Origin of the sequence: Dictyobacter vulcani, assembly GCF_008974265.1 — a bacterium.
GTDB lineage: Bacteria > Chloroflexota > Ktedonobacteria > Ktedonobacterales > Ktedonobacteraceae > Dictyobacter > Dictyobacter vulcani.
Map to the genome: position 1 here is coordinate 173015 of NZ_BKZW01000002.1, position 57671 is coordinate 230685.

The 57671-nt window shown below is 45.7% G+C and carries 45 protein-coding genes and 1 pseudogene (2 of these 46 running past the window's edge); 20 read left to right on the forward strand and 26 right to left on the reverse strand.

Translation table 11 applies throughout. From position 1 onward, the window contains the following. The 5 genes from KDW_RS18810 to KDW_RS18830 form a co-directional block, all read left to right on the forward strand. On the forward strand, window positions 1–427 hold the 3' portion of the coding sequence (locus KDW_RS18810) for a TetR/AcrR family transcriptional regulator (protein ID WP_151757522.1). It extends 146 nt beyond the left edge of the window; 427 of the gene's 573 nt are visible here — the last part of the coding sequence; the start codon falls outside the window, past its left edge; the stop codon is at window positions 425–427. Between the two features lie 173 nt (window positions 428–600). Then, a complete protein-coding gene (locus KDW_RS18815; protein ID WP_151757523.1) occupies window positions 601–1584 on the forward strand; it encodes an SDR family NAD(P)-dependent oxidoreductase in 984 nt (327 codons plus the stop codon). Window positions 1585–1696: 112 nt separating this feature from the next. Further along, on the forward strand, window positions 1697–1885 hold the full coding sequence (locus tag KDW_RS18820; RefSeq protein ID WP_151757524.1) for a hypothetical protein: 189 nt from the start codon (window positions 1697–1699) through the stop codon (window positions 1883–1885). A gap of 184 nt (window positions 1886–2069) precedes the next feature. Continuing rightward, window positions 2070–2396, forward strand: coding sequence for a helix-turn-helix domain-containing protein (locus tag KDW_RS36005; protein ID WP_371876260.1), 327 nt, complete (start codon window positions 2070–2072; stop codon window positions 2394–2396). 282 nt (window positions 2397–2678) lie between these two features. Then, window positions 2679–3323 carry a hypothetical protein gene (locus tag KDW_RS18830; RefSeq protein WP_162005383.1) on the forward strand — a complete coding sequence of 215 codons (645 nt, stop codon included), beginning with the start codon at window positions 2679–2681 and terminating at the stop codon, window positions 3321–3323. Between the two features lie 87 nt (window positions 3324–3410). Here KDW_RS18830 and KDW_RS18835 read toward each other — a convergent pair. From KDW_RS18835 to KDW_RS18870, 8 genes and pseudogenes are all read right to left on the reverse strand, one after another. After that, a pseudogene (locus KDW_RS18835) lies at window positions 3411–4216 on the reverse strand (IS5 family transposase). A gap of 1001 nt (window positions 4217–5217) precedes the next feature. Further along, on the reverse strand, window positions 5218–6450 hold the full coding sequence (locus KDW_RS18840; RefSeq protein ID WP_151757527.1) for an oxygenase MpaB family protein: 1233 nt from the start codon (window positions 6448–6450) through the stop codon (window positions 5218–5220). A gap of 453 nt (window positions 6451–6903) precedes the next feature. Then, window positions 6904–7470, reverse strand: coding sequence for a recombinase family protein (locus KDW_RS18845; protein ID WP_151758479.1), 567 nt, complete (start codon window positions 7468–7470; stop codon window positions 6904–6906). A 366-nt stretch (window positions 7471–7836) separates the two neighbouring features. Further along, window positions 7837–9684, reverse strand: coding sequence for a type 1 periplasmic-binding domain-containing protein (locus tag KDW_RS18850; protein WP_162005384.1), 1848 nt, complete (start codon window positions 9682–9684; stop codon window positions 7837–7839). Window positions 9685–10034: 350 nt separating this feature from the next. Continuing rightward, entirely contained in the window at window positions 10035–10229 is a 195-nt protein-coding gene (locus KDW_RS36010) for a helix-turn-helix domain-containing protein (RefSeq protein WP_151757529.1), read from the reverse strand. 139 nt (window positions 10230–10368) lie between these two features. Continuing rightward, window positions 10369–11163, reverse strand: coding sequence for an IS21-like element helper ATPase IstB (istB, locus tag KDW_RS18860; RefSeq protein ID WP_151754435.1), 795 nt, complete (start codon window positions 11161–11163; stop codon window positions 10369–10371). Next, the gene (gene istA, locus KDW_RS18865; RefSeq protein ID WP_151757530.1) at window positions 11160–12410 is read right to left on the reverse strand and encodes an IS21 family transposase; all 1251 of its coding nucleotides are present in this window, start codon (window positions 12408–12410) and stop codon (window positions 11160–11162) included. The genes istB and istA overlap by 4 nt, the downstream gene beginning before the upstream one ends. A gap of 524 nt (window positions 12411–12934) precedes the next feature. Next, complete coding sequence (locus KDW_RS18870; protein ID WP_151757531.1) at window positions 12935–13150, reverse strand: helix-turn-helix domain-containing protein; 216 nt, start codon at window positions 13148–13150, stop codon at window positions 12935–12937. A gap of 172 nt (window positions 13151–13322) precedes the next feature. Between KDW_RS18870 and KDW_RS18875 the strand changes: the two genes are divergently transcribed. Both KDW_RS18875 and KDW_RS18880 read left to right on the forward strand, forming a co-directional pair. Next, a complete protein-coding gene (locus KDW_RS18875) occupies window positions 13323–13535 on the forward strand; it encodes a hypothetical protein (protein ID WP_151757532.1) in 213 nt (70 codons plus the stop codon). 106 nt (window positions 13536–13641) lie between these two features. Then, complete coding sequence (locus tag KDW_RS18880) at window positions 13642–14007, forward strand: hypothetical protein (RefSeq protein ID WP_151757533.1); 366 nt, start codon at window positions 13642–13644, stop codon at window positions 14005–14007. 110 nt (window positions 14008–14117) lie between these two features. Here the strand turns inward: KDW_RS18880 and KDW_RS18885 are convergent, their stop codons facing one another. From KDW_RS18885 to KDW_RS18900, 4 genes are all read right to left on the reverse strand, one after another. Continuing rightward, the gene (locus KDW_RS18885) at window positions 14118–15458 is read right to left on the reverse strand and encodes an NAD(P)/FAD-dependent oxidoreductase (protein ID WP_151757534.1); all 1341 of its coding nucleotides are present in this window, start codon (window positions 15456–15458) and stop codon (window positions 14118–14120) included. 1 nt (window position 15459) lies between these two features. Continuing rightward, window positions 15460–18273 (reverse strand): helix-turn-helix domain-containing protein, encoded by a 2814-nt coding sequence (locus KDW_RS18890; protein WP_151757535.1) that lies wholly within the window; start codon window positions 18271–18273, stop codon window positions 15460–15462. Between the two features lie 316 nt (window positions 18274–18589). Beyond that, complete coding sequence (locus KDW_RS18895) at window positions 18590–19012, reverse strand: hypothetical protein (protein ID WP_151757536.1); 423 nt, start codon at window positions 19010–19012, stop codon at window positions 18590–18592. Between the two features lie 77 nt (window positions 19013–19089). Then, the gene (locus KDW_RS18900; RefSeq protein WP_151757537.1) at window positions 19090–19491 is read right to left on the reverse strand and encodes a recombinase family protein; all 402 of its coding nucleotides are present in this window, start codon (window positions 19489–19491) and stop codon (window positions 19090–19092) included. A gap of 447 nt (window positions 19492–19938) precedes the next feature. On the opposite strand from KDW_RS18900, the gene KDW_RS18905 reads away from it, so the two are divergent. Both KDW_RS18905 and KDW_RS18910 read left to right on the forward strand, forming a co-directional pair. After that, on the forward strand, window positions 19939–20487 hold the full coding sequence (locus tag KDW_RS18905) for a hypothetical protein (RefSeq protein ID WP_151757538.1): 549 nt from the start codon (window positions 19939–19941) through the stop codon (window positions 20485–20487). A 430-nt stretch (window positions 20488–20917) separates the two neighbouring features. Beyond that, complete coding sequence (locus KDW_RS18910) at window positions 20918–21406, forward strand: Coagulation factor 5/8 type-like protein (protein ID WP_151757539.1); 489 nt, start codon at window positions 20918–20920, stop codon at window positions 21404–21406. A gap of 255 nt (window positions 21407–21661) precedes the next feature. Here KDW_RS18910 and KDW_RS18915 read toward each other — a convergent pair whose 3' ends face one another. Next, the gene (locus KDW_RS18915; RefSeq protein WP_151757540.1) at window positions 21662–21880 is read right to left on the reverse strand and encodes a helix-turn-helix domain-containing protein; all 219 of its coding nucleotides are present in this window, start codon (window positions 21878–21880) and stop codon (window positions 21662–21664) included. 233 nt (window positions 21881–22113) lie between these two features. On the opposite strand from KDW_RS18915, the gene KDW_RS18920 reads away from it, so the two are divergent. Together KDW_RS18920 and KDW_RS18925 are read left to right on the forward strand one after the other, a co-directional pair. Further along, window positions 22114–22326: a hypothetical protein gene (locus KDW_RS18920; protein ID WP_151757541.1), complete on the forward strand. Its 213-nt coding sequence runs from the start codon at window positions 22114–22116 to the stop codon at window positions 22324–22326. 3 nt (window positions 22327–22329) lie between these two features. Further along, the gene (locus KDW_RS18925) at window positions 22330–22839 is read left to right on the forward strand and encodes a hypothetical protein (RefSeq protein WP_151757542.1); all 510 of its coding nucleotides are present in this window, start codon (window positions 22330–22332) and stop codon (window positions 22837–22839) included. A 190-nt stretch (window positions 22840–23029) separates the two neighbouring features. Here the strand turns inward: KDW_RS18925 and KDW_RS18930 are convergent, their stop codons facing one another. Continuing rightward, on the reverse strand, window positions 23030–24409 hold the full coding sequence (locus tag KDW_RS18930) for a serine/threonine protein kinase (RefSeq protein ID WP_151757543.1): 1380 nt from the start codon (window positions 24407–24409) through the stop codon (window positions 23030–23032). Continuing rightward, window positions 24402–24632 (reverse strand): helix-turn-helix domain-containing protein, encoded by a 231-nt coding sequence (locus tag KDW_RS18935; protein ID WP_198925367.1) that lies wholly within the window; start codon window positions 24630–24632, stop codon window positions 24402–24404. Before KDW_RS18935 ends, KDW_RS18930 begins: the two co-directional genes overlap by 8 nt. A gap of 445 nt (window positions 24633–25077) precedes the next feature. On the opposite strand from KDW_RS18935, the gene KDW_RS36460 reads away from it, so the two are divergent. Beyond that, a complete protein-coding gene (locus KDW_RS36460) occupies window positions 25078–25359 on the forward strand; it encodes a CDI toxin immunity protein (protein ID WP_443092587.1) in 282 nt (93 codons plus the stop codon). Window positions 25360–25417: 58 nt separating this feature from the next. Here the strand turns inward: KDW_RS36460 and KDW_RS18940 are convergent, their stop codons facing one another. Beyond that, on the reverse strand, window positions 25418–26257 hold the full coding sequence (locus KDW_RS18940) for an alpha/beta fold hydrolase (RefSeq protein ID WP_162005387.1): 840 nt from the start codon (window positions 26255–26257) through the stop codon (window positions 25418–25420). Window positions 26258–26975: 718 nt separating this feature from the next. Here KDW_RS18940 and KDW_RS18945 point away from each other — a divergent pair. Continuing rightward, window positions 26976–27854 (forward strand): site-specific integrase, encoded by an 879-nt coding sequence (locus tag KDW_RS18945; RefSeq protein WP_151757545.1) that lies wholly within the window; start codon window positions 26976–26978, stop codon window positions 27852–27854. 118 nt (window positions 27855–27972) lie between these two features. On the opposite strand, the gene KDW_RS18950 is transcribed toward KDW_RS18945, so the two are convergent. From KDW_RS18950 to KDW_RS18965, 4 genes are all read right to left on the reverse strand, one after another. Then, complete coding sequence (locus KDW_RS18950) at window positions 27973–29010, reverse strand: ABC transporter permease (RefSeq protein ID WP_162005388.1); 1038 nt, start codon at window positions 29008–29010, stop codon at window positions 27973–27975. Between the two features lie 4857 nt (window positions 29011–33867). After that, entirely contained in the window at window positions 33868–34371 is a 504-nt protein-coding gene (locus KDW_RS18955; protein ID WP_151757547.1) for a hypothetical protein, read from the reverse strand. 46 nt (window positions 34372–34417) lie between these two features. Further along, window positions 34418–37681, reverse strand: a complete 3264-nt coding sequence (locus KDW_RS18960; RefSeq protein WP_151757548.1) for a lantibiotic dehydratase — start codon at window positions 37679–37681, stop codon at window positions 34418–34420. 35 nt (window positions 37682–37716) lie between these two features. Continuing rightward, window positions 37717–39072, reverse strand: coding sequence for a lanthionine synthetase C family protein (locus KDW_RS18965; RefSeq protein WP_151757549.1), 1356 nt, complete (start codon window positions 39070–39072; stop codon window positions 37717–37719). Between the two features lie 3166 nt (window positions 39073–42238). On the opposite strand from KDW_RS18965, the gene KDW_RS18975 reads away from it, so the two are divergent. The 4 genes from KDW_RS18975 (at window position 42239) to KDW_RS18990 (ending at window position 50291) form a co-directional block, all read left to right on the forward strand. Next, the gene (locus KDW_RS18975; RefSeq protein ID WP_151757551.1) at window positions 42239–42868 is read left to right on the forward strand and encodes a hypothetical protein; all 630 of its coding nucleotides are present in this window, start codon (window positions 42239–42241) and stop codon (window positions 42866–42868) included. 395 nt (window positions 42869–43263) lie between these two features. Then, window positions 43264–44271, forward strand: a complete 1008-nt coding sequence (locus KDW_RS18980; RefSeq protein WP_151757552.1) for a hypothetical protein — start codon at window positions 43264–43266, stop codon at window positions 44269–44271. 20 nt (window positions 44272–44291) lie between these two features. Next, entirely contained in the window at window positions 44292–45041 is a 750-nt protein-coding gene (locus tag KDW_RS18985; RefSeq protein WP_151757553.1) for a hypothetical protein, read from the forward strand. 105 nt (window positions 45042–45146) lie between these two features. Further along, entirely contained in the window at window positions 45147–50291 is a 5145-nt protein-coding gene (locus tag KDW_RS18990) for a DUF6094 domain-containing protein (protein ID WP_151757554.1), read from the forward strand. Window positions 50292–50649: 358 nt separating this feature from the next. On the opposite strand, the gene KDW_RS18995 is transcribed toward KDW_RS18990, so the two are convergent. Both KDW_RS18995 and KDW_RS36015 read right to left on the reverse strand, forming a co-directional pair. Continuing rightward, the gene (locus tag KDW_RS18995) at window positions 50650–51144 is read right to left on the reverse strand and encodes a hypothetical protein (RefSeq protein WP_162005389.1); all 495 of its coding nucleotides are present in this window, start codon (window positions 51142–51144) and stop codon (window positions 50650–50652) included. Between the two features lie 28 nt (window positions 51145–51172). Then, window positions 51173–51730: a helix-turn-helix domain-containing protein gene (locus KDW_RS36015; protein WP_151757556.1), complete on the reverse strand. Its 558-nt coding sequence runs from the start codon at window positions 51728–51730 to the stop codon at window positions 51173–51175. A 212-nt stretch (window positions 51731–51942) separates the two neighbouring features. Here KDW_RS36015 and KDW_RS19005 point away from each other — a divergent pair, with 212 nt between their 5' ends. Then, complete coding sequence (locus KDW_RS19005; RefSeq protein ID WP_151757557.1) at window positions 51943–53079, forward strand: hypothetical protein; 1137 nt, start codon at window positions 51943–51945, stop codon at window positions 53077–53079. A gap of 261 nt (window positions 53080–53340) precedes the next feature. Here KDW_RS19005 and KDW_RS19010 read toward each other — a convergent pair whose 3' ends face one another. The 4 genes from KDW_RS19010 to KDW_RS19020 all read right to left on the reverse strand — a co-directional run bounded on the left by KDW_RS19010 (window position 53341) and on the right by KDW_RS19020 (window position 56262). Beyond that, entirely contained in the window at window positions 53341–54513 is a 1173-nt protein-coding gene (locus tag KDW_RS19010) for a methyltransferase domain-containing protein (RefSeq protein WP_151757558.1), read from the reverse strand. Continuing rightward, window positions 54510–55517 (reverse strand): MvdC/MvdD family ATP grasp protein, encoded by a 1008-nt coding sequence (locus KDW_RS19015; protein WP_151757559.1) that lies wholly within the window; start codon window positions 55515–55517, stop codon window positions 54510–54512. Before KDW_RS19015 ends, KDW_RS19010 begins: the two co-directional genes overlap by 4 nt. 77 nt (window positions 55518–55594) lie before the next feature. Continuing rightward, complete coding sequence (locus tag KDW_RS31860; protein ID WP_162005392.1) at window positions 55595–55741, reverse strand: hypothetical protein; 147 nt, start codon at window positions 55739–55741, stop codon at window positions 55595–55597. 314 nt (window positions 55742–56055) lie between these two features. Continuing rightward, complete coding sequence (locus tag KDW_RS19020; protein ID WP_151757560.1) at window positions 56056–56262, reverse strand: hypothetical protein; 207 nt, start codon at window positions 56260–56262, stop codon at window positions 56056–56058. Window positions 56263–56474: 212 nt separating this feature from the next. Between KDW_RS19020 and KDW_RS19025 the strand changes: the two genes are divergently transcribed. Continuing rightward, window positions 56475–57068 carry a helix-turn-helix transcriptional regulator gene (locus KDW_RS19025; protein WP_151757561.1) on the forward strand — a complete coding sequence of 198 codons (594 nt, stop codon included), beginning with the start codon at window positions 56475–56477 and terminating at the stop codon, window positions 57066–57068. 43 nt (window positions 57069–57111) lie between these two features. Then, window positions 57112–57671 carry the 5' portion of a hypothetical protein gene (locus KDW_RS19030; RefSeq protein WP_151757562.1) on the forward strand. The gene runs 82 nt beyond the window's last position, so 560 of the gene's 642 nt are visible here — the first part of the coding sequence; the start codon lies at window positions 57112–57114; its stop codon lies off the right edge, out of view.

The window sequence follows — 57671 nt, forward strand, 5'->3', positions numbered from 1 at the left end:
GACCAAGGAGACACTGTTCAATGAATTGTATTTGGAATTGAAGGCCGAAGTGCGAGCAAATATGCTTGACGCGTATCCTGCCCATGCAAGCTTAGGGGTCCGTGCTCGTTGGGTTTGGGACATGTATGTTCGGTTCGGTATTGCTCATCCTGATAAATACAAAGTCATCACCCAATTGAGCGTTTCGGATTCCATCTGGGAACAGACCAAACGCCTGAGTCTGGAAGGATACGAAGCTCTTCATGCGATGATTCAAGAGACGTTTGCCGGTGGTGCTCTCAAAGATCAGCCCTATGAATTTGGTACGGCCTTACTCCTCTCTCTCATGAATATGACCATTGAGTTCATTGAACTCCATCCTTCAGAGGCAGACCGTTTTTGGGATGCTGGCTTTACCGCTTTCTGGAATGCGGTGACAGGACCCTAAAATTTTACTTTTATAAATGAGTGCCTAAATACTCATTTATAAAACAAATGATTGCCAAACATTGTCTGCCTATGAGATTGTGCCAGGGCAAATGGGACGTGTGTGTGATCAATCACGGCTCTCCGCACTTCTGGTACAACCGCAAACACTCATGTTTCCTTCAGGAGATTTTTATGACCACATCCAATTCACTCATCACAACCAGATTTAACGCTACAAGCACCGCTGCGGACGTCGTGGCTGGTCTCGACCTCACCAGTGTTCGTGCCATCGTCACCGGAGCCTCGTCCGGCATCGGCCTTGAGACTGCTCGGGCACTCGCTAGTGCTGGCGCGGAAGTAACACTCGCGGTCCGTAATACCGCCGCTGGTGCGAAGGCTGCCAAGGACATTGCGAAGTCAACCAGGAATGAGCGTGTGCGCGTCATCGCTCTGGATCTTGCCAATCAAGCCTCAATAGCCAACTTTGTCCAGAGCTGGAAGGGACCGCTGCATCTGCTGATCAATAATGCAGGGGCCATTCCGAGCACGCTGTCCCGGACTGTGGAAGGCTGGGAACTGCAGTTCGCCACCAATTACCTTGGTCACTTCACTCTGAGCCTTGGATTACATGACGCCCTCGCCGTTGGTGCCCGCGAATGGGGCGAGGCACGCATCATCTCGGTCAGTTCTACCGCACATATGAGATCACCAGTCGTGTTCGACGACATCCACTTTGAACGACGCGAGTACGACCCGCAGGCGGCCTACGCACAGTCCAAGACCGCCAACTCGTTATTTGCGGTCGAAGCCACGCGCCGCTGGGCCGCCGATGGCATCGTCACCAACACTGCCAACCCCGGCGGTATCGCCACCGGATTGCAAAGAGACTTCACACAGAAACAAAAAGATTACCTGGCCGCCGCCGAGGCCGCAGGAGTCTTCGTCTACAAGACTGTTGAGCAAGGTGCCGCTACTACCCTCGTCGCAGCAGTTGCCCCCGAATTCGCCCACACCGGTGGACACTATCTTACCGACGGCCAGGAGGCCCACACAGTGCCCAACGACGCCGACTTGTTCAAAAACAGTGATGGTGTCAAGCAGTGGGCGATTGACCCGGACATCGCACAGACACTGTGGACGGTCTCGCTCGAACTCATCGGCCAACCCGCCGCGTAAGGCGAATCGAAGTTCTTCTGCGAGCTCATGTTTCTCCTTTTGTACAAAGTCGAGCTAAGGGAGCAACGTTGATTTACGGAACTGGCTTGAAGCTCATCAGTATTGCTACATAATGGTCGTTGCTTGTACCAAGCCAGTGGACTTCCAGACCCCTGAGGGGCGAGATTGGGTCGAAGCTGCCCTGATCGAGACGCGTATCCCGAACCAGTGGTATCGACCCTCGATGTACGAAGGCACAAAAGGCCCACGGCTCTTCGATTGGGTCGTCGTTACCCTCTTCTTTCTCTCACTCCAACTGTAGTGCTGTGATTATTTTTGAGCTCACCTATACAGCCGTATACGGAAATGTCATGCTTTTGTATGGGGGTTGTATAGGCGCTGTATCTGTTCAAGAGAACCTCAAACGGGCATAGTTCATACATGTGAAGAACGTCTTAGCTGGAGAAAACAGCGTAGTACGAAAAGTGGGAGAAGAAAAAATGTCCATGGTTCATAACAGCGTCTGTACGTTTCATAATTTGACAGTACATCTTCTACATGAAGTCCGAGTGATCATATTTAATGGGAGGCAAATCCGTTTTACCCCCATCGAATATCACCTGATGAGGTATCTATTAACCGAGCGTCCAGTCTCTGATAAAGAATTAGTTGAAGATATTTTCCATAGTGAACTTGATATGTGGAACAGAGAAGCGCTGAATAAACATATAGGGAACGTACGCAGAAAATTAAAAAAATCAGGTTCCCATCTATCAATTCTCCGTGTTGCCACGTTTGGCTATATTTTAGTTCCCAATGATGAGCGCCATTGAATACCTATTAACGTAATTGAAATTTATCAGATAATTTTTCCTATGCATTGGAACTTTGAGTGGAGAAAACGACATATTCTCGCACACATCTTTTCCATTAGGTATACCTGCTGTATTCCCAAAAGGTTTGAGACTGTTTTTTCTCTTTTTTATCTCACAAATAAATTTTATTTGATTGAAACGAAAAATTATGCGAGAAAAGCTTGCTTTTTAATTTGTGCTTGGATATACTCGAGATATCTGTAAAAACATGCGTAATTCATCCTAGAGGAGGAAGAAGCTATGGCTAAGCAGAGCAAGTACTTCGTGCGGTACGATCGGTTATTGGTGACCGCTACGGACAAAATGCAAGAGTATCTAGACAAAATGACTCTCTACCCAGACAATACCGTCTATCTGATGGAGGCTTCAGCTATTGCCTGTGGCACATTAGGAAGGTTGCAGGATAACCCACGTTTCCGCGAAGATGTCGAGAAGGTCCATAGTTTCTCATCGCAACTTGCTGATGTGGAGGAGTTCTCAGATAGCTTTGAGGAATTCATGCAAGTAGAGCGGGAGATTCTCACCAAAGGAGGACTCTCTGCCACTTCAGTTAGCCTATTGACTGCTCAATGCCGAACCTGTATTCGTAATTTTCATGATCGCCGTGGTAGTACTCCCGAGGATGTTATCGGATCCGTTTATACTCTTCGTACGGCTGCGTGTGAGATAGCGGATCAATTGAGTAGCAAATACCGTGACAACGAGCGGCTTATGCGGTGGAGAAAAAGAGCGAGGATTGTCGGTTTAGGGCTTGGGGGAGCTACCGTTATTGGACTCAACTTTAGCCCAATTACAACAACTGTAGGCCTCTCCACAGTCGGCTCTCAACTCTCAGGAGAAATTGGAGTGGGGATGATTTATACTGCCGCAGCCATGCTTACCTAATGATTATTCCGGAAACGCTAATATCCTCAACCATGACAAATTGTTTTATGCGTAATTTTTATAGTTATCCTAGGGTGTGTTTGCAAATCATAACCAAAGCAGAATAGAGGCAAGCGTGACCATAGCCAGGAAGTTGACCGCCCGCTTCTCATAGCGGGTGGCTACTCGCCGAAACTGCTTGAGACGATTGATCGTGCGTTCAACGCGGTTCCGCTTTTTATATACGGCTCGGTTAAATGGCCCGGTGCGCGTCTCGTCGCTGCGGCGGGGAATCGTGTAATCAATTCCTCGCTTTTTGAGGTACCGCCGGATCTTACGACTACTGTAGGCTTTGTCTCCCAGGACCCGCTTTGGCCGTAGCTTGGGACGGCCTCGTCCTGCTCTCTTGACAGCCCCTTGCTCCATCAGGCATTCGAATTTGGTCGTTTCATGGCGATGTCCTGCCGTAAGCACAACCGTCATCGGTTTCCCTTGACCTTCCACTCGCAAATGCACTTTCGTGCTGAAACCGCCTTGACTCTTGCCTAATGCTTCTTGATTTTGATCCCCCCTTTTGCTCCTGCTGCATGTTGGTGGGCACGAATCACGGTACTATCAACGCTATGCGTTTCCCAATCAATGTGGCCTGCGGCATCGCTTTGTTGCTGCAGGGCTTGCAGGACGTGCTGCCAGATTCCCGCCTTGACCCAGCGATAAAATCGGCTTGCCACGGTTCTCCACGGACCATATCGCTCGGGAAGATCTCTCCAAGGGGCTCCCGTCCGTAAAATCCAAAGAATGCCATTCAGAATCAGACGATGATCATGTGCTGGACGACCCACATGGGGCTTTTGCGGCGGCAGCAAGGGGGCCAGCTTTTCCCATTGCTCATCGCTCAATTCGCCTCTTCTCATACTCCTTTCTATCGGCTATTTGCAAACACGCCCTAGTCCTGCTCAAGGGGAGTGCATGGATCCTCTTCTGTTGGCATTAGATGGCCAAACGATTTCCATTGAAGCACTGAGAGAGCCTATTTTCTTTGTTGCTCCTAGTTCGAGTCATTGAAGAAGTGAAGTCTCTATGTTGTTGCCCCGTTTTGAACGACTCTACGAAGTGAAAAGTTGACTCTTCACAACTTCAAATTGAACCGGGCTGAGATAGACCAGAGTAGAGTGCTTACGCACCTGATTGTTAACCTGTGCAAATGAGTTACTTCCTCTCCTCGGCTCCAAAACCGAACATGAACGTTTCCCTTCATCCGGTTCCTCAATGATAATCCTGCTCACAAGAGCGTGTGGATGGTTTTCTCCTTATCGCATCGACCAGCGATGAGAGCCACTTGTGAGTTCCTCCGTTCCCATGATTTGTTTTATGCTCCTGTAGGCAAGTGCTATCCACCGGAGATGTTTGATGAGCGAAAGGAGAGAATATTACAGTTCTCGTCCCACACAGATCTCATTACCGTTTCAGTCAAGCCTATCAGCCTCTTTGGTTTGTTAGAAGTTATGATGGTTTAGAGGCACCTTCAGTTTCCTTCGCCTTGGGCGCTTGACTTGGAAAGTAGTCATGTTAAGGCTCATGAGGCTTTCCATCTCTGCCAGCTTGACGGATTGAGGACCAGTCGCTACCGTCGGGCAAGGACATCCCACGTTCACCTGGTGGTAGAGAAATTGCGTCTCCCATCAAATCATGAGTTATCAAGTATGAATATCCTTGCTAGCCATTCCTTCATGGTCCGATGAGGTGCAGGATTTGTTGAAGGACTACGACAATACTTGATCCATATAACTTTAAATTGCTAATGCTCTTTGCCTACACAGAAAAATTGATTTATTTTTCCTGCGTAAGGGACTGTAGATTATCCAATACCATTGGTAAGAATATTTAAAGTGTAGTATTGCTCTTTCTTGATTTCTCATTTTATCTGTGTGGTGAGTGTTTGGGGCAGTTCTGACCGGGTGGGATCGTTCGCGTTACGTTGGTAGGTGGTTGGACCTTCCAATGGAGGGATTTGTTGGAATATTTTTACTGTACGGTTGATGGAGTGTTGCTTTGCGGCAGGATTTCGACGATTCCAGGCACGTTGGGCACGATTGATCAGGGTAATCGCTGGCATGAGCATACTGATCCAGGTTTTCTTGATTCCTAATTGGTCAGCGAGCGTGTTTCCGTGCAGATGGCGTGTGATTGCACTTACCAGATTGAAAATGGTTGCTGGAGGAAGCTTAAGGGTGGGTTGAAGGATACCAGTAATGGCTTCAAGCATAGCTTGTACCAGGACCTTTGAATCCTGGCTTGCCCCTTCTGTTGTGCTATCAATAAGCTCCAGTATTTCCTGCGCGCTCTTTTGGTCTGTCACGTCGCGATAGAGACGCTCATCAATGCCGAGCAGGTAGGCGATATATTGCCAGAAGTGATAGAGATCTGAGAGCTCATGATCGGTGAATGTGATCCCAAATTTGTGCAGTGCGCTGAATGGAACATAGGTGAAGTCGAGCCAGGTGCGGGTCATTTCAACCTGATTGATTGGCATTCCCATAGCGTTTTGATCCCAGTGGCGTTGGAGGAGTGTCTTGCGCACGCGGGCATGGAGTAAGCGGACCTGGACATTGTGAATGTAGCCATCTGCCCCTCTTAGCAGGCCACCTGGGAGTATGGATGCGATATTCCAGGTACCAGTTTCAAGGAGGCGACGCTGCGCCATTTTTGTCAGGTTTCCAGTCTTTACTAGCACACTGGCAATAGAAGGAGAACTATAGGTGTGGGTCAGTGATCCCGGACCAAGTGATAGGGTGAGCCAGGTACTCCCAATAGATAAGAATGCTTCTGAGCCACGTCGCAAACGTTCCATATCGACCCAGTTGGGATAACGCTCTATGTCTTCAAGAAATGCCTGGATAGCAGGTGAGGGATGATCTACCGTCTCAAGGCCATAACTGATCCCACGATTGAGTTTCTCTCGTGCTTCAGTACCGAGTTCATCAATCTCCTTGATCACAGCATCAGCACGAGCGTCACCAGTATACATTAACTCAACGAGGAGTTGTATTTTTTGCTCCCCAAATCGCTGTCGGGCCTGCTGTAAGTTAATGAGGCTGGATGGAGGAATAAAATACTGAGTTGAAAATAATGGTTGCTGCGTATCCATGTAACTATCCTTGAGATATGGCCATATTGACTGCTCATATTTGGCCCATATCAAGCGTATGTTTTCTGTTTTTATGATATGAATAATTGAGATAAATATATCGTATGCAATTAGAATGATGGATTTCTTTGACTCATCTCAATAAATTATAGCATGGAGTTGCTCGGCTTGATTATTCATTGTGATTGGAGCTTTGGCTGATACATGAAGGAGGTGGGACAAGCCGGATGGGCTTGCGAAGAAATAGCTGTGAGCGTGAGCACTCCCTCAGTCATGTCAATAGTTGTTAACCCTCATTCCTTTGGGAGAGCCGTTACATACTTTACTTCCAACTTCACAAGATCCTTCTACAAAAATGGGTTTATTCGTGTAGAACGATCTACCACTGGACAAAAAACAAGCGAGCTTCACCAAACCTATGCCAGACCCATTAAACTGTTGATTTTTTGGTAATTACTCTGTTGATTTCGCCTCTTTGATGTAGCGATACAGTGTTGCGCGGGAGATCCCAAGTGCTGCGCAGATTTCTGGGATGGAATGGCTCTGATCGGCAAACATCTGACGGGCCAAGGCCACCTTCCCACTGGTCTTGAGTTTTCGTGGTCGCCCGCCGATGCGCCCCCTGGCTCTGGCCGCAGCTAATCCGGCATTTGTGCGTTCGCGAATAAGATCGCGCTCAAATTTGGCGAGCGCTCCCATCATATGGAAGATGAGCTTGCCAGCTGGAGTTGCAGTGTCGATTTGTTCAGTAAGGCTGAGGAATTCGATCTCCCGCCTCTGGAGATCCTTGAGCAGTTCGATCAGGTGTGGGAGCGAGCACTCCGCCCGATCCAGTTTCCATACGACGAAGGTATCTCCTGGCCGCACATACGCCAGCGCTTCGTTCAGCCACTTCCGTTCTACTTTTGACCCGGAAATCTTGTCCACAAACCATTTTGCACAGCCCGCTTCTTTGAGCGCGTCTATCTGAAGCGCCTCGTTTTGCTCGTTTTTGGAGACGCGAACGTAGCCAATCTTCATCATCTCATCCTTTTGTCTCAGGTTTCCCGTCGATTGTCCAACCTTATGAGATTCTGATTATGAGACGACTTTTGAGATTCGTCAAAGGGAAATCCCGTGCTTGTGGAGGTGTGCGCTCCAACCTGAGAAAAGCAGAGCCATATGTCGCAAAAAACGGTCGTTAATGAGATGGTGTGGTACTACATACCATTGTCAAAGTTGCTTCAGAATCCTGAGTCCTTCACTCGATGGTAAAAAGCGCAGTTATCTGATGCTTCTATCCTTCTACACCTTTTTTTTGTTATACTACACTTTTAATTTATGTACAAAAGGGATGCCGTTGACCAGCTCTTTGATGACATACCCACATTTAATTAGTTTCCTACGTTAACACCCGAATTGTGGGTCTGCCAACAAATTCCCTTGATTGATGCTTTTCAGAGTAACTATGCCGTTTGAGGGAACAGTTAGCATTAAAATAACCTTTTGGTATGGATTACCATCAGGAGCAAAGGCCAGAGAGCCGCTCACTGCCTGGAAAGGATGACATTGATCAATCTTTGCAAGTGCACTTCGAATATTCTGAAAGGCCAATATACTGCTGTTGCGAGCTGCAAAGAACAACACACTAGCTGCGTCGTATGTGAGTATGGTATTTTCAGTTGGTAAATCAACAGCTGTTGTAGGGTAGAGACTGTGATACGTTGTTTCAAATGCAGTTACTTCATCAGGTTTTGTATTCACTCCATCCCATTCGGCAGGGTGAGTAAAAGCGCTGAAAGAGAAGTTTTTATATACATCATAAGAATTTGCAGCGATAAAATCCTTTTTATCGTATTGTGCATCTCCACTTATAACAGGAGAATTTTTTAGCTGCGGAACTAAATTACTCAGGAACCGACTGAAATCTTCAGAATATCCTGCGAAAAAAATGAGACTATATCTCTGCATTTTTCCAACCGCATCAGTCATCTTGCTTGTTATATCGTTAATATGATCATCATTCGTTTTCATGCATGAAGGGCATTGGTTGTATGGCTCAAAAATGATGGAATTATTTGGATGCCTGGTGAATTCTTCAGCGAATGCACTTGATAGAGTCAAGCTATAAGGAAATTGTTGATCATAGAAAATAATGGCTGTATGAGAATCAGGATATTGTTGTTCAGCATAACGGGCTGCTATTGGGCCTTGCTGACTATCAGGAGGGACGATACGGAAAAAATACGGCGAGAGACCAGAAAGTGCATCACTTGAAGCTGTAGATGAAATAACAGGTATACCCTTGCCAGTTAAAATCCGTAAACCAGTTATTCCATCAGGAGCGCTCAACGGCCAACCTACGACTCCTATAAAATGAGCTTGATCAGCATTTTTTAAACGGAGAATTTGCGTTGCTACCTGTTCTGCAAATTCCATACTATCTCCGGCATTAGCTACGTATACAAACAATCGCCGACAATCTTTTGGGGAAATCAACATTCTAAATCCACATTTATCAATTCTCGAAAAATCGTCTGCACGTTTCATCAATGTTACAATACCTTCCAAATCATCAGCACCACTTCCAGCATGTCTCATTCTATCTCCTGCGGAAAGGGTACTGACCACAACTATACTGTAATAAGCATCATGATTGTTTAACACTTGTTTATCATATCCATAAATTTTTCCTTCAGAATCTATAGCATCTTTATTGCCAAAATAATCATTACCGCCACTAATACCTATGGATTGCGGACCATTCAGGCTTTGTTTCTGATTTACACATATGCCGTTACTACATGGCTGTGGTGCTATATTCGCTGATACTCTAAAAACAAAATTATGTGCATCTTGAATAACATATGGATTCAAAAGAAGCGAAATTGCAATTAATACGATAGAAAAGCCTTGCAAAAATCTTCTCCAGCCAACGTGTCGTGATAATAATAGATAGAATCTGGATACAAAACTTACTCTGTTTCTCTTTGGGAAGTAAGATCTTGGATATAACCATGAAAGCCAACTCCCTACCCAGTTAAATCCCAAAAACTGTGCTACCGCACCAGCAATCGCAGACCATCGATCAAGGGGCAAACCCCTCCAAAGCATATAGGAAGGCGAATAAGTCCATAATAACAGCGCAAGAACAAATAAAAATGTAAACCATACTTTATACCATGAAAATCTCGGTGAAGCTGATGAGGAATTTGTCGGTGTTTGACTTGCTGACCCCGATTTATTGCTATTCATAGATATTTCTACCTCCTGTATAATACCGAAATACATGAAATCGCATACTAAGCAGTCTTACTCGTAGACGATTCGAGATCATTCTAATAAAAAATCCTGTGTCTACTCAGACCACATAACTTGTTCAGCCTTGACCCAATGAGCTTTGGGTTCGCTTCGATTTTGAGGGGTTGGAGAAGAGAACCTGCCAGCTTTTCCATAAGTTTCCCTTCTTAGCCCCTGAGAGGAAAACAGCTACGAATAGTGAATGTTGCAAGAAACGAACGGTTTTGCGACACCTCATCAAGAGAGCACAGTTCAATTGGATCCAATGATCAGATTCTGCTGTGCCGTCTCGACTACATCTTTCGTCAAGAATTGGATCTGGTTGGCAGACGACGAGACTTTCCTTTATCCGAGCGCGCAATATTGCTTGCCAGTCCTGCCAAACCCTTCTCTCGATAGCGTTTGATCCAAAGCTGTACTTTACTGAGGGATATCTGATGAGCACGCGCAACCTGAACCTGGGTGATACTGTCTTCCAAAGCTGTCAAGGCCGGTGTCATGACGAGCCGATTTGGAATTGGTCGCCCCAATCAAACGAACGTTAAAAAACAAACTTTGAGAACGTCGGCGATGAAAACGCCGACCAAACCGCGCCGGAATCCAGGCGACCCCAACGCCGACATCGTGAACGTCGGTTGACTACACGCCGGTGGGTAAATCGCCGGCGGCATGCCGTGCTGTGTCTGACAAGGTTGAGGGGCTTCGGCTCTCTGTTCGGCGCTCCTTCATGCGGTAACTGCCCCCATTGATAGCGATGACCTCTGCATGATGCAGGAGCCGGTCAAGCAAAGCCGTCGCCAGCACCTCGTCCCCCAGTAACGCTCCCCAGCCAGTAAAGCTGGTATTGGACGTCAGGATAATGGAGCCGTGCTCATAGCGAGCCGCCACCAGCTCAAAGAAGTGATGAGCCTGCTCGGCGGTGAGCCTGGTGTAGCCCACCTCATCAATGATGAGCAAACTGGGCGCGATGTAGCGCCGCAGGCGCTGACGCATGAGACCAGGATGCGAGGCGCTCTCCAGGGACTGAGCCAGTTCCGCCAGCGTCGTAAACAGGACTGTGTGTCCCTCTGCCAGTGCTCGATTGGCCAGAGCCAGGCTCAAATGCGTCTTGCCCGTTCCAGGAGGGCCCAGAAAGACCACATTGGTGCAGGTCCGCACAAAGGACAGATCAGCCAACTCCCGGATGCGCCGCTCAGAGAGCGAGGGTTGGAACGAAAAGTCGAAACCCTCCACCGTCTTTTTGCTGGGAATGCGTGCGGCCTTGAGACGGCGGGCCGTGGCTTTTTGCTCGCGGCCATCCAGCTCTGCGCCCAGGGCCCGCTCCACCATGGTTTCATACGTCCACTGCTCTCGCCGGGCAGTTTCCAGCAACCGGGGTAACGCCGTTTGCAGGTGGGTCAAGTTCAGTTGCTTGTACGCGGTGATCGACTTCATGCACCCACCTCCGCTACGGATGGCACGCCACAATACTGATCATACTCGGCCAGAGCCCGGCTTTGCACCTGAGGTGCCTGCTGCTGGTGGCCTAACGGTGCTGCTGTTCGTCGGATCGCCGAGGTTGAGGGAACACCCGTCCATTGCTCTGGATGCGGCACACTCTCTTGTGAGCGAGGACGCTTCTCGATGGCAAACACCTCTTGCCCCTGCGACCAAACAGTGAGCACACCCTTGCGTTCGCGAACCTGCACCATGTTGCCAGCCAGATGCAGATTGCCTGGCAATCCGTAGAGCACGCCATCGTAAGAGACATAGCCATCCCAGGTCACTTTGCGTTCTTCGGTGGCAAAGCGCTCCCAGGCAAAGGCCTGAGGCAAGGGTTGGAGCTTCTCCACCTCCAAACGATCGACCGGGCGGGCATGGGTTGTGCGGTGCACGCGGGAATTGATGCGCTCACACCAGCGATGGGCCTGGCGATTGAGATCATCGAGATCGGTGAAGGTCACCCCGGCCCAAAAGCTCTGCTTCACATAACTCACGGTGCGCTCGACCTTGCCTTTCGTCTGTGGCGTGTAGGGCTTGCAGACGCGGGCAGTGACCCCAATGGAGACCATGAAGTCAGCAAAGCGAGGATTCCAACGGGGCTTGTTCTCCTGCATTTCGAGCAACACGCTTTTCATGCGGTCAGTCAGCGCACACCTGGTCAGGCCTCCGAAGTATTCAAACGCCTCCATCAAGGAGCGAATGAGCGTCGGAGTATCGCAACGCTTCACAAACGTCACAAAGCGCATGCGCGAATAGCCTAGCACGGCAGTAAAGCCATAGAATTTATGGATGATGCCCTCCTGTTCATAGGTGAACTCCCCCCAATCGAATTGCACCTGTTGGCCAGGCTCAGTTTCATAGCGTTGCACGGGCGCATGTCCTGCCACCGCCGGTCGCAGGGGATGGACAAACTCCTTCAAGATACTAATCCCGCCGGTGTACCCCATCGGCTGTAACCTTGCGTAGATCACTTCACAATTCGTGCAATGATCTTCCATCACCCAACGCGTAATCTGTTCTTTGAACGGATCAAGCTTGGAAGGCCGAGGCGGGCGCGGTTTGGGGATCACCGCTTCTGGGTGCGCGAGATATTTGCGCACAGTGGTCCGCGAAATGTCCAATTTCTGGGCAATTTCCTGGACAGTCTTCCCTTGTTGATGCAAATCGTGTATCGTATTCACGGTCTGACTCCTGAGCATGGTCGGTCTCCTGAGGTTGTGTTTTTGATTTTCCTCAGAATACCGCCTTCTTGGGGGTCGGTCAATTCTTCACCGGCTCAAGTGTACACCGTCTTTAATAAAGCAGGGCGGATGATGGCAAAACGTTCCACAGTTTGCGTTCTTTGGGCCTCCGAAAGGGCTATGAGCGGCAAGGACGCTTCTCCATGATAAATAACTTCTCACATAAAAAATCTAAAAACACCATTCCTCCTTAGTATACTTGATCGCTAGAATAATTACCAAGAAATCACCAGCTTCATTTCACAATTTACAAACAATGTGCTTTGTGATTTTGGCCATTATAGTGTTTATGAATAGGGAGTTGACCATTGAGCGTTTATACGCTACTGGCTTCATTGGAGAAATGCTCGTATTGACCATCGACTTGAGTAAACTCTCTAGCTGTAAAAGCTACGTTGAAGAGTGATCTCACTTGTTTACTGAGGCATTATAAATAAGTCTGCTTGAGCAATTATGAACAGGAAGAGGTTTAGCGTTGGTGCTTAATCGGAGGAATGGCCAGGAGCATCTTCTACTAAGTCTTTTACAGATACTTCTAAAGCTTCAGCTAATCGACCAAGGGTAACGGTTGTAATCTCAGCAAACGGATCGTGTACGATGCGATACACTGTCCGGTTATCTAAATCAGCCTTGCGTGCTAACTTAGCTATGTTTATCCCTTTTTCCTCCGCCACCTCTTTTACTCTGAGACGCAACATTATAACGCTCCTATGTATTCATTTAAAGCCAGTGTATCAGAGCGAAGGGATTAGCAGAATATGGTAATAACGATAAGCTTTGAGAGATAGGATTGTAATGTTATGCATTGTAATGCTATCATTGTAATGTTGAAAACGCTTATTCATTGTATCGACCAGAAAGGAGCTTCTCTTGAGTGAAGTCGCATTGTTGAGGCAGCAGATAGAAATGGAATGTGAGGCGATGAAGCACGCAATGAATAGTTTTAGAGTCACTGCCTCACACGATATTATTAATAATCGATACACCTCGATTGGAGACATACAGGAGCAATTAGCGGTTATTGTAGGCGAGCAAGAGGCAGCAAAAATCGCTGTTGAAGCATATATTCAAGCGATAGGATAGTGATCATGGATGTGAGACAAAAGAAGCCCACTTTAGAGTATATTAGAGCACATCATTTTTTGATATCTCTACTTTCGCGATACTTGCAGGGCTAGAGACCAAAACCGTGTATCATGCTCTCTTGCGCCAGCCTATTTATCGTAGTGAAGCAGTAACGATTGTCGCTACTTTGGCACAGTATATCGGTTTAGAACTATCGTTAGAATATATAGATATCGTGGTGTGGGAAGAATATCTGATCCTCTGGATTATACGTGCCAGTTCAAATACACATGAACATATAAGCGACTCATACCACTTTGTCTATGCACGTAACCAGCAACACGCCAGAGATCTATCCAGGAAATGGCTTGAACATCTACCACATCTACCACATCACTCCTATACTGCCTGCCCAGATGGTTTTATGATAGGCAATATCTTTATTCCTGGATATATCCAAAAAGAAGAATGTCAGGTACCTCTAGAATAGATGATATATAACTGAAAATGTGGGTGCTGAAGAGACCACAATTTATACCATCTATAATCTTTCTTTAGCACCCTACTTCCTCATATATGAGTGTCTATTGCATCTCAAATTTAGCTTTTTTGCAAGAGTACTTTGGCGATTATTCTTGGGTGTGCCAATGCAATCGGTGTTTTTACCATATGCAGTACCTTTAAGAAGGCGCGTAAAGCATAGGGATCACGTGGTAAAAGCATAATTAAGCGGTCCAAATACCATTGTGATAATTTTGCGATAACTCCCTGTTTTTCGGAAGCGGGCACATCGGCAATGGTTGCAAGGAGCCAGGGTGAGACTAATAGACGGGCTATTTTTCGTTGAAATTGATGGGCAAATCCTTTGCGTTTGCGTTGCCATGAGGGCAGACTGGTATCAAGCGCTTGTGCTTCCAGGGCTGCTACGGTCATGCCTTGCCCATAGATGGGGTTAAAGCTACACACTCCATCTCCGATGACGATGAAGTTTTCTGGTTGGCGCTTCAGTCGTTCGAAGTGTCGCATACGATTGGCTGTACGGCGATATCCATAGATAGGAGAGATAGGGCGAGCATTTTTGATGCTTTCGTAGAGTATCTGGTCGGGTAAACTGTGTGCAAACTCCAGGTATTCTGTATCTTGTGTCGGTGGATAATCTTTTTGGGAACCAGCCAGGATGACTAACCATTTTCCGCCTTCAACATCCATTAAAACACCACCACGTTTACTTTGGGTGCTTTGAATGGCGATGAATTTCCACCAGTCTTCCTGGTGGGTCTCAGGTGGCTCATATAAGCGCGTTGCATAGCCAAGATGTGTATTGATTTCGGTCTCTTGAGGGATTTCATATCCTAAGTCTTTTAGCCACTCTGGAGCATGTGATGTAGAACCACTGGCATCGACAACTAAATCTGCTTTGAGTTCCTGAAGTATATTGTCTTCGGGCTTGTTGTGGTTCCGCTCTCGGAATTGCACACCGCAGACTGTTTCTTGGCTTTGATCGAAGAGCAGATGAACTACTTCAAACCCTTCCATGATATGCAAGTGATCGTCTATCATCAATTCCTGATGAATCTGCCATTCCAGGAGTAGGCGAGTGCTATTCCAGCCCTGTCCCCAGGATGTAGGGGCAAGGCGTGGGCATCGTTCACCATAGCAATAGACGGTGTCGCTGCCATAATTATGTTCGATTGCTCCATGGGTGATCAATTTCTCATGGATGCCAGGAAATAATGCTTCAATAATGTGTTGCCCTTGCAGGAGCAATGTATGTCCCTGTCGCCCCTGCGGTACACCAGGCCGAAATACGGGTTCTTGAGGGTACTGGTCTCTCTCAATAAGTGTTACCTGATCAAAGTGCTTAAGTAGAACGCGGCTTGCTAGTAATCCAGCGATCCCGCCTCCGATAACGATGGCATGTGTTTCTTGTCTGTTATGCATATTATTTTTCACCTGTAGTACTTTGATGAGTGTGATCAGCTAGCCGTGCAAAATATTCTAGTAGCAAGCGATGTGAAAACATGTAGCCTCCTCCAACTTTACGTAATAGCGCCCGCTCTGCCGCATAGTTCAAGAAGAGGGTGTATTTCTTTGGTATCGCACCAGTTCTGCGAAGGTACCACCGTAAGATGATGTGCTCAATAGAGGCTCGTCCTCCATAAGCGATCCAGAAGCGGAAGCCAAAGAGCACACTGTAGACCAATATAAATCCGAGCAGTAATGTACGCCAGCCAGGAACTCCCGCTAGCCAGAAAAAGAGTCCACAGCACACACCACCGAGAATTCCACCCACTGGACCCATAGAGCCTGCGGCGAGAAGTCCATGTTTGATCGAATTGCGAATACCAATATTGGGTTGCGTAATTGATTGGCGTTGGTCATCTGAGAGCCGTTCTGACGACCAGCCACTATTTAAAATGCCTACCAATATACTGGCAAGGCCATTAACGGCACCAACAATGGCGCCATATATTATTCCATACCTCCATCCGTAAGAGACCCCATTAAAAAATGAGCTGACTGCTCCCAGGGTTATGATGATGGGTAATGCAATGGCAAGCGCCAGTAAAATACCTTTTTTGAGAATGGCGCCGCTATTTTTGATCATCGTAGACCAACTCCATACCACACTCTCGGCAGGTTCAATTATCCTGCCCAGTCCAGGAAGCAAATCGGTGCCGTTGCCCAATCCAAAAATGAGACCCGAGCCAACTCCAACAACGAAGGCATCTGTGAGAATATGTTGAGTAATGGCTCCTGCCTGGAGCGAGTAAATGGTTGCCATGCCAATCGTTTCACAGACGGTAAAGAGCGCAAAATTGACGATGCGATCCATTGGAGACCGCTTCTCTTTCAGGATACGCTGTTTCCAGCGTGTCCATTGTGATTGATCTTTTTGGTGCTGCTCATATATATCTTCTTGCTCTGATCGTAGTGCAGCCAGAAGTCCCACGACCGATCCAACCAGGATGCCCTCAAACAAGCCAATCGCCAATCCGTGATAGATGCCAAAATACCAGCCGTTTGCGAGACTAAAGACTAACGCGGCAAATACCGCAACCACGCTCCCAAAAATGAGAGCACTGCGCAGACCACTCATCAATCCCTGGCGTAGAGAAGTGAATGAAAGAGAAGAAACTGCTTTTTTCCCTGCAATTAACACCACAATTGCCTCGACCACATATAAAATTAGTCCCATACTGGTGCCCCCATGTAATCCTCCACCGATACCTTGAGCCATCCAGCCTAGAATGGTATTACCGAGGCCTTTACCACCTAGCCAGTAAAATAATCCCAGTTGACTTGGTTCAGAGTCTCCGCGGAAACAGGCAAAGAGCCCCCCATCGAGAGCCAAATTTACGCCAAAGATGACGCGTATCACAGCATTGCGATACTTGATAGAGGTTGGTTCCTCTAACCAGTCAGGTTGTATGTGTTCAAGATAAAATTCAGTTTGATTACGTGTGGACATCTGTTGTGCGAGCCAGGATAGCCAGCGTTGTATCTGTTCCTGTGTATACAATGGTGAGGCCTGGCGTTGAAGTAAGCGTTTTACATATGTCTCGAATATTTTGTTGCGACGTTCCTCCACATCTGCCATTGTTTGTATTTCTTCATCTGTCAGATCCTGATGGACGGTTGCTAGCACATTGAGCATGAAAGGAGTTGAAGCCATTTCCTGCAATGCTGGATCCGTTTGAAGAGCCTGCCGCATCGCCGCCAGGGAGGGACCTCCTCTTGCAACATAATCATCAATCTTCTGGATCGTCAGTGGCTGAACTTCTACTGCAGTATTTAATACAAGTTGAGAAGGTAGGGCAGCATAGACTGTAGAGCGGCAGCAGACTACCATTGAGACAAATCCATGATCTTTCCGATAAGCATTGATGGCTGCAATACAGCTTGCACGCACTTCTTCATTGACCTCATCCAATCCATCGAGCAGCGTAACTACTTTATCTCCCGAAATCCATTTCTTTGCTAGACGGATGGGTACCAGATATTTCGTATTTAATTCTTCCTCCAACCATTGGTCTAATGGGAGTTGCTTATTTGCCCAGGATGACAAATGGAAAATAACTGGAATTGGCTGCTTTTCGTCAACTTGAGCACGTTTGATGAGATTACTTGTTAGTTCTAGCAGTAGCGTTGTTTTTCCTGAGCCCGGCTCACCCAGGATGAGTAATTCTCTATCCGCTTCATCATAGACTTCAGCGATGCATTTACTCGTCAAGTCAGGTGGCGCTGGGTGATCCGCCAGGATATCTGTGTTCCATAGCTTTGCCACTGCATCTGATCGTATTTGTAGGTCAAGTGAGATCAATGAATGACTGGCAATATGATCCAGTACACCTGTAATCCAGCGTGTTTGCACACGCTTCAGCATGCGGTAACGATTTTCATCTGTGTCGCTATGCTGAAACATCATGAATGGGGCTCTATGTATGAATGGATGATGTTCTGCTTCTGCTACAATCTCGATGTCTGAGAATGAGGATGTGTCATCATCGTTTGGAGATATATCTATCTCTGCGGTTGTTTGTGGGAAAGGATATAATCCTAGCTCCTCCGGAGATTTTTTTAATGCGCGGCTCAAACGAGCAAGCAAATCAGGACTGGGTGAGCGTTTTCGATGTTCCCAACTCCGTACTGTCGCCTCTGCAACTCCAAGTGCATCCGCCAGATCTTTTTGTGTCCAGCCATGTTCCACCCGCGAGCGTCGTAATGCCTCATTTATGTTCTTTCCATCATTCATTTTATAATTCCACAACCATCTACAAAAACATTGCTGCACAATTTATTCAATAAAAAATTATATTTACCCATAGCATAAATATAATTTCATCAATAATTCTATCCATTTTTGTTGATTGTGGCAATTGTGTAGCTAGTATGTCTGGTATTCACAGCTCAAAAGCAGGCATAATATGGCTTGTTTATTGGTTTCTCACCCATAGGCACAACTTTTCTGTGTTTACCAAATTCGATAAATACTTTATATGCTTCATCAGATGATCATACTCTTGATTTCATTTATTCCTGTATCTTACAAAGCTGAGGCTTATTCATCCTCATTGTTTCGACGATAAACGAAGGTAGCGCACAATATCTCCCAGATCAAAGATATGGCGTTGAGTAGGAGCAGGCAAGAGCGTGAGGTTTTGCTGAAAAATACTGATCGGTCTGGGATACAAACAAATAATTTCTACCCGACAGTTTTGAGCTTCTTGTAAAAAGTGGAGGACCTGGCCAATATGCGAGCAGTGAACTTGTAACAGTGAAGGTATGCACAGGATCTGAAATGCTCTGTTATTCATTGCCTGTTTCATTTCGCGAAAAATAGGTTTGCTCATGCCTGTATCTTTATAAATAGCTTGAAAAGTATATCGGTTTTCTCTACAGTAGTTATATGTTCTTCGGATAACAGCCGGTTCATCTTCTCTGAGCCCAAGCGTATGAAAATACAGGGCGACTTGTGGTGTGATACTTTGCATAGTTTCTGCCTTTGCTTGTTATGGTATGCAAGGAAAGAGGCATCACTATCAAAAAGTTGATGCCTCCTGGTTGATTACTATCTGTATCGTAGACAGCGAACAACGTCATCTAAATTGGTTGTTTGCTCCATCGACTGTGGAACGATGGCTAATGCCTGCGTATAGAGGTTGATTGGTGTTGGTGTTAGACAAACAATGTCTACATGGGCTTCTTGAGCGTCGATTAGGAAATTGAGCAGTTGTCCCAATTGATTTTCATAGATATGCTCAACCGATGGGATCAGGAGTAGATGGAAAGCCCGCTCTTCCATCATTTCTCTTACCGACTGAAGGACCGGTTGCGAACTTCCAGTATCCTGGTAAATGTATTCAAGTGAATAATCATGACCCTGACAATAGTCGAGCGCAACCTGCCGAATTTCTGTAAAATCCCCCTGATATCCAACATAGAGGGCTGCTTTAGCCGTCACAAAGTTCATTGTCTACTTCCTTTTCTTTATTCATAATAGAGAAACTGTTCATTTTGTAGTAGTTCAATGTTACAGGCTATGAAGGCAGCAAAGAATAGACAATTTTTGGCAATTTTGCTTGAATTACAGGGGCGTAATATGGAGACATTTTTGGCTTAAGGAACACTAGTTGTTCGTACAAGTACACTGACCTCATTATTGGCAGGTTTCTGTCAATAAAAATAGTTCTTCCCACAGGATACATAATGAGATGCAAGCTAGTAGCAAAAACGAAGAAAGACTTCTAATGAGAAAATAATCACATCTTTTATCATTAGAGATCTCTCTGCTTTTTCTCGCTGTAAAGGACAGTTTTAAAAAGCAGCGGGTTGAGGTGGATCTCTGGATTGAGATCTCCAGATGTGTTACACTCCAAGTAGAGCCTTGGGATGCTTGAGCAAAACGGAGGAGTGCGTTATGCCGCCTGATCTGAATATTTATGGTTTGACGAAACACCGCGATGCTGTCACCATTGACCGTTTTCTCGATACCTATGTGGATCGCGTGAAAAGTTGGGATCGCGGAAACAAAGAATTGATAATAGAACCGCTGCATCTCACGACTCCAGGTACAGGAGAAGAAAGCGCTGAGTGGGAGCCCACTATCTTTGAGTGGGAACCAGAGCTAACACTGGCGCACATCATTGAACGAGGTCTTGCCTCGCCACGTCGTGCTTTTACTGTCTATCTCACCCCGAAACGGGGAGACCTGACAATGGTGATTTTGAGGTTTACCTCTGATGACCAACTCATCCTAGGGGTCGCGATTGATGATGAGGGTGCTAAACCAGAGAACGAAAAGAGAGCGAAGGAACTTTTAGTCCAATTAGTGGAAGAGTATGCCTGTCATATGGGAATCATTTTGGTGGAACAGCCTCCGCCCCGGAGTGAAATGAGTTTTTATGCTAGCGCGAAGGAACCTCTCGCAGTCTTTTTTAACACCTTTCCTGAGAAGCCAGTACCCTAGCTCTCAAAACCTCTCATTTTAGCTGCACTATATATACCTCATCCTTACAGGAAACGCAACAACGGCGTAAATATTCTCAGGTCCTTTTACCTTCACCTGATATATGAATATACATTGCGCTGCCCTCTCACAAGCGTTTGAAGCCTGATGATTATGATCGAGTCATGGCTTTAATGGTTTCAGAGCAACTTGGCCATCACCGCATCGATGTGATGCTGCGTCACTATTTACGGTAAAAAGATAAAAGCATTTTTACCACATACTGCCCTTTGAAGACGATTTTGGCGTAGAATTCAAATGCAACACTATATGAGCTCGACTTTGTACATTTTTCGCTTTTTGAGCTGAGAAAAAACCTGGATCGTCATTCTTCTGTGAGCTCATTTTTCTACTTTTGTACAAAGTCGAGATGAGAAAGGAACGATGTGCGATGGCGATGAACCATGATTTCTGGCTTTTTCGAGAAGGAGAACGTGCTTACACGGATTACAGCGATCTTCTTCCTCGGCAAGATGCGCCAGTGAGTCTCGACGATGATGTTTTGCGATATTTTGGTGATACATTAGCATGGATACCAACGTTTAATCCGGCAAAGAATGAGCAAGGGAATGGGTTGAATTGGTGGGGTCCAACGATTATTCATCAGACTGGTGGAATCCTCTTTCATCGTGTATGGACCTCATGGGCACAACTCTTTGCTTCTGGCCCGCAACAGTTGAGATTGCAAGGGGACTTTACGTGGCAATGGCCATTTGATGAGTCTCAACACCTCGTAAATGAAAACCATCTGCATCTGCTCGGAAGTTATGAGCATTTGGAAATGGACCGGGATTGGTTGGTGCGGATGCTTACCACACTTGCTTGGTTTGGGGAGCAAGCGACCACAGGTGAGTTTTTCATTCTTCATCTGGGGATCTAATTTCCTTCAAGCAATACCTTTTTTCATTACTTTATCAAGCACCAGGAGTGATGAAGTTCCAAACTCAGATCGAATTGGCATGAAAAATCGCGCCAAACTCATCTTCAAAGAGCCCATACACATGTTTAGAGTTTATTGCCTGGTGTAATTTGATTATGATCGAATGACATCGAGATAGACAGTCACTTATGATATCCAATCACTAGAATAGAGGTACAATGACGTACCTCTCCCTTCTTTTCTCGTATATTTAGATTAGTCCTCTTTATCGTCTGGAACCTCCTCTATCAGATCGTGAATACTTACTTCCAACGCCTCTGCTAACCTCCTTAGTGTATCTGTGTTCAGCGTGCGGTATGGGTCTCTGAATGTACTCTTGACTGTGGTGAACGCGACCTCTGACCTGTGTGAAAGCTTTGTCATGGTCCATCCTTTATTCTCGGCTACTTCCTTTATCCTCAGTCGAATCCTCATGTGCTGCTCTCCTTTGCCTCGATTGTAACAATGGAAGCACGCGCTGGGTATTACCTATTTTAAAGCAGTGTTTTTAAAGTGGTTTTTTATTGTTGGTCTATATACACTACTTATTATCGGAGATTTTTTATAAGCGCTAAAATTACACCGCTTAAATATTGACAGTTTTGTGGTTTGCATGGTACGCTCATAAGGGTTACTGAATTGAAGTTAAATGATGAAAGGAGCATACTGTGAGTGAAGTAGCATTATTGCGAAAGAAGATTGAAGATGAATGTAGGGTTCTTAACCTGTACATGAATGAATTTCGTGCTACAGCAAGTCATGACGTGATCAATCACCAATTTGAAGCGATTTCCCCACTCCAACAAGAACTAACTGAGATTGTGGGAGAAAAAGAGGCAGCGAGGATCACTGTTGAAGCCTATATCGGGATTGTGGGGTAAAGCATGGGTACAGAGAAGAAGTCACCTGCACGCGAAAAGTTTGATGCACGTCCAATGCCTTTGATGGGGGTGAGAACCACTCTGGAACATGTACGCCGGCATTTATACGATATAGACATATTGAGAGATGCAGAGAGGGCAGGAATCACACCATCAGTGATCTACAGTGCTCTCATGATGCAACCAATAGACAAGACGGATGCAGAAAAGATACTGAAGTGGCTATCAAAAAAGCATGAAATTGCACCTGAATTGACGCTGGCAGATGTCGATATTCCAATCTACGATGACTTTATGATTCTGCATATTATATGTGCAAGTGGTCAGGATGTGGAGAACGATTATCAGCTTGTCTACGCCAGGGATACCAACCACGCTAGGGTACTGCTGAAGAAATGGATTGAACCCCTCTCCTACACCCACCCCAATATTACCATTAGTGAACAGAAAAGTGGTGTGGTCATATTTGGAGGGCCACGAATACCAGGATACATTTCCCCCAAGACGAATTAGCCGAGAAAATTGGTATGCCGGGTGTTGGTAGAACTGATACCCGGCGTTCATTCCTCCGAAGAATTACCCTATTTCTCCCAACTCCTCATTAGAGCTGATCGTAGTTATTTCACTCACTGGGAAATGACACTTTCAAGCAACGCATCTCGTTGTGCAAGCTGTGGAAACGGGCGTCCAAACCCTGGAGTAATTAACTTCTTCTCTTCATAACATAATAGGCAAAAATCACAGTGCAGCATGAAACTGCGAACGTTCCAGTTGTCATTGCTATGATCTGGATGGATGGGGTGTTGGTGAACAGGTCTTTCTTGAGCCCAAAGGCAAAAAAGTCAACCACCAAAAGGAAGAGGTAAAGCATGATGGTGTAGCTCAGTGGATAGACAATATGAGGTATGATCCAATCAGTTAAGCTTCCTTTTGTGGCTATGGCCTGGGTTGCAGCGATGCTGGCATATGGTGGTGGGGTATAGCTTGCCGTTGTTGCAGTCGGTGTGAAGATAGTTTTTTGTGCGGGCTCAGTCGGGGTGATCGATGAGGACCATACCTGTTCAGTTGAATTGTGTATAGCAGCCCTGAATGCATCCACAAAGCTTTGAATAGAGGGAAAGCGTTCTTTTGGTTCTTTCGCGAGCGCTTTGAAGAGTACCTGCTCAACTTCTGCTGATAGTGTCGGAATTTGTCCTTTCAAAGATGAAGGTGGTGTAAACATATGCTGTGTGCACACTTCTGTGGGTGAACCTTGAAATGGTGTTGTACCGCTGATCCATTCATAGATCATAATACCCAGTGCATATTGATCGCTAGCAAAGCATGGTTTTCCTTGTAACTGTTCTGGTGCCATATAAGCAACCGTCCCAATAGCCTCTTTTGTGCTTTGCTGGGTAGTTGCTTGAATAAGCGCGATACCAAAATCGCTCAAGAGTAGATCGTTGTTTGCTGTAAGTAAGATATTATCAGGTTTGATATCACGATGAATCAGTTTGTGATCGTGCGCATACTGAATTGCCGCGCCAAGTTGCGTAACGTAAGCGAGAATAGTTTCTAGTGTTAATTGTGATCCTCTAGGATGAAGTTGTCGAAGCGTACCATTTGGAGCGTATTCCATCGCTAAATAGGGGATATTCTCAGCAACTCCAAATTCTAGCACGCGCACAATATGTGGATGATTGAGCTGAGAAATAAGTTGCGCTTCATGATGGAAATTTTTTATAGCAAGTGTATCTGCTAGCTGTGCATGTAATAATTTAATGGCCGCCTGTTTCCGAAGGAAAAGATGCTCTCCTAGATGAACCTCTGCATAACCACCACACCCAATCATCTGATGGATTTTGTAGTTGCCTATTTGTTGACCAATACTATTGTGCATTCTCTCAAATCCCTTTCTTGTTTTTCTTATAGTAATCATATTTGGGGTGAATATGCAAGACCTGGCGACCTTTTCATACATTGATATTTGAGAAAAGAATGAACTTTCTATAAGAGAGTACGCTGTTTGTTGAGGATCGCTGATTGAACATGCTAGAGGACATGGCTGATCGCGTTGATAGTTGATATAGATGCCCCTAATCATGTGTCTCCTGGGCTAAAAGCCAGACACGTAACGAGGTGACGTTCACACGAATACAACGCCCAAGATGAATGGTAGGAAGACCTTGTTTGATCAGCGTATAGACATGTGCACGCGAAATATGTAGTTGTTGTGCTACCTCGGGAATAGTGAGGAGCATAGCCGCCTCTGGACGTTTCTCTGAACTATTTTTTGTTGATTCCTGATAAGAATAAAAATGTGACATAAAGGCAGTATTTCGCTTTCATCTTGCGCAACTATCTATTCTCGTGTTTCATCAATGCTATAAGCCTAGCATGATTGTGTGGAGGAAACATTCACCATGATGAAGTCAGAGACGTTTTATGATCTTGCCTCATGGTTGATACCGTTGGAAAATCCTCAACCAGCTATGCAAGGACAGATGGTTCAAATAGAATAGGAGAAAATAGGCGACTCCTTTTCCGATTAGAAGAGGAGTTCTTTCGCAGGAATGAACCCATTCTCCAGGTGGTGCAAATAGTGGGGCGACGTCGCGTGCATTTTCTTGTAAGAAAGGTTACTTATTTATGACAGCGCTTGAAGAGTGTCTTGTTTCTCTCGGAGATAGTGCCAATGTACTCTCTATGAAAGAAATTAGTGATATGAGAGAAAAGTTTTGGCATGTGATTCCAATAACCAGGTGAGGAAGAATTGATTGGACGAAAATAGAAAAGAAAATCAAGATATCGTCAATACAAGAACTTTCATCTTTTTCAAGAAATTGGATAAGAGAGCTGAATTCTCCTGCCTTCATCATGTGGGATGAATTTACGCTCCCTATTGTTCAATGTTCATCACTAAGCAAGCTTTTTGAACAGCTAGAAGATGTTCTTATCGTGAGTTTCGATATATGGGTATTTTCCTTTGCGGAAAAATATGTCATTGAATTTTATCATGAAGGAGATATTACAATAGGTATTATTGATGAATAGATGCCCCGTTTCATGAAACATCTTCTTCGCGATTTTCGGATAGTTTTTAGCATAGTTTTTAACCATAAATGGTATCTTGGTCCACTTGAGCCATGGCAATCACATTACGAATAGCTTGCACAACCAGTTCAGGTTCATCATGGTGAATATAGTGACCACTGTGTTGCGCGACCATCTGGGTACTTTGGGAGGAAAGTGATAAGAGGCATTGCTGTCCTTCCTGCCAGGCATGATCAAGTTTTGCGGCGAGTTCACGAGGAAACCCTGGAAATCCATTCATAAGCATCTCTATCCAGGTCTCTGAAGTGTGTGTTACTACGACAAGAGGTATTGTTCCTAATGAAGGAATAGAACGTACCTGCATCGCACTGGCTACCGGGTCAATTCCTTCTGGATTTTTTGTCTCCTGCGTTTCTTGTTTGAGGACTGCTCGTATCTCATGGAGTCCCTGGTTCTCACCTGGTTCTTCTGGAGGCAGTTGTCCAACCAAATCAAAGTCGGGATGAGCGGAATCAATGAGCACGATCCCCAGTACCTCATCTGGATATTGGCTTGCATATAAGCGAGCATTGAAACCACCAAACGAATGTCCAACCAGGACGTAGGGACTGGGAAGCCCAGCCTGTTTTAACAATGTGTGCAATTCGTTCACAATGGTTTGACTGTTACGAGGAAGTGGACCGGACTCGCTCTGGCCGATTCCTGCCCGATCATAGCTACAGACACGGCTAAATTGTGAGATGTTCTCTTGTACCTGGTACCAGACCTCGCTGGTATCTCCCATTCCTGCGTCTAGCACAACAGTAGGGCTTCCACTGCCAGAGCAGAAGGCCGCAAGATGATAGCCTCCCACATCAACAAATGTTGTAGGAAAAGTAGATTCTTCCTCGCTATGCATATTCCAGTACTCCATGATATCGTAACCTCTATTTATCTTCCTTGATACTCTATGGCAAGCAGAGATTGAAATGACTATGAATAATATTTGTTCGGCAAAAATGAGAGCAGCCAGATGCAGAGCCTGCATGGGAATCTCTCCGCTCCAGGCCTGATGTCTTCCCGGACATAGTATAGCGCCTGACAACACGTTGCCATTGGACTGTACTTAGTAATACGAGCGTAGCGAAGGTTTGTCACTTCAACGAGATTACAGGTATAGTGTCTTCCTAGAGCTATTGTTATCTATGGTCGCTACATGCTCTCGACAAGGACGGGAGCGGCATTTATACTCATAGTGTTATTGTGTGGTTTTGGTTCTTTTTTGCAAGAACCGCCATGGTAATGCTGTCCTGTTTATCAGGAATGAGTGAGACCATGTTTCGCATTCTTTGGTGTGCAAAGGATGGTAGATTGGTCTCTACGGCTGTGAGTTGCTCCAGCAATCGACCCAAAGGGTAATGGTCCTGTAGTGCGTCTGGGTTATGTGATTCTTTTCCTTTTGAGATGAAAGACAGCGCTGTTTTTTCTCCTATTGTGGGGATATAAACAGCAATGACAAGAAAATGAGCGTCTCGGAGTGCCTCATCACTTGTATCACACGCAAAAGCTTCGCAACGTAAGTCTTAACATGGGTATTATCTTCGTATAGTTTTGTTTGGATTAAAGGACAGTTACTTATGGGCAATCGCCGCGGCATTATCTTTGAGGCGATCACGCGTCTGGATGCGATGATGATGGCTGGCGAGAGTCGTTTTCTGGCCAAATCGGCGGCACGTCAGGCTGGAGAGACGTTTTGGACGTTCTCGACCCAGACGATTCACTCGCATCGTACCCGGCAGGCATATCAGCAACATGTGCTCCATTTTATTAACTGGGCACGTGATAGTCATGCGATCAATCGCTTGTTGCACCTGGATGAGCAGGCTGAAGCCCTGGTTGCTCAGTATTTGATGGAACGGGTCGCGGTTCAGAAGAGTCCATATACAATCCAGGCAGAGCGAGCGGCTTTACGTCTCTTTTTCCAGCAACGTGATCTGGCTGAAACAGTGCATATTCCTCCGAGGCGGCGGCAGGATATCCAGCGATCCCGTGTGGAAACCAGACAAGATCGGCATTTTCAACCTGCACATTGGCAGGACACGATTGCTTTTCTCCGTGCCTGTGGACTTCGCCGAGAGGAAGCCACGGCACTCTTTGTGCGCGAAGTGTATTGGCGAAGCCAGGAGCGTCTGGTTGTCTATGTGCGTAACGGAAAAGGAGGCCAATCCCGTGAAGTATGGGTGCTTCCTGGTCATGAGCAGGCCGTCTGGTCATTAGTCGCTGGACGCCGACAAGACGACCATGTTTTTTCGCGCCTGCCCAAGAATATGGATATCCACAGCTATCGACGTGAATATGCCCAGTCCCTTTACCTCTATCTTGCTCCCACTTATCAACTGCCACCATCAACAGGTCGGCTGAAGAGCGATGCGTATGATCGCCATGCCGCCATGACCGTCTCTGAACAATTGGGCCATCACCGTATCGATGTCGTGCTACGCCACTATCTACGCTAACGATTGTTATATTTTGTTTGATCTTAGAGTAATCATTAGTTTGATTCGTGTGATTAAAAACAACGCTGATAGCTAGTTGTTCCTGTTATTATTGAGCACTATAAAAACGATAGTCTAGTCAATCATAGCGTAGCACTTCTAAAGGCGATTTTTGTATAGATTTCCAGATAGTAATGATGACAGTTATTATTACAACAATAATTGTGCCTCCTATCAAACTAGGAATGATGAACCAAGGCAAAGAAAAACTCGCGTGAAATGCGTAAGTATCTAGTAAATTTACCACTAATGTTGTTGGGAGTGTTGCTAACAAGGAACCAATCATTGCGACAAAACTATTTTCAAGCAAAATTATGTATGCGATATGTTTTCCAGTATATCCTAATGCTTTAAAAATACCTATTTCTCGTCGCCTTTCAAGCATAGCTAGTGCCACAGCATTCATAATCATTGATAATGCAGCAAGTAACATTAAAGCTGCGAGAGAGACGAGAAGTGCTACTGCAGAATTAAAATATTTTTCTGTTAAATCAATAATGCTTGCTGCATTTACGAAAGTAGCCTGTGGAGACAGCAGGGTTATGGTATATAAGACTTGGTCTGAAGTTGCAGGGTCTACGTCTAAATAAAAAAGTGTAGACATGTTCGATGGGATAAGTAATTTCGAAGCGAGAGTATCAGGAGCCATAATAGCTCCCTGATTAAATGTTGTTGAAGGCATAAAAACACCTACTATATGCGCTTCTACTTCCTGGTGTTTATTTAAACTCTCTAGTTTAATTGTGTCCCCAGCAGCAAGAAGTTGAGGAGATGCACGTGTCAGATTTATGTTAATAAGTATATTTGTTGAGTACTCATCTTCTGCATTTAAATTTCTTCCACTTGAGATGTGGATTATTCTTTCATCAGGGAGATCATTTTTTTTAACATGAAAACTTTCAAGAGAAAGAGAAACATTATGAGCTTGAGATCCTGAGTATTGAGAAACAGAGTTCTCATTGGGCTTACCTTTTAACAAGACAGGACCATAAGAATGTTGTTCAGTTTTTTTAGTGTTTACTCCGGGAAAATATTGTAGCTTCTTTTCAAGAATTGCTGTGTCTTTTTCGCGATGGGAAAGACAGGCTTCTGTGACGTCTCTACGCGAGTGAATCACCAATACAGGGCACATTTGTTTCGAGATGACCTGAAAGCTCTTGTCCGCTATAGAATTCATTCTCCGAGAGCATAGTGTATAACCATGTTAGTCATTACATTAACTTAATGTTATATTCAGCACGTCCTAGAGTGCACAAGCGACATAGAATTTAGGTGTCATTAGGTGTTCTATGCAAGTAACCATAGCGAGACGGTTCACTAGTGTTTTCTCGTAAGTTAGGAAATCGTTTCGATGAGTGAGACAATTACTCTCTGAGTGCAAAGAAAATGCAGAGGCCATAAGGCGTCAAAGCACAATACATCTGCAGCTTGCAAAATCACATATAATATATGGATAGATGGTTAAAATAAGAAGGAAACGATGTGCCCTTCCGAAAGACTGCATTCTATCTGAGACTCAAAGACACAAATATAGAGACACGGCTATTGATTTTGGTCAGATTAATAGCGAGAAGAAAGTGCCACGAACATCAAAACATATATAGGAAGCCTGGATAGGGAAAGAAACTCCGGCGGCTTTTACTTCGCTAAGTGAGATGGGCTTTAATAGGTCTGAGTTTGTACGCTGTTTCATCCTCAAATAGAGCCCAAGTGCCATGACTTCGAGATTGGATTATTAATACCTGGAGGAGGAAATAAAAGGGTAATTTAATTACATTAATTCTGATATATTCCTATCAAAGCATGGTGAGCGACTTGCAATTCAATGATGGTACAAAGTTCACGTTTTTGTATTATGAGACCGGAGGTTTCCGACTTTTTAGAATAAGGAGAAGTAGAAGAAAGAAGAAAAGATAGTATACGCAAGACCACAGTGAATTAGAATAACAAAGTAAGGTTTGTTCTTGGCGATTAGCGTGGACTGCACGATCACTTCATAAGCGGCTGTCGAGAACCGGATATAATTCACGTGGGAAGAATTTATGCACGGTTCGAATAGCGTTGAGCGGCGCCCGCTCTCAGGCGCCGGGTGTCACGAGCGCGGAACGCCTAGGAACTGCTCTTAGGCAGAGGCTATAAATCCCTGATGAATAACATAGTAGGAGAGACGAAGAAGTGTAGGCTGCCCATGCATTGTTCTATTAGGATTACTCCATACGTCATGGTCCGCGGTCTGAGGGATAAAGACAGGCAGCACCAATGAGGTGTAATATAAGAGGGCAATTATTGTACGAAATTCTGGAGGTAAATTCTGTGGCGATAGAAAAGAGGCATACTAGGAGATACTCATCAAGAGTCTCAGATACCAAGGATGAGTTGAATACAAGACTCCGCCTTTATAGCACATCTAATTAATTGTTCTCAGATGAGAGCTTTCGAAAACCCCAATCACTGGAAGAATAATAAAGATCACCTTTCGCTCGGCACATACTAGTTGTTTAAGCATACTATCTCAAAGATTTCTGCCTTCGAATAATGGGAGCTGTGCTTCCCATCGTGTGGTGCTAATGCTAACGAGCGCCAAATGTGAGAGTAGGTAGACAAAGCGTCAAGCTAGATCCGTGAGCCAACAATTAAGCAATTTGTTATCATGACTATAATGGCACTTCACCCGGGAGGGAGCGTCAGTTCTTTTTGCTAGTTTGTGGCCAGGTTGAAAAGGCTCGTGGTCCTGTGGTGCATGCAATTTTGATGGAGACTATATGGGAAATGTGTTTCTTTCGCGATAAGGATTATACAATCATCTGAGTCTTTATATCATTATTAGTGAGAAAAAATCTCTTCGTATGAGGGCAATAGTAGCCAACTAGATGGTTAGGTTCGGGTAAGTGTTTGGCAAATTAGGGTCGTTACATTAAGACTAACCTTGGGGGAAAGGAGAAAATGGACCTGTATCTCTAAAATAACAGCTAATGCGTGCATGGCATGGCAAAAAATTTCTCAGTAGGTAGTTGTTGTTGTATATGCTAATGTTTCTTGACAGATGAAGCTTTTGTTAGGAGTATAAATTTTTTTTCTACAACAATTCTGATATTTGAGGCAATCTGATTTTAACGTTCCACGGGGTCCGATTTCAATCCGTGAGTTCCAATTACACTGAATGTATCTGGGAGACGACAAAGTAACTGGACTCTCTGTTGTTTGGTAAATGAGGGTGACTGAAGCAAAAGTTTATTATGATTATGCAGCCAAAGATGATATATATAAATGCTGTTATTCCCTCTTTTGTTTAGTGATCAAAAAATGTTAGAATTTTGCTTCTGAACGGATTTTCTTATTGAGATAGAGAAAGATCTCCCGACATTGGGTTCCGCGAGATATTTGATGTTAATGGCTTGACTGATATTTTGTCCTACGAGTTGCAAGAAACAATGGACATTAACATCCAATGCAATATTGACAAATATCCTAAATATGTTTGCGTTCATCACGTAAGTGATCTCACTGATAACGTAAATAGTAAAGTTATTTTTTTTGGTCTCGTATCCTCCGATGTTGTGATGAATTAAGCCTGGTGGTGCGTTCTACATCCGTACGAGAAAATGCCAGTTTTGCATATGTTCATGATGCGTGACTCACTTTGGTCAATGTTCCAAGGTTCCTTCTCGGTGCAGACTCCATCAACTCTAGAATTAGAATGTCAGTGCGGTTCCAGTACCATTCTTACCTAAACTAACAAACTAACCCCATGGTTGACTTAGGATAGTATTTCCACTCACAGAACTACCGCTGAATAGGCCTCTCACACGACTCCCTCTCTCCGCCCAGAGTCACAGTATTCGCAGTTTGGAACTGCTGCATGTCTGGTCTTGAATCCTTGAATTCAGGAAGGTGGGAATAGTATCAAGAGCAAAGTCATATCGTTATCTCCCTTCCCTGTCCGCCACGGCCCATCTCTAGGTGGTTAAAAACCACCTTCCCCCCTCCATCTAAAACCTGCCTACGCTACCTCCACCACCACACCGCACCAGATCATTAGTAGAGTAATGGAAAGTCATGACTCCCAAACGCAACTTTGCAATCCACTTCTCAATTAATCCCACAAATACAGATATTTATCTTATTTCATCTGACTCAACACTCACCACATGCTGCTACAAATAAAAATTTCTGCATATATCCTTCCCTCTCCGATTCCACATCTGCTCATCCCACACAACGTGTTCCTTCCCTTCTAAAATCTCCTCTGCCTCCCCCCCACGACCCATATATCCCCTACTAGCGAGTCTCACCGTGGTATGAAACGATGATCTCAGCAACGGCTGTGATTCACTCTATTTTTGTGTAAGAATAAATACTCCATCTCAGCTACTGCAGCTCTCAGCCTCGGCTCATCAGGATAATAAATGCATCCGCATGAATGCACGAGCTGTGCACTGTTTTCTCAACCGCCCCCCCCACTGGCCCAAATAAGAGTTGATCCCCGTCCTGTTCAAATACATTTCGCCGGAGTGTAGTTTCAACACGAGCATGAATGAAAACAACATCATCCTGTTTTTCTACCTATTTTTTATATAATATTCACGCAATTTTTCAATACCAAAACCAAATGGTTTTTTTACTACTGTCACGTCGTAATGATGAAATCCTAAAATGGCACTAATATCTTTTTGCAAATCATGATATCAAAACACTTTCTATTAGGATATTCGTCAAAGTATTCCCCGGGTCGCGAATATATAATCTAGAAAAGATTAAATCGTAGTCTTTCCTACCCCATTCCTACAAGGCTGAAACTGAAGCACGAAGGTAAAATGAGAATCGTGAGTACTTTCATGATAGTCTGATAACAAAACTGACCCCATGACTACCACACCCTCCATGCCCTTTTAGTTACTGGGGGGAAAAAGGTACACGCTGACCTTGCGATATGAACATCTCGGCTATCTAAAAGCCAAATAAGTTACTAACAAATAAGTTGTTCTGAACAGTGCTAAGCTATGACAACTCCTTGAGTTCCCCCCGTACATAGAAAGCCTTGAGCAACCAACAACATACAAATTCCATCTTGAATGAAAAGATATCGCATACAAACTGTCACCTAAGAAATGTACGCTGAATACGGCCTAACACAATTGGTAATGGTCAAATGTCTGCAATCGGTGCAAATTCCGTTCTGTTTTTCCTACCCGGCACCACCACGGGTGGCGGCGTTCTTTTTCCGTGATTCATGTCTATACTATCAATCTTTCTTTGGAATTATATCGGTCTTCCCCACGTTGTATATATTTTTGTGTTGGACGTGTTTGTGTGTGGGTAATCACCCTAGGTCCTTCGACCAATGAAGGAAGTTTTATCTGGGATATGGTGGGGCAACCCTGAGACAGCTAGACCGCTAATCGCAAATAAGAGGACCGATATTAAAGTTTGGTCGTCATTAATCAAAGATAGAGCAAGTTTCTGAGGCGTCAATTTTATCTAATACAACGCTTTTGAGGTCTGTTACTAAATACACCTAACACCTAGGCGCTTGGGACAACGTCACTGATCGCGGAAGTCGCCACACAAATCGGCACCGCTCGGGGGTCGGTCTTAAGATTGGCGATTAGCGTCAAATCCTGCCATCATTGAACAATCAGAGCAAAGCCATCAGGCTTCCCTCAGCGCAGCTATTATGTCCTCTTGACCTGTCGCCCCACAAATAGACTTAAAATGTAAAGCTCAAGAATACCACGTTTGGCTGCCTCGGAGGTGATTTGACCGTGTTCGGTTGGCAGTAATGAGGGGAACAAGATTAAATCATAACCTTTGCCAATTCCCGACGAGATTGTAGGCTCCTTAAAAAAACCAATTCCCACATATCCATTAAACACAGCCCAGTAGACCAGTAGGAAGATCAAGCCGTAGTAAAATATTGTCGATTTACAAACTTTTCTGGAATGGAGATAACGACTCATAGGAGCGCCCCGCTCCGTTATCTTTTGTCGAAGTGCGCCCCGCCCAAAGGTAAGATTCGCCACCTCAGCCGTAGTAGGACGTACATACTTTCTCTATTTGCTCGCTGCATACGATCATATAGTTCATCATCTTCATATTGTTGGAGTGTGAGGCTGGCGGCTTTCTCCATAATTTGAAAACTAACTACATTAGATAATTGCATCTGTAGTAAAGATTGAAGATACTGTTGCCCACTGGTAAGTAGTAATGAAAGAATAGCAAGGCCTCCCTGTAAAAGCCCTGCGAGAAGAGCAGCAGAAACAAATTCTGGTACTCCTTTTTCATAAATAGCGCTAGCAACGCTTTGTACAACATAACTTGTCACCTGTATTTGCATAGCTGGTAAAAGTCCCAGACCTATTGTAAATGCCAATAGTCCAATGACAATCCACGGGCTAACCTTCCAGAATAAGATTAAAACCCGTTTCCAGGTGGAAATAACCATCTTAAGTTGGCAAACGACGGTTTGAATACGTTTCAAATGCATAGTAATCCTCAGTACATCTAAAGTAATAAAATAGAAAGTATTATTGTATTATTTCCTTTGTTGATCCTCTGCGAATAGTAGCAGCGGAAGGTCGCTTCTTAATACTTTCTAATGTGTGATACCAAAGTGCATAAGTCAGCAGTTCGAGATCTCTATTGATCCCAAAGAATCTGTTGTGTTGCATATGTGCTAAGCTGCTAAGTATTTCATTCCTACTTTTCCATAATTTTCCTTCTTTCTCCAGTTCATCGATTAATAACCCAGCTTCCTGTAAGATGTCTGTTTGGATACATATAATATCCTTTAGTTTTTGTCGCTGGATTTGTACATCTCTATCATGAGAATGTTCCCAAGGAGCTAACAAATCTATCAATACTTTGCGATGAACGCGAAATTGATCACTAGCCTCGTATTTTGCAACACGGTCTTGTAAAAAATCTAAACGAGCTGCTAGGTCTAAACCCCACGACGTAAACAAGTGGTCGAGCACGAAAACAGCTATAGCAACTTGATCAAGATCTATGGTTTTGTGATAGCAAGCGGTTACTAGTTGACACGCTACTACGCTATTTGACCAAAAAATCTTCTCTATAATTGGCATTGCGTAAGGTCCACCGTAGCGTTCTATTTCTTGTTCATACATACTCAATACGATGTCATTTATGATATTTTGTTCAAAGCAATCGCGCCCCCATTTTAAGACCATATTAAGGACGACGTCATTATTTCCTTGTTTTGATGTATGGAAGCGTATCCTTAGATGAGGTCTTGGATCGGCATAACGTAGAAAAAACCAGTGGTCTATTAAATCCATTTGTTGCAACTTATGAGCAATCTCTTGCAGAGGGCCAATGATAATTCGGTCCTGCTGTTTTGGAGACGCATATAGCTTTACATATGTCCATTCTCCTCCTGGTAATTTGTTACGTTCCTTAGAGGGAATGATACTTACCTTACTAGTTGGTTGTGTTAACAGGCTACTGTGCGTTTGCTCGACTTGACCTTGTTTTTGAATTAATGGAACAACTAATTCGGCAATGTAGGGATATCCTTCTTCATCACTTAGCCATAAATGCTCAAAATCTGGAAACATCTCTTGTAGTAGAACTATATGCTTCTTTTTGAGAACCTGATAAAGCTCAGAAACAAATATAGGGTTCTCTAGATCAAGCAGCAATCTGTTGTCAAATTCGGATAAGTAAACATATCGAGGAACATTCCATTGTTTGCGCCATTGCTGTAATCCTATAAACCAATTAGTGTCCTCATCCCCTGATATTTCTGGGGTAATAGTAGAAGATTTTATAATCCATTGTGCCAAACTTAATACCATTTTCCCTTTTCGGACACGAGGTAAGAATGGAACATTACGAAAGGCACCCCAATCAAAGCCCGATAGCCGAGGATAGCTATCATGAGCTACGTCTAAGAGAAAACGGCACACATTAGGGGCGCGCAATGGACTAAGCATATGGCTCTGGCAAGCAATAACTTCTTTATTGTGTGAAAGCGAACGAATATAAAAGCGGTGATTATATACTCCAACAACAAGATCATCCAGTGGAATGACTCGATCATCTTCAAGAGATGGTGTGGTATTTACAACAATCTCATAGGAACGCAACATAGGATGTGATGAAACATTTGCTGCCCGCCCTTGAGGTGGAAGATAGCTCAGTTCAGCGAAGATGGCATCTGGGCGGAGCAACTCTTCTTGCCTGGTAAATTGACGCAACTTTTCTAGTTCGTTTGCCGTTAGAAGATCAAAAAAGCGCCCAAATGTGGCTCCTCCAGACGCCATAACGGCAGGAGCTACACTTAACATCCATTCTCCTTTATCGATCTCCTTAATAGATGCTGCATGAAGTTGCAAATATATTTCCAATGATAATGGTGCAGGGTTATTATCTCTGGGTGTCCATTGCACTAGTTCTTTTAGCACCTGATCAGTCAGCTCTATTTCGATTTTTTTGTCATTAGTCACTTCTAACAACAAAGAACTTAGAATTGCATCCCGGACCTGCATATCACGGGGAGGTTTGTAAGGTAGTGGATACTGTCTTGGTGGTTCTGTATAAGTAGAAGGAGCATCCAATCCAGATTCAGGGCTGAGCAATTCTAACAAGGGAACTTCTACATCCATTCCATACTTTTCTACAAAAGCGGCATGGTATTCCTTTAAGTGCTGAGGGCCTTGAGGGGATGCACCAAGTTGTAGAAGTAGTTCTGCTCCGCGAGCAGCTTCCTCGCCCACTGCTTTATGCAAATAAGATGATCGAAGATTAATGGCTGCATCAATTTGGTAAGGTTGGGCATTATACTGAGGAAGAGCCTCTTCCTGTTGATGTTCTAGATCATTCAGCAGTTCCACCGGGCCGCCAAATCCAATCCTATCAAGACTATCCGTGGTGTTAAGAATTTTTTCAAGCTGTTCAGTAATTGATATTTTTGGCATTTTGTGTAGTGCTTGTAATATATACCTTGTAGGATCAGAGGTGGTTAAGGGAGGGCGTAATGTGCTCAATAAAAAGTGATTCTTCCATAATTGTTGTAAAACAGAGTCAATTTGTTGTTCTGTAGCATGTGGGAATGCAACAAATAAATCTTGGCGCAACTTTAGATATGGGATTGGCTTACGTGTTCGTTCTAAGATGTATGAAACAACAGAAGTCGCTCTTAAATCAATTGATGGACTGTTGTTTTGACCATATACATCTGTATATGGGACAATGACTCTGCCTTCCGCAAAATAAATGGCATGATTAGCAAAAACATTAAAAAAAGGTAAAAGCTCTTCATTTTGCTCTATCTTTTGAATCACAGAGAGTAACCAACTCATATCTGGACGAGTACGGATATTCCTAATTGAAGGAAGTGAAATTTGCAATGTCGTTTCTTCATGAAATGATCCTATTGCTATCCCCGAAAATAGACCAAATGGTGTAGGGCGAGTGCTTGCTCTTATAAGATAACGTAAAATACTGGAGTAAGCACGAGATGCGCGCCTGCTATTAGGCTCTTGTTTTTCAATATAACCCAGGCCTTCACGCATTGAAGAGCTAGCTGCAATTAATGCCTGTTGTATGTGAGGTTGGAATGCCATACTTTTTAATATGTTATAGCATTCTTTTTTTATCTGCATAAGGTTATCTTGAACATCTCTATCATCGCTTGTATTTGGCTTTACCAATGTATCAGATATTTCCAAAAAATAACGCGTAGACAAAGCTGGAGTCCGGAGCATGTAAAAACCTGCGGGTTTGTAAAGCGACTTTGACATTTTTGAATGTGAGCTATTTTCCATGATTATGCAGAAAACCTTTCTAGAAAGAGTCTGATCTAAGCAATAAGAAATGTGCGATCCCACTTTGGTTCTATCTGCGTAGCGGCAGCAAGCAATGCGAGAAGAACACCAGTGGTTCCAGTCAATAAACCTGGGTCATCCACAAAAACATTTGGTTTTTCTTCGTCGCGGAACCCAAGAGGAAGATCAGGTTGGAAGAGATTTAGAATTTGATGGACTAATTTAGATATGTGTTCTTCCACTAAGCTATTTTCTACTTCATGACTAAAACGTAGGCAGATCATCAATAACCCTGAGATACCATGACAGATTGTGGGTGAATCAATATTGCGGTTAGTTATAGGACGATGCAATACTGACTCTATGCCTTGAATAGCTATATCACGAAAACTCTTATCATCAATTGCGTTTCCTGCTAACCATAGTGCTCTAGACACTCCGGGTGTACCGTAACACCATCCATCACGGGTAATACGAAGAGAACAGTTTTGGAACTGATCAAGCTCCATTTCTAAAGGTATGCCCGCTGGCCAACCGATGCCATAATCATCTTTTGCTTGACGGTTTATTAACCATTGTCCCACAGAGAAAATTGCTTCTCGTTGTCCTGAGATACGATAACCTTCTCGCCAAGCGAGAGAAAGAGATGCTAATGGACCGGTAATCCCGTGTGCTAGACCGCAATTAAAATAACCTTGAGGATATTCTTTGTGATATCTATCCACTGGTGGAAATAAATCTGGAGAAATAAACCATCGCCGATGGATTTCGTCATCTTGATCAGCCAAATAAATTAAATATGCAAGTAGCTTTTGTATAGCATCCTGAACAATACTTGTTGGTGAGGGAATATTTATTAAGTATCCTAGAATGCCAGCGGCTCCATTGATTGCATCATAATCAGAGTCTGCCACACCATGTTGAGGTCTTACCCATTCACGTTCGATGACTTGCATAGCAACTTTAGCATTAAATGTTTCAAGTGTATGAGAATATCTATTCTCATCACGGCTAATTTGGTCTAATATACTTGCGAAACCAGCACTGCCACCAAATGCACTTGGTGTTGCCAGGGGATATTGATGAGTCCCTTGTGCCGCTAAACTCATGAATCGACGTGCAGCCACTAACCATTTTTCCTCTTCAGTTGTCCTGTATAGATAAACGAAAAGAAGAACTATACCGCCCAAACCACTTGCTAATGAAGGGGGGTTCCATTGATAGAAATCAGATTGTTTAGCAGCTATCTTCGCTGACATTTCTACATTCGATGGATCATTTAAATAGTTTGCAATCTTGTCTACTATTTCCAGTATAAGTGTTTGTGTTGATTTATCGATCCGAGAATGCCATGCTTTGAAAGGAATCGAATCAATATGACTTTCTTTCACTACTTACTCTCCTTTTTTAGGCACTTTTGTATTGATGTTTAGATAAACAGGATTCCTGAGAACGTGTAGCCCACGTTCTCCAAAAAAGGGATAATGCTCACATTGTGACGACTCTCGTAGGGATGCTAGCCCTTGGTTTTTCTTTTAATGACCACGGGATTGTGTGGGCAACCTGTGGGTGGAATCCACAGACTCGGCCTGGTGATTTTCCTCGTGGTTGGTACGCTCGATCTGGTGTGCCAAACTGCATCAAAAGCGAAGGTATGCTTCGACGCACATGCGGAGGCATCCGCGGCTGCTGTTTTTGTTCCTATGGCCGAATGACTTTGCTTGAAGTGTAATCCACTCCAGCGAATCACGCTCACGACTCTGTTCTTCTCACCGGTTCTGCTCCAACTGGCATTGGCCCCAGCCAGCCTTTTTGGCCGACTCCCTTGCAAAAGTGGGCCATCCAGTGGAATCGTGCCTCTCTTGCTGGTCTGTACTGGATCGCGGTAGAGTTTGTGATTACGTTTGAGGCGGATGGGGACCTGGCAAACCAGCTCTTTGCAGACGCGCAAAAAGTCCGAAGTGCAATACCAGCGATCCGCCAGAATGACCACCCGACGATGCTATTGGGAAACTGTCTCACGCTCTCTAGCTTGGTGGCGTGAGGCAGGCATATTGGGGATATAGATGATGCTCTGATCTGTGGAAGTATCCACTTCAAGGCGAGGCATGCTACTGCTATCCACGCTGATGCAGATGGAGTCTTAGCTTGACTTGATTCTGCAGAGTGCTTGGATGCCATGACTCTCAAGGCAACACAAGCTGAAAAATACATCACCTTCAGCTCAAAGCTGCCATGGATTTAATAATTAGAATATGTCAATGTGTTAAAGTGCATCCACGTACTGCCCATTTCTTGTTGGTTTTTTGTTTTGAAAGGGCATTACGTGATTTGGCGGCTCTTGACAATCAAGTCAAGGTTGTCTTTTTACTGCTTTATCTAAACTTTAATTTGTAAAAAGGATTCAAATTTATGCAAAAATTGTAATGGGACCCATCTACAATCAATTGGCCTGCAATCGTAATCTTACCAGTTAAGATAGACAATCAAGGCGCATAATTTGTGTAGAAACTAGGCAATCATTGGGGAGGAAATATTTGCTTGTGTCGCTTGTACCGCATCTTAGTTCTTGTAACTTCCTAACTGAAATTCGTATTGCAAATATTTAGCGCATATTATAAATATGCTACTGCAACTGCTCTAAAAAACAAGAAACAGTTACAGCAGCATAGAATAGAAATTTGATGCAAAATAACTTAATCATTTGCGTCAAATTATTGCTACTAACAAACGCAGACGCTTGCTCCAGTTCCGCATGTATTTACCGTGAGAGTGTAGCAATGACAGGCAGATTCACATGTACATGTACAGTTAGTAATACAAGAACAAGTACACGTGTTACAGGTAAGTCCCAGGAAAGTCCAGCTTTGTGGATTTACCTGACCTCGTGTAGTAGCAGAGGATGTACGAATGTCGAGATCGAACTCACTAGTGCTCATGATTTGAAGGATTCCTTTCCATAACTCGAATCACGTAGGTGATGATAGCTTAATTTCACATGCTTTAAGTTTCAGGTATCCTGTACTATGCTTCTAATATTATGAGTAGATATATCATAATCTGATACAGATTATTCATAACAAGCAACATCAAAGATATATCTGATATGTATCCATAAATACACACTTAAAGCAAATGATCTTTTAGTCGAAGTTTTAAAGCAAAATCCCTATTAGATTGCTCCCACGCAACTAATGCGCGCTTACATTACCTAAATTAAGTGCTTTTTATATCTCCAACAGCAATATAATAACATATATAGATCTAAGAAGTCAATAGCCGAATAAATTGTAGGTACCTATAGAGATGCATAAGCGCTAACCCTTCCGCATTGTGAGCAATCCCGTCCCTGATTGAGAAATCTAATATTAACAAGCCAAATAATACGTTGAACACTTGAAAAATGAATAGCATGTGAAATAACAAGTGTATATATAAAATGATATCCCAAAAAAACCGCACGATTTTGTTGATTCATACAATGTTTGTCTGTCCAATTAACTCGAATATCAAGTTCAAAACCTGTGTTGTTAACTTGAGCATATGAAGAGAAGGTGCTAATGCTGAGTTCGAATTACTTGTTGCTGATCATGAAGAAGTCCTTTTCCAATAAGGTGGTAAATAGTTTTTACTCATATGATTTAAATCTGTGATATTTTTGTGAAGCATTTTTGTCATAAATAGTTAATCTATCAAAATATCTGTACAAAATACAAGCAACTATCTCATAGCTTGATACAGACCCCTTTGACAGACGACCATAAAGTTATTTCCGTTACATATTCATTGTTATGGATATTATCCTTCAAGCAAATGGAACTTTTAGCCAAAGTAGCAAGGATCTCTATCCTTATACGTGAAATGATGATTTGCTGCAGGTTGCCCGCAAGGATTCTCTGACGAAGATGTTGACGATTCTTGAAGCCATAAATTCATTTTGATTATGATGACATTACTTTCGATATAGCGGCAGATCATGTCTTTCGTAACTCCCTCTTAGAAGAGATTTTTTCACTTTTGTGGTTGACAATATGAAAAAATCTCTCTCTCCCTTTACTGCCTCTACATGGTTCCTACTTGGCTGGAGCCTGTTCATTTGTATTTGTAAATGATGTTATTTGTCTATGACGTTTCGCATTGTGCCCCTTGTTTTTGTATGCAACAAGCAGGTAGTATCTTGTTTTCTTTGGTTGATGATGATATATCAGTAGTAATAGCTTTTCCTTTTATTCCTTATCCAGCTTCTACCATAGGTTTGGCGTTTGGGGAATAGTAGGATGGTCTCTACGCCAGTGAGTTCCTCCTGGGATCGACCGAGCCGGATCTGCTCTCTTGCTATCGCTTCTAGAAGGTGATGCAAGGCATGATAAAGGATGACCCACTTTGCCTGTGAGTTGCTCCAGGGACGGGTTTTGTGTGTATTGTCTTTATATGATCTCCAGATGACAATGCTGGATGATGAGAAATGATAGAAAGGAGGATTTCGTCCGCAAGAAGAGCCCATTGAGTTTCTTCTGCCTTTCTATTGTTGTGTTTACAAGAAGGAAGGTGGACCCAATGACTCTGCAACGATTTCCTACTCTTCATGATTATGCTGAACGCGCGGCATCCTTTGAGCGCCAATTGCAGTCTTTGGAGCGGCGGCGCGATACTATCCTGGCTCAGATTGAGCAGCGTAAAAGTCCTGCTCATCAGCTCGTATCTCTGTTGGCTCCGTTGTATCGTCGGAGTATGATCTTTGAGGTGCGGCAGTTGCGTAAGGAATGTGAGCGTGTCGAGTTTCAGATTCAGGATATCAAAGCTGAATATGAAGCCTGGAAGGCGGAACTAAAGCAGCGTGCTTCGGAACTTGAAGAAAATACACGGCTCTATGAACTGGAGACGCTGATTCAGCGTGAATATCGCTGGTTGGCGATCCACGATGATCAGGCTGAGTTACGAAAGAAGCAGGCTGTGCTCGAAAAGGTGCGTGAGCAGAAGCGACTGCAAGAAGAAGCGCAAACGCTTCAACGTGAGCAGAAAGCATTGCAACAACAGCTCAGCGAGGTACGTGAAAAGCTTGGCACGAATCGTCAGCAGCGGGATGCTCTTGATGATAGCCACCATACCACGCGTTCCCACGCGACTGAAACGCAGACGGCAGACATAGACGAAGCCATCTTAAAGGTATCGATGCTCTCTCATTAAATAATATTTCTCAAACAGCAGGTTCCCAACGGGATCTGCTGTTTTTCTTTGTCCCCCTCTACTCTACAAACATCGTCTTTTCCTACTTCCCCTGGAGGTTGTATGCGATCTTTACGCTGGATCCGGGGACCACCTTGCTGGCCTCTGGACATTCAGATATGCCTTGATTTTTCCAAAAAAAAAGAAAGCCACCTCTAGTTTGCAATCTGGTGTGGCTTCCGCAGCAAGGAGTTATCTCCTCATGGCTTGTAGCGTACCATATCCTGCTCGCTTTGTCGAGCTTTTATTCTGGCATGCCATGGCCTCAGGAGATCATTCTTGTCCCTTTTTTCATGTGTGTTTGTGAGGAGATATCACGCTGATGGATATCTCTCCTGAATAGAAATGGTAATCTCATGACTACATTGACTCTTGCCTCGATTGAAGACGGTTTACAGCAACCTTTTGCTCCTCACGATGTGAAGTATCTGCCCAAGTCGCCGAAGAAAAAAGAATCTGGCGAATGGGTGTGCCTGGCGCTGCCTTATGCAGATAAACGCGCCTATGAGGATCGTTTGAATGATCTGGCCTTTGGTTTCTGGAGCACACCGTATAATCCGCCTTACGCTATCGGCAATAAGCTCGTGATACCCGTCACGGTCACGGTTTGCGATATCGAGCATACCGATTATGGAGAATCATTTTTGAGCAGTTTGTCGCGCAAAGGCGAATTACATGAGTCCGAAAATAGTGCGACGGTCGCTTATTCACAAGGATTTCGCCGTGCATGCGCACAGTTCCGCCTGGGGCGCTACTTGTATACCTTGCCAAAGGTCTGGGTCCCTTACGATCCAACAAGCCGCACGATTGCTTTGACGGCGGAACAGACATATCAATTAACCATGCGGTTGTATCGAAAGGCTGGCATTTCTTTGCCGGATCCTCAAAAAAATCAGCCAGGTCAGGGACATCGTCCATCACGGCAACTGGCTTTGCCGGAACGTGCCACGTCACACGTGGCTCTCACATCCATGAACGCTACAGCCCCCGAACTGGCTCCAACTTCTGTGGATCCCATACCATCATCGCCGCAAGTATCTGAGTCCACCTCTCTGGCTCCCCAGGAAGCGGTGGCTCCGGTTCCCATGACATCAGGGCCAGTGGCTCCTAGTGGGGGTGTGAGTCTCACGGAGCACAAAGTCCACTGGCTAGAGCAGCAATTGAAGCACAATGGAGAGCGTATTCAACGCATTTGTGAGCAATACAGCGTGTCCACGTTCGCCGAACTCTCTGACGCTCAATTTGAGCATCTGGCCAACCGGATTTTCGCTGCCCAGAAGCGGGCGGAACAGAAAAAGAGCGGGCTGGCTCCCAGTAGACGTGTCGCGACTGCATCTATGCCTGACACCGTTCAACAATCTTAGCCGAGAAAGGAATCCTTCCCATGTTTGCACCAGCTATTTCCCAGCGCTCTACACCTTCATTCACGCCCTTACTGATTGGTACTGTTCCAGTGCGTCCTTTTAGTCCTGATGGTTTCGTTGGCACGATCGAACAGGACGGCCAGGTGGTCAATGTAACGGCCATCGCCTTTGATGCAGGACAGGTTGTGCTTATGAGTCTGGTCGGACGCGATACCAGTGTGAGCGCGGTTCTGGCTCAGATCTGGAAAAAGAAAGAGGCAGTGTTCCGCCATGCCGAGACGGTTCCCTGGCCACAAGAGGAGCAGTCATTTACACGGTTGGAGACGGAACGCTATAAAGAAATTGCGACCAGACTCCCTGGCTTGAAACTGGTTCATGCGCTGACTATCCCGTTGAGCGCCCATATTGCTCAGGGCATTCTCCAGGCTCCTCCAATGGACAAGCATCCTCAGCGCCAGAAGCAGTCGATCCCGGTGGTGACGCCGCGCTATGTGCTGGGGAATTTGCAGGAAGAGACGCCTCATGCCTTGAGTTTTCTCGGACATTTACGGGCGATGCGGGTGGTATTGCTCTACCGAGATGATACCCATCCCGAACGGATCCAGCTTTGGGCCAGTGCCTTATGGCACCGCGGGCTCAAGCATCAACTGATAGAAGCCATGCCTGCATTGGGGGTACGCGTCTGGAAGATCCATCCGGATGTCCACCAATGGAATACGCTGATTGCGCAGGGGGTCCACGAAGGCTGGCTCCCCTGGTCCCGTGACTGATCCCTGGCTGAATATCGTGTAACGTTCCTTTATCTATCCACCCCGCTTGCTTTTCTAGCAAGCGGGGTTTTCTTTTGGCGCGCGAGCGTCTTGGAGATCTCTACTATGGCTCATGGAACCCTGGAAAACCTTTCACATTCTTCATTTGTACGCACACCTGCCAGTATCAGCGAACGTATCTATCGTCATCTTTTATCCTTTCCCTCTCTTCTATCGGGAGCCACCCCTGCTGGCCCCCTGGTGACCGTGCTGGATCCAGCAGCTGGTGAAGGCGATCTTTTATTGCCGTTGTTGGATCTGGATCAGACCTGCCGTATTGCCTGTACTGGCATCGAGATTAGTGCTGAACGTGCCGCGACGGCTCGTACCCGCCTGGCTCCTCTCCTCCCAACAGTGCTTCCCAGCGCGATTGAAGGGGTAAAGCTTCCAGATAAGAGTATCAGTCTGGCGGTCCTGAATCCTCCGTACTTTTTCGTGAACGGACGTCGTGCAGAGTATCGTTTTGTGACCCGAACGACTGAGGCGCTTGTGGATAATGGTATTCTGGTCGCTATTTTCCCTGCGCGCTCCGCCTGGGATCACAAGATGGTGACGTATTGGAGCCGCTGGTTTGATGCGGTACGCGTCTGGAAGGTGCCGTCGCTGGAGGAAGGCGAAACCGAGAGTCCTTTCGAGAAATATACCCAGATTGTGGTGGTTGGTCGGAAACGGGCAGCCCCGCGTGACCTGGATGATGCACGCATTCAGGCGTTGCTCGCCTATCGTTGGCGCAAAGATCCCAAACACAACGATGAAGAATATTGGGCGGGTCAGGTGGCACCGCCAACTCTTCCTGTGGTCCCGATCGATGATCCCTATGCGGTTCCCGCTGTTTCGTCGGCTCCCTATTTTGAGGTGCAGAATGCTGATGAGGCACTGATCCTGGAAACATTGATGGGAACCACCGAGCAGCCGGGATCCGGAGCCCATCTCTCGGCAGAATGGGCCCAGGCCACCATCTGGCAGGAGGAGACGTTGTTGGAGCGTCCGGCGATGCCCTATACTGGTGTCGCCCATGTGGCTGCCGAGATTATGACCGGGATGCTGGGAGGCGAGGTGATTGAGCTAGATGGCACTCCGTATCTCTTAACGGCATTTGTCGGATCCGAATGGTCAAAGATGACGCTGGATGCGGATACCAGGGAGAATTTACGCAATAAAGGTGTCATTAAAGCGTCGGCTCGGCAGTTGCAGGATTATCCAGTGTTGGGTGTCCTGGATCTCTCAAAAGGTCAGACGCGTTATTATGAGGGCAACGCCGTCTTTGATTTTCTCTCACCCTGGATTTCCACGCTGGCATCGTACGCCCAACAGAAGCGGCCGCCCCTGTATCAATTGGATCCCGAAGAGTGGGAACTGCGTGTGTTGACCCAGTTCGGGATCGATAAGCAACTTCCCCAGGCTCCCTTTCCTGGACTGGCTCCCGCGCAGATGCATCGTGTCTGTGCCATGGGCCGCACCCTTGATGAGCGCGGACTGGTAGCCATTCAAGGTGAACCTGGAACCGGCAAGACCAGACTTTCAGTAGCGACAGCAGCCAGACAGGCGTATGCGTGGCAACAGCATAGGACCATGAATGGTTATACACAGCCGCAATGGATGCGCCAACTTCGCCGTACCTGGCTCAAGAATCCCAGGACCCGTGCTATGTTGCATCTGGAGCCAGTCTATGGGGAACGCTTGCCACAGAATGCTCACGGGGAAGCGCAGATTCGTGAGGATCAGAGCACCGGGCAGATCGTGGCGTATCGCCGGATTGATTCAGGCGAACTGATCCTTCCAGAACAGGCGGGTCCACGCTCGCTGCCTGTGCTGGTGACGACGCCCAAAAAAGTGACGAAGGAATTTGCCCGCGAGATCAACGCAGCCTGGCCTCAAGCGGAGACCATCATGGTGCAGCGCTATGATGATATCACGCACTGGTTCCAGCGTTGCGCGGTCAGTGAGGCTCCCGCCGTCATCGCCATCTGCTCCCACTCGCAATCCCAGCCACGTGGATCCGGCCGGAGTTGGGAGCCAGCGATACTGGAAAAGCACAGCACGGAACATTATCTGGTAACGGAGCCAGCGGCCGAACTTTTACCGGACCTAGAGGAAATCCTGGATCCACATGGCCAGTTGATTGGGTACCGCTCACGTGCCACCGGGGAGCCAGTGATGGAAGCGCGCACAAAAACGCATTATCGGTGTCCGGACTGCTTTGGCCTGATCCTTGGCATTCCCGATCGTCTGCAACCAGCAAAAACGGATCAGCGTGATGATGGTTCTGAGCTGTTACAGCAGGAAGATGAGGAGGAGAACGAGAGCCTGAAGAGTGTGGTGACGAGTCGAGGCTGGTTCGAGAAAAAGCCTCGGTGGTGTACCTGTGCCCATACACGGAATGCGGAACGAACACGCCAGCATCAAAAAAATCTGCGCACACCCCTCTGGACTCAAGCGCGTGTGCAGACAACGCAGCAGAAATATCCTACACTCTCCTATCGCGAATGGACACAGGTCATCGATACCTTGATCCAGCCACCCCTGCGCGAACGAGTGCCAGTGGATAATGTGGAAACTGCGCAAGAAAATTATTGTCAGGTGCTGTCTGCTCGGCAAGCCAGCCGTATCACGCGAACCTCGGAGGGGATGGCAACCATCCAGGTGCATCATGCTGCCGATCCATCGTCTGTTGAGTACTATGATCAGATTGCGCCACCGCCAGACAGCTTTGGGGTCTATGAATATCTGATCCATTTCTTCAAAGGATGTGTGGCCCTATCTATTGTCGATGAGAGCCATAATGGCCGTGCGCAAAACTCGGATATTGCTCGGGCCTTACATCGGGCGATGCGTGCGGCACAATCGCACATGCTTACCAGTGGAACGCATTATGGTGGTGATGTAGCCAGTTTCTACTTTTACTGGTATCGCTTCAATCCCCGCTTCTGGAAACGTCTGGGCCTGACCTGGAAGCAGGCCTCGGAGGCACTCCACCGTTATGGGGTGATACAGATGTGGGTCAAGGAATATGAAGCGGACGCCAGGCGTGGCAGTGGCAAATCCAATGTCCAGGTCTCTACCGTGCCTGCTCCAGGCCTTTCCGCCAAATTACTCCCCTCTTTACTGGAAGATCTCTGTTTTCTGACCGTGCTGGATGTAGGTGCATTTATGCCCGCGAAAGTAGAGATACCAGAGATTGTCTCGATGCAAGATCCGCAGGTGGATGAAAAGGCGCGGCAAGCGGAAGAGATCCTGGTGGCGCCGCGCAAGGCGCTGGCGGTTATCCAGCAAGAAAAACAGCGACTCTTCGATGCCGTACGTGATGGTGTGACCGATCGTGAGGCTTTGCAGGAGTGGAGTCGACAAGAGGAGCAGGCCCAATTGGCCCTGATCCGGGCACAGGAAGAGAGCGCCCAACTGAAAGCCTGGGTACACGAGCATGATTTGCTTGGATCTTATCTGGGAGTGGTGAAGTCACTGGCTGATCGAGCCCAAAAAGGCAATCCCGCAGCCCGTATGGCTCAGGGAACAATCCCGCGCTGGTTTGCGGTCTTACCCTGCGAGAAACCATATGAACTCTGGCAAACCAAACGTTCCATCTGGGGGGATGCCCAGGAAAAACAATGTCTGCTCAAAACGCCCCAATTAGCCTGGGATTATGTCTATCCACTGGAAAAGCGCCTGCTTGAAGTCGTCCACAAAGAACGTGCAGAGGGCCGTCGATTGATGTTATATATTGACCAGAACCAGGAACGCTCCACCGCTCGTCGCCTGGAATGGGTATTGCAGCAAGCCGGCGTCAAAAGTTGGACCTTACCCAACACCGTCAAACCGGAAGATCGGCAACAGCGTATCATCGAGGCCATGAGTATGGCTCCGGAAGGTGGTGCACCCGTGAGCGTGGCCATTGTCCCATATTCTCGGGTCAACGAAGGCATCAACCTCCAGTGTGTGGTTGACACCATCATCTGGGTGGAAATGGCCTTGAACCTGTTCATGCTTGAGCAGGCATCCAGGAGAGCCTGGCGATTAGGCAAACGTGAAGAGGTTCGTATCTACTATCTGGCCTATGCTGGGACCGTCGGACATCAAAAGATGCGCAAACTCGGAGCCCAAAGTGGGGCCGCTGCTGCATTCGCTGGAGAACCAGCCCGAGGAGCACTTATCGAAGAAGCCGGCGCTGACGAGACCACGCTTGCCCGCTTCTCCGCAACTGTTGAGGCAGAACTCCTCATTGACGAGGATGCATCATCCTCATCGCTCCTCTCGCTGCTCAGCAACGATGATGCCAATGAACTGACCCAGGCCTTTGAGCGTCGCGCCAACGAAGAACACCAGGCACTCAAGCACGGCCGTACCTGGTTTGGCGCCAGCGATACGCTCCCTGACCGCTTGCCTGTTTTCTATGGTTCAATTCATCCAGATGTCTGGGCTAATACCCCAGCCAAAACACCGGTCCAGCGTATCGAGGGTATCTCCACATTGCCACCATGCAGAGATACCAGACGTAGTCCCTTGGAGCCATCTCAAGAGCGGCCACATCTAGCAGAGGTGATCTTACCTCCCATTGAGTTACTCGCTCACGATGATCACATCCGCCAGCCTGAAACAGTGCAGGAAGAGATTGCTTCACCTATGGCATTCACACCTGTAGCTTTAGATAAAGCACCCGTGGTGAACTCGACAGCGCCTATCCTGCTCTTCGGTAATGTTGATCACATCGCGCTGGCGCGTCAACGCGCTACCAGTAAAAAGAAAAAAGCTACCACCCGGAATCCGAAAAGCAACACCCAGGTTCACGTTCGCGACATTCCCATTATCACACCATCAGAGGAGGCCCAGCTAACCATGAAGATATCCTCTAGCAGTGCATCCCAGAAAAAGAGCAAACAGATTTCAACCGCGCCGTCACTCTGGGATTTTGTCGATACGCAGATCACAGAGCACATGTCAGACCAACACAACCCTGAACAAGCAGTTCCTACTATATCTTCAAAACCCACCATACGCTATGCCATCTGGCAGATCGATCTGCTCGGAACCCTAGCCATACGCTACTTTGTCGACGACCACACTCCCATCGAGAAACGCCAAACGGGCTTTCATCGACAAGAAGAAGCCCTGGCCTTTCTACAGCAAGCCAGACCAGACCGAAACTATCAGGCCATCACCTTCCAACTATTCAGCCATGAACTGGCCGAACGAGCAAAGAACGAGTGCCTGATTTAAGATTATAGAAGAAGAGCCACAAGCGATCCTTCAAAAGGAGGTCCGCTTGTGCGCTCGATATCGATGAAATTAGCTTAGATTATCCTCCAACTCTGCAATACTTTTGCGTAAGAAAATAGTCTTAATAGAATAAGAGCCACCATACTGTAAGGAAGACGTATTTGGATTTTTCTATATCATCAAGCAGCAGAATGATTTATCTATTAGGAACACCAGGGAGAAATCATTTTACCATGTGGAGCTATTCACGAAGATCATGTAGTGTATGCTGGACATATCCATTCAGGGCATGGTAACCTGAGACTCCGTCATATTTGGCGATAGAAGAAGTAAAAAGAATCATATTCTTTGAGGGTCCTCAAATACCCACGTGAAAAATAAAAAACTCACCTGTGGCCGCTTGTTCTCCAAATTGCGCAAGTAGTGTCAGCATTTGCACTAACTCATCCCTGTCAATTTCCACATACTCATAGCGCCCGAATGTACCCAGTTGGTCTTCGCTTACAAGGTGTTCTGACTCATCAAAAGGCCATTGCCAACTATATTCTCCCTGCAACCTCAACTGTTCTGGTCCGTGTGTAAAGAGTTGTGCCCATGATCTCCAGATCTGGCTCCAGAGGAGACCACCTGTTTGGTTAATGATTGTTGATCCATACCAATTCAGCCCATACCCCACTGGCCTCTCTGGCTTGGAGGGATTGAGCGTTGGTATCCATAACACGGAATCATAAAAGTAGAACATAAAGTCATCATGCAAGCGGACAGGCGCATCACGTCGACGGATAAGATCGTAGTGATCTTTGTAAAGACGTTCACTTTCTCGCAGAAGCCAGAAATCATGAACCATAGGCATTGTCTGTTTTTTCTCCTCACAGTTTTTTCTAGCCTGATGTCTTCCGAGCAAACTCTACTCGTCCACCATCTCCATTATCTCGTTTACTGAGACTTCCAGGGTGTTCATAATGCGCTCTACTGTATCTTTCTTTACCCCACACAGCATACAGATCATGCACAAGCTTCTGGATAGTCTTGTACGAAATTTCGGTGCGATGAGAGAGTGTTGTCATAGTCATACCCCGCTGGTTTAGGCACTCTCGTAAGCGTAGTTTAATCCTCTTTATTCTACTTACTATAGCTGCATACTTACCACCACGGCAAGACGCGTATATTACTATTACTATTACTACAATACATGTACTGAAATGGTAAGCATTATAGTTTCTATCATTGATAAGGAAGGAGTACATGAGAAGTCCCCAGCAGTACATTAAAGCGATGTGCATGATCCATATTGATGCCTGGGAGCCTGTCGGAGAGGACGGAGCAAAGGTTACCCCAGTCGCTCCAACAAGACACCATATCGTGTTTTTTGTAAAGGAACACCATGGAAAAATGTGAAACTTGCACTGAAGGGTGCTGAGCGTCTGTTTGCTATCCATGATTACACAACATTCGATATGGTGTCCTCCAAAACAATGCACGCGTTCTTCATGATATGGATAGGAACGACCTAAAGGAGCCTACTCACAGGCAGAACATAGTTGGTTATTATTGGGAGTGCGTTTCCGAAATAGCTCTTTATGTATAGAATAATTATTGAGTATAATATCTTTGGCTCTTTGGGGTTGGCCCTATTCAGGGAGCCCAAAAAATGGATGAAGAGAGGATCTCTATGCCTTTACATCCCAGTGGTGGAAAATTGCAGATGCCTGTTGAAACCGAGGCCGATGTTCTTGCATTGTTTGAAAAAGCGCTTTCCCTTGCTTTGACGGCTGGTCCTTTGACGGGAGAGCGCTATCGTAGGGATATTGAGGATCATTTTTACTATATTGGTGCGCTCTGTCCACAATATGTTCGTCCTTTGCATGAGGCGATGGTGCAGTTGACAGGAAAGCAGTTTCACTTTTTTTGTTTTTCCTTTGCTGAATACCTCTATCTGCTTCAAGGGGCGTCTGATTTCTGTGTTGATCATCTCATGCAACGCCTCCAACTTCCTCATCAAGGAAGCACTTCCTACTTTCTTGAGTCAATGCTTGCCGCGATAGGAACGCCAACTGCGTTGGCTGCTATGGCTGAATATGCAGAGAGAAATCAGAAGGAAAGCGTATTCAGGGAGATGGGATTCTGGCTTCCTGGTGGTGGAAAAAGTGCCGTGCCTCGTTTTACGCATCACCGTCGCGCTATGCGTTTTCAAGCGGTTGATGAGACGTTGTCTGCCGGTGAACAGGAAACGCGATCTCATCCCGTCGGGCTTCCGCTCTCTTTCATCGCCGAGGAACCAGTACCTGATCTCATTGCCTGGCACTATGTGACGCTTGATCTTGCTCAGATTGATGGACTTCCTGCCACGCTTTTTTCGCGGGCTCATCTGGTGAGTCCGCCTTCTAATGGGGAATGGACCCTCTTTTGTGCGATCTCACAGCAGAATCGGTATACGCAGGCGACATTGCGTGATGCTAAAGATACAGATTTTGAGGATGAAGCGTATTGGCGACAGCAAGCAGATACCTGGAAAACTGCTATGCGAGGAGAAGTCGTCCTTTTACCATATGATGATCGCCTCATTTATTGTAACGGTCACACTCAGCAGACTGAAGGTGTCTATGGTGATGTGGGAGGGCCTCCATTGGGTCTGGCAGAGCTACCTAATTGCCCAGTCTGTCACAAATTGATGTTTCATGCCTGTACCGTTACCAGTGGAATTCGTGAGTATGGTGATGGTTTTCGTAGCCTCTTTCTTTGTGAAGATTGTAACTATGTTGCCTCCCAGGCCATGGGATGGAACTGATGAATACGGGTGTGAGTCGTAACCGTACGAAAATCACGCAAGAGCTTGTAGCGTCGAAAACGACTGTGATTTCTTCTATGCACTGTATGGGACGCCCCAACATAGACTCAAAAAGAAATATGGTTGTTCCGTTAGATCGTTTCCGGGTGAGCGTACTTCCATACCCTCATATTTTTTTAAGTGTACCACTTCAGATAATCAGAGAGGAGCGCTATTCATGTATGAATGGCGCTCCTCTCTGTATTGAAAGGTAGGGCTGAACTAAACCGATAATTCCAGGGTTTGTATGGTCAGTCTGGCTGCATTATCTGTGACTACTAACGTATACTCGGACGTTTGTGGTTTGCCTAAACGTTCGAAGATGTCATATGCGTTCATGAGTTCATTCCAGAGATTATCAATGCCATAGGTGGTTATTTGCCACGCGGTTCCACCTGAAAATTGTACCATCGATTGCCTTTGCTCATCTGGATTGATGATGGTGATGAGGTCCATCGCAGTAGCTGCGTCACGGGGTTGCACCTTTTTTCTGAGGATCTGGCAGCCAGGAATATACCATTGTAGGAACCAGCGAAATGCAAGGTCATTCAGGGCGCCAGGGAAGTGGTGGTTGGGTGGGAGGGGAAATGAATGGTGTTGTTTGAGATCAGTCACGCGTGGCATATGTTGTTTGGGGAGTTCCGCACTGGTGAGAGGCATGAAGTGAAGTGGTTCGTCAAAGAAACGACCTGTTGTATTGGTTGTATGTTTGGTGAGGACCAGAAATCCACTGGCAAGGGGTCCTTGCAAATCCATGACCAGTTTTCCGCCGATACGCAGTTGTTTGATCAGTGCTATTGGGACTGTTGGGATGCTGGCTGTGATAATGATGCGGTCATAAGGCCCGCCCTCATGATATCCCAAGAAACCATCACCGGTGATTACTGATACCCCATCGCCTACTACCTGTGCAAGTAATTGGGTTGCCGCCCGGGTTAGCGCTGGATCGTAGTCTATGGTTACTACATATTGGGGATGGCCTGTGAGCATACTCAATAAGGCTGCGTTATATCCTGTACCTGTGCCTACTTCTAAAACACGCTGGCCTGGTTGCACGTCCAGGGCCTCTAGCATTTTTGCCATCACAGACGGTTGTGAACTAGAGCTGATTGGCCATCCTGACTGATCAATTTTTGTGACCAGGGACTCATCGCGATACATCTGTGCAAGGTAGCTTTTCGCGTCCGTTTGCTCACGCGTTCTATGTTGCCATATCATGCGCCGCTCTTGATCATCGCGCTGATAAAAGGCTGGAATAAATGCTTCACGTGGGATGGTTAAGAATGCATCCTCGATTGACGTTGACCGGATCGCGTTGGTTTCTTTCATCTGTGTAACCAGTTGCTCACGCAAGTGCTGAGTGAGCTCATGCTGTTCTTTTTCGGTGATGCTCAAAGACGGTACTCCTTCGGTGATGCTAATACATCAGCCATCGCTTCTGCCAGATGGAGTTCTGGCAGGCGTAGTTGTAACCAATAATATTGGCCATTGGGATTTAAGTCGAGAAACACATATTCTCCCTGCGGGGTAAGAATGAGATCCATGGACGAGAACTGGAGATCAAAATAGTTCACAAGCTTGAAAATGTTTGCTGTGATCTCATTGGGCAAGGCATGGATGTGATACTGAAGGTCACTATAGCCGCGCCGGAAATCAATTTTCGCCCTCTCCGAATGTTGGGAATGAATTTCGGCGGCAAAGATTTGGCGCCCAATGACGACCACGCGAAGTTCGATCTGTTTCGGGATATATTCTTGCAAAAAATGTGCTGTAATGCGCACCCCTGCAAGATCTGCCAGATGATCTTTTGCAACCTGGCTGGTATAAATGAAACGTTCAATCTGCTCTTCCTCATCTTTGATCGTACCTTGAGCCACGGCTTTGAGGACCACATTTCCCTGGCAGTGCTCATAGAAATCTGCAACTGCTTCAGGATCATTGGTGATCAAGGTTTGTGGGACGCGTATGCCCACATGGTGTGCGGCAGATAATTGTAGCGCTTTCAGGTCGGCTCGCCGCACGCTATGTGTTCGACTGACCCAGAATGTTTCTTGAAGCACCAGACTTTCGAGCATACCAATCAATGCACGATCTGCTTCCTCTTCAATGAATGCTTTTTCTCCTGCCGTGTAATTTCCTGAGGCTTTGTATTTTTCTGGCCGTCGGCGCCAGATACTGGTGAGCGATTCAAGCGGAATATGTTGGTCCTGATACGTGAGAGAGCCAGTCCAACCACCGTGTCCTATCTGAGCATTCAATAGCGCGGCTTCAGGAAAATCGGCAGTATGCAAAATCGAAACGCGGACTCCTCGATGTTGGAGCCCTTCAACTACAGGCGGCGTATGTGAATCTTGAGATCGAGTTAAAATGAGCACATGCTTCATACTGTATCCTGTCATCTGGCTGGTGATTGCTGCTTATGAGCATGGGTGTTTTTGGAAGGAACACCCATGCTCATAAGCAGCGGACGGTGCCGTTACCCTTCGTCACTATCTTGTTCACTATCCGTTTTGACAATCCCATCGGAACTGGTCTGAGACTCAGTTTCAGCACCGACGGTTTCACCGAGTGTTGGATGAATGTGTGCCTCCTGAGCATATTGAAAACTGAATGGAAGGATCATAGAATACTTCTCCTTTTCTTGATCTGATAGTCATTACACTTCTTTGGATAATCGCAAAACACGGTAGACACCTCCGACTAGAGATGCATGGCCAGATTTTACAGAGGATGTTTACCAAGTAACAACCTGTCAGGGTGCCTCATGCCTTTCACTGCTACCCCGCAGGCCAGGACATATGAGTGGTAAAATTACATCCCATATACCCGGGTCTACAGTGTGGCAATCTTGCTTATCACATTGATGAACATCCCTGTATGTGTGTTGTTGATGCTCTGTTTTGTTGTGATCGAGCCAACATGAATGGCTTGCGCCGCTTATATCCATAGTTTGTCGCACATGAGGAGGGCTTTTAACTCTTCTTCTTTGCCAGCTTGATCCAGAACGTGTAGATGTTCTGCCATCCGTTCCATGCGTGCAGTAATGGCTTCATGGCTCGCCATGACTGCCAGACCATAGAGAGCCCTATGGGAAGCCTCAATTTCTAAGTCAATGAGCTCTTTCACCCTTGCCGTTTCACTCATACCGTATCTCCTTTGCTATAGAAGCTCTATTGGTCTCACCTCGTATTCAATAGTACATTGCTATGGATGTTTATTCATATAAAGCTTCTCATATATCTAGGAAGTTTTATCACCATAAAAAGTAATGCGGTAGTAAAATAAAGCCCTTGCTATAGATGCTCTAAAGAAGTAAAATATTTCAAAGCGCGTGCGTGCACAGGAAGGAAAACTCTATGAGCAGATTGACTCATTATGAGAGTTATTCACCAGGGTTATATGGACTTCCACACATGGGTGAGGTAATAGCGAGTTTCAGAAGGCATCGGGGCTGGGAGACTCAGGAAGCTTTTGCTATTGTTTGTGGTGTAGATAAGCAGACAGTTGGATATTGGGAAAATCAAAGGTATTTAGCGGATATGGATAGACGCATTTTTCTGTGTAAAGTTCTCAAGATTACACCTCCTACATTGTTAGGTTTAACCTGGCATAGTATTGTTGACGATAATCAGACGGAATATGCACGAATGCTTAGCAATGTAGAAGCACTTTTACAAGAAAATGCTTATGCCTTGTATGAAGATATTCTTACGTTTGCTCATGATACTTCTGGAAAAGGCGTATCCCCTGAAGGAGCCTATCGCTTTCACAAACATCAGGAAGAACTTGAAGCCCTGGTAAAAGTTGCGCCAGAGATAGAAAAAGATGTCTGGAAAGATCTTTTGAGTCGTTTTTATCAGCACTCAACATTCACAACATCGAAAAGAAGATGCTCTCGCGGTACACTATGCGACGAAAGCTCTCGATATTGCTTTCTCTTTGGGCGATGAAGAGCTTTTAGGATCTGCCTTGTATCGCCGGGCACGAGTTCATATGATCCAGAATAATGCTCGCCTGGCGAAAGATGATGTCAGCGCTGCGCTCAAGCATACGGAAAATGCACGTGGACCATTGAAAGGGAGTGTTTACCTGCTGGCAGCAGAAGTCTATTCAATCTATGCAGAGAGCGATGAAAAATTAAAAACGCAGTGCCGCAAATGGCAAGATAAGGCCTTAAACTTCCTTTATAAAGGGAAAGTAGAGCCAGATGGATCATTTTTATTGTTCGACTTGTATGCTGTTCATCATGAGCGAGCGAAAACGCAAACACGATTTGCCTTGTTTCATACTAATGATGATGAACTGGTGAGTCAGATACGAGATATGGGACATAAAAAGGCTCATGCATCTTCCATTAAGGATGCCCAGAGCGCGTTAACAACAGCAAGGAGCCAATTTGGATTTGGTACTCCCAAAAAAGAGCTGAATATCGCTGTGACGGAAGCCAGATTGCACCTGATCGAAGGTGAATTTGAAGAGAGTAGTAGAACCGCTAAACATGCGCTACAGTGTGCCAAAGCCGCCCACTCACAACGTGGGGTCAGTGAGATTCG

Bases quoted from the DNA above. Each gene is read 5' to 3' on its own strand.
- KDW_RS18935 (WP_198925367.1), bottom strand. From the start codon at position 24,632: ATGTCACATTTTTATTCTTATCAGGAATCAACAAAAAATAGTTCAGAG.
- KDW_RS18885 (WP_151757534.1), bottom strand. From the start codon at position 15,458: ATGCATAACAGACAAGAAACACATGCCATCGTTATCGGAGGCGGGATC.
- KDW_RS18900 (WP_151757537.1), bottom strand. From the start codon at position 19,491: ATGAACTTTGTGACGGCTAAAGCAGCCCTCTATGTTGGATATCAGGGG.
- KDW_RS19005 (WP_151757557.1), top strand. From the start codon at position 51,943: ATGGATGAAGAGAGGATCTCTATGCCTTTACATCCCAGTGGTGGAAAA.
- KDW_RS18910 (WP_151757539.1), top strand. From the start codon at position 20,918: ATGGCGATGAACCATGATTTCTGGCTTTTTCGAGAAGGAGAACGTGCT.
- KDW_RS18895 (WP_151757536.1), bottom strand. From the start codon at position 19,012: ATGCAAAGTATCACACCACAAGTCGCCCTGTATTTTCATACGCTTGGG.
- KDW_RS18980 (WP_151757552.1), top strand. From the start codon at position 43,264: ATGACTACATTGACTCTTGCCTCGATTGAAGACGGTTTACAGCAACCT.
- KDW_RS18995 (WP_162005389.1), bottom strand. From the start codon at position 51,144: ATGCCTATGGTTCATGATTTCTGGCTTCTGCGAGAAAGTGAACGTCTT.
- KDW_RS36005 (WP_371876260.1), top strand. From the start codon at position 2,070: ATGGTTCATAACAGCGTCTGTACGTTTCATAATTTGACAGTACATCTT.
- KDW_RS31860 (WP_162005392.1), bottom strand. From the start codon at position 55,741: ATGATCCTTCCATTCAGTTTTCAATATGCTCAGGAGGCACACATTCAT.
- KDW_RS18945 (WP_151757545.1), top strand. From the start codon at position 26,976: ATGGGCAATCGCCGCGGCATTATCTTTGAGGCGATCACGCGTCTGGAT.
- KDW_RS18890 (WP_151757535.1), bottom strand. From the start codon at position 18,273: ATGAATGATGGAAAGAACATAAATGAGGCATTACGACGCTCGCGGGTG.
- KDW_RS18845 (WP_151758479.1), bottom strand. From the start codon at position 7,470: ATGAAGATTGGCTACGTTCGCGTCTCCAAAAACGAGCAAAACGAGGCG.
- KDW_RS18915 (WP_151757540.1), bottom strand. From the start codon at position 21,880: ATGAGGATTCGACTGAGGATAAAGGAAGTAGCCGAGAATAAAGGATGG.
- KDW_RS18990 (WP_151757554.1), top strand. From the start codon at position 45,147: ATGGCTCATGGAACCCTGGAAAACCTTTCACATTCTTCATTTGTACGC.
- KDW_RS18850 (WP_162005384.1), bottom strand. From the start codon at position 9,684: ATGAATAGCAATAAATCGGGGTCAGCAAGTCAAACACCGACAAATTCC.
- KDW_RS18960 (WP_151757548.1), bottom strand. From the start codon at position 37,681: ATGGAAAATAGCTCACATTCAAAAATGTCAAAGTCGCTTTACAAACCC.
- KDW_RS36015 (WP_151757556.1), bottom strand. From the start codon at position 51,730: ATGGATAGCAAACAGACGCTCAGCACCCTTCAGTGCAAGTTTCACATT.
- KDW_RS19020 (WP_151757560.1), bottom strand. From the start codon at position 56,262: ATGAGTGAAACGGCAAGGGTGAAAGAGCTCATTGACTTAGAAATTGAG.
- KDW_RS18870 (WP_151757531.1), bottom strand. From the start codon at position 13,150: ATGTTGCGTCTCAGAGTAAAAGAGGTGGCGGAGGAAAAAGGGATAAAC.
- KDW_RS18925 (WP_151757542.1), top strand. From the start codon at position 22,330: ATGGGTACAGAGAAGAAGTCACCTGCACGCGAAAAGTTTGATGCACGT.
- KDW_RS18940 (WP_162005387.1), bottom strand. From the start codon at position 26,257: ATGCATAGCGAGGAAGAATCTACTTTTCCTACAACATTTGTTGATGTG.
- KDW_RS18820 (WP_151757524.1), top strand. From the start codon at position 1,697: ATGGTCGTTGCTTGTACCAAGCCAGTGGACTTCCAGACCCCTGAGGGG.
- KDW_RS19025 (WP_151757561.1), top strand. From the start codon at position 56,475: ATGAGCAGATTGACTCATTATGAGAGTTATTCACCAGGGTTATATGGA.
- KDW_RS18840 (WP_151757527.1), bottom strand. From the start codon at position 6,450: ATGGATACGCAGCAACCATTATTTTCAACTCAGTATTTTATTCCTCCA.
- KDW_RS18975 (WP_151757551.1), top strand. From the start codon at position 42,239: ATGACTCTGCAACGATTTCCTACTCTTCATGATTATGCTGAACGCGCG.
- KDW_RS36010 (WP_151757529.1), bottom strand. From the start codon at position 10,229: ATGACACCGGCCTTGACAGCTTTGGAAGACAGTATCACCCAGGTTCAG.
- istA (WP_151757530.1), bottom strand. From the start codon at position 12,410: ATGCTCAGGAGTCAGACCGTGAATACGATACACGATTTGCATCAACAA.
- KDW_RS19015 (WP_151757559.1), bottom strand. From the start codon at position 55,517: ATGACAGGATACAGTATGAAGCATGTGCTCATTTTAACTCGATCTCAA.
- KDW_RS18815 (WP_151757523.1), top strand. From the start codon at position 601: ATGACCACATCCAATTCACTCATCACAACCAGATTTAACGCTACAAGC.
- istB (WP_151754435.1), bottom strand. From the start codon at position 11,163: ATGAAGTCGATCACCGCGTACAAGCAACTGAACTTGACCCACCTGCAA.
- KDW_RS18985 (WP_151757553.1), top strand. From the start codon at position 44,292: ATGTTTGCACCAGCTATTTCCCAGCGCTCTACACCTTCATTCACGCCC.
- KDW_RS18930 (WP_151757543.1), bottom strand. From the start codon at position 24,409: ATGATTAGGGGCATCTATATCAACTATCAACGCGATCAGCCATGTCCT.
- KDW_RS18830 (WP_162005383.1), top strand. From the start codon at position 2,679: ATGGCTAAGCAGAGCAAGTACTTCGTGCGGTACGATCGGTTATTGGTG.
- KDW_RS18905 (WP_151757538.1), top strand. From the start codon at position 19,939: ATGCCGCCTGATCTGAATATTTATGGTTTGACGAAACACCGCGATGCT.